The sequence below is a fragment of the Saccharothrix saharensis genome (assembly GCF_006716745.1).
GTDB lineage: Bacteria > Actinomycetota > Actinomycetes > Mycobacteriales > Pseudonocardiaceae > Actinosynnema > Actinosynnema saharense.
This window is the reverse complement of the sequence record NZ_VFPP01000001.1, coordinates 1,664,093-1,721,763: the sequence shown is the minus strand read 5'-3', so window position 1 is coordinate 1,721,763 and position 57,671 is coordinate 1,664,093. Positions and strand designations below refer to the sequence as shown.

47 protein-coding genes and 1 pseudogene (2 of these 48 running past the window's edge) are annotated in these 57,671 nt (G+C 73.3%); 25 read left to right on the top strand and 23 right to left on the bottom strand.

Translation table 11 applies throughout. The features are described from left to right. Window positions 1-83: the 5' portion of a glycoside hydrolase family 64 protein gene (locus tag FHX81_RS06820; protein WP_141976126.1), read on the bottom strand. The gene continues 1,513 nt to the left of window position 1, outside the view; the window shows 83 of its 1,596 coding nt (coding positions 1-83); it begins with the start codon at window positions 81-83; its stop codon lies beyond the left edge, outside the window. A 195-nt stretch (window positions 84-278) separates the two neighbouring features. On the opposite strand from FHX81_RS06820, the gene FHX81_RS06815 reads away from it, so the two are divergent. Beyond that, window positions 279-1,487 (top strand): cysteine desulfurase-like protein, encoded by a 1,209-nt coding sequence (locus FHX81_RS06815; RefSeq protein WP_141976124.1) that lies wholly within the window; start codon window positions 279-281, stop codon window positions 1,485-1,487. Window positions 1,488-1,537: 50 nt separating this feature from the next. On the opposite strand, the gene FHX81_RS06810 is transcribed toward FHX81_RS06815, so the two are convergent. Then, window positions 1,538-2,140 (bottom strand): acetoacetate decarboxylase family protein, encoded by a 603-nt coding sequence (locus FHX81_RS06810; RefSeq protein ID WP_141976122.1) that lies wholly within the window; start codon window positions 2,138-2,140, stop codon window positions 1,538-1,540. A gap of 130 nt (window positions 2,141-2,270) precedes the next feature. Between FHX81_RS06810 and FHX81_RS06805 the strand changes: the two genes are divergently transcribed. Continuing rightward, the gene (locus tag FHX81_RS06805) at window positions 2,271-4,337 is read left to right on the top strand and encodes an acyltransferase family protein (protein WP_141976120.1); all 2,067 of its coding nucleotides are present in this window, start codon (window positions 2,271-2,273) and stop codon (window positions 4,335-4,337) included. A gap of 9 nt (window positions 4,338-4,346) precedes the next feature. On the opposite strand, the gene FHX81_RS06800 is transcribed toward FHX81_RS06805, so the two are convergent. Together FHX81_RS06800 and FHX81_RS06790 are read right to left on the bottom strand one after the other, a co-directional pair. Next, window positions 4,347-7,157: a DEAD/DEAH box helicase gene (locus tag FHX81_RS06800; RefSeq protein ID WP_141983776.1), complete on the bottom strand. Its 2,811-nt coding sequence runs from the start codon at window positions 7,155-7,157 to the stop codon at window positions 4,347-4,349. A gap of 1,223 nt (window positions 7,158-8,380) precedes the next feature. Beyond that, a complete protein-coding gene (locus tag FHX81_RS06790) occupies window positions 8,381-9,511 on the bottom strand; it encodes an alkaline phosphatase family protein (RefSeq protein ID WP_141976118.1) in 1,131 nt (376 codons plus the stop codon). A gap of 37 nt (window positions 9,512-9,548) precedes the next feature. Here FHX81_RS06790 and FHX81_RS06785 point away from each other — a divergent pair, with 37 nt between their 5' ends. Continuing rightward, window positions 9,549-10,055 (top strand): DinB family protein, encoded by a 507-nt coding sequence (locus tag FHX81_RS06785; protein ID WP_141976116.1) that lies wholly within the window; start codon window positions 9,549-9,551, stop codon window positions 10,053-10,055. A 20-nt stretch (window positions 10,056-10,075) separates the two neighbouring features. Here FHX81_RS06785 and FHX81_RS06780 read toward each other — a convergent pair whose 3' ends face one another. Then, on the bottom strand, window positions 10,076-12,427 hold the full coding sequence (locus tag FHX81_RS06780) for an HAD-IC family P-type ATPase (protein ID WP_211363401.1): 2,352 nt from the start codon (window positions 12,425-12,427) through the stop codon (window positions 10,076-10,078). 440 nt (window positions 12,428-12,867) lie between these two features. On the opposite strand from FHX81_RS06780, the gene FHX81_RS06770 reads away from it, so the two are divergent. From FHX81_RS06770 to FHX81_RS06760, 3 genes are all read left to right on the top strand, one after another. Further along, a complete protein-coding gene (locus FHX81_RS06770; protein WP_141976114.1) occupies window positions 12,868-15,201 on the top strand; it encodes a phosphoketolase family protein in 2,334 nt (777 codons plus the stop codon). A gap of 1 nt (window position 15,202) precedes the next feature. Further along, window positions 15,203-16,273 carry an acetate/propionate family kinase gene (locus FHX81_RS06765; protein ID WP_141976112.1) on the top strand — a complete coding sequence of 357 codons (1,071 nt, stop codon included), beginning with the start codon at window positions 15,203-15,205 and terminating at the stop codon, window positions 16,271-16,273. A 147-nt stretch (window positions 16,274-16,420) separates the two neighbouring features. Then, entirely contained in the window at window positions 16,421-17,926 is a 1,506-nt protein-coding gene (locus FHX81_RS06760) for an extracellular solute-binding protein (RefSeq protein ID WP_211363400.1), read from the top strand. 8 nt (window positions 17,927-17,934) lie between these two features. Here the strand turns inward: FHX81_RS06760 and FHX81_RS06755 are convergent, their stop codons facing one another. From FHX81_RS06755 to FHX81_RS06740, 4 genes are all read right to left on the bottom strand, one after another. Further along, complete coding sequence (locus FHX81_RS06755) at window positions 17,935-20,214, bottom strand: ATP-binding protein (RefSeq protein ID WP_141976108.1); 2,280 nt, start codon at window positions 20,212-20,214, stop codon at window positions 17,935-17,937. Window positions 20,215-20,602: 388 nt separating this feature from the next. Beyond that, the gene (locus tag FHX81_RS06750) at window positions 20,603-21,010 is read right to left on the bottom strand and encodes a hypothetical protein (RefSeq protein WP_141976106.1); all 408 of its coding nucleotides are present in this window, start codon (window positions 21,008-21,010) and stop codon (window positions 20,603-20,605) included. Between the two features lie 478 nt (window positions 21,011-21,488). After that, window positions 21,489-22,109: a TetR/AcrR family transcriptional regulator gene (locus tag FHX81_RS06745; RefSeq protein ID WP_141976104.1), complete on the bottom strand. Its 621-nt coding sequence runs from the start codon at window positions 22,107-22,109 to the stop codon at window positions 21,489-21,491. 51 nt (window positions 22,110-22,160) lie between these two features. Further along, complete coding sequence (locus FHX81_RS06740) at window positions 22,161-22,970, bottom strand: class I SAM-dependent methyltransferase (RefSeq protein ID WP_141976102.1); 810 nt, start codon at window positions 22,968-22,970, stop codon at window positions 22,161-22,163. Between the two features lie 86 nt (window positions 22,971-23,056). Here FHX81_RS06740 and FHX81_RS06735 point away from each other — a divergent pair, with 86 nt between their 5' ends. Both FHX81_RS06735 and FHX81_RS06730 read left to right on the top strand, forming a co-directional pair. Then, window positions 23,057-23,389: a YnfA family protein gene (locus FHX81_RS06735; protein ID WP_141976100.1), complete on the top strand. Its 333-nt coding sequence runs from the start codon at window positions 23,057-23,059 to the stop codon at window positions 23,387-23,389. Continuing rightward, window positions 23,386-24,285, top strand: coding sequence for an aminoglycoside phosphotransferase family protein (locus FHX81_RS06730; protein WP_141976098.1), 900 nt, complete (start codon window positions 23,386-23,388; stop codon window positions 24,283-24,285). Before FHX81_RS06735 ends, FHX81_RS06730 begins: the two co-directional genes overlap by 4 nt. Before the next feature lie 48 nt (window positions 24,286-24,333). On the opposite strand, the gene FHX81_RS06725 is transcribed toward FHX81_RS06730, so the two are convergent. Next, entirely contained in the window at window positions 24,334-25,305 is a 972-nt protein-coding gene (locus tag FHX81_RS06725; RefSeq protein WP_141976096.1) for a pirin family protein, read from the bottom strand. Between the two features lie 32 nt (window positions 25,306-25,337). Further along, a pseudogene (locus FHX81_RS06720) lies at window positions 25,338-26,164 on the bottom strand (peptidoglycan-binding domain-containing protein). A 348-nt stretch (window positions 26,165-26,512) separates the two neighbouring features. Here FHX81_RS06720 and FHX81_RS06715 point away from each other — a divergent pair. Then, entirely contained in the window at window positions 26,513-26,728 is a 216-nt protein-coding gene (locus FHX81_RS06715; protein ID WP_141976094.1) for a hypothetical protein, read from the top strand. Window positions 26,729-26,898: 170 nt separating this feature from the next. On the opposite strand, the gene FHX81_RS06710 is transcribed toward FHX81_RS06715, so the two are convergent. Both FHX81_RS06710 and FHX81_RS06705 read right to left on the bottom strand, forming a co-directional pair. After that, the gene (locus FHX81_RS06710; RefSeq protein ID WP_141976092.1) at window positions 26,899-27,585 is read right to left on the bottom strand and encodes a hypothetical protein; all 687 of its coding nucleotides are present in this window, start codon (window positions 27,583-27,585) and stop codon (window positions 26,899-26,901) included. A gap of 240 nt (window positions 27,586-27,825) precedes the next feature. Next, window positions 27,826-29,025: an asparagine synthase-related protein gene (locus FHX81_RS06705; RefSeq protein WP_170231959.1), complete on the bottom strand. Its 1,200-nt coding sequence runs from the start codon at window positions 29,023-29,025 to the stop codon at window positions 27,826-27,828. Window positions 29,026-29,568: 543 nt separating this feature from the next. Between FHX81_RS06705 and FHX81_RS06700 the strand changes: the two genes are divergently transcribed. After that, window positions 29,569-29,769 (top strand): antitoxin, encoded by a 201-nt coding sequence (locus FHX81_RS06700; protein ID WP_141976088.1) that lies wholly within the window; start codon window positions 29,569-29,571, stop codon window positions 29,767-29,769. A 52-nt stretch (window positions 29,770-29,821) separates the two neighbouring features. Here the strand turns inward: FHX81_RS06700 and FHX81_RS06695 are convergent, their stop codons facing one another. Further along, window positions 29,822-30,058: a hypothetical protein gene (locus FHX81_RS06695; protein WP_141976086.1), complete on the bottom strand. Its 237-nt coding sequence runs from the start codon at window positions 30,056-30,058 to the stop codon at window positions 29,822-29,824. A gap of 169 nt (window positions 30,059-30,227) precedes the next feature. Then, a complete protein-coding gene (locus FHX81_RS06690; RefSeq protein ID WP_141976084.1) occupies window positions 30,228-30,614 on the bottom strand; it encodes an ATP-binding protein in 387 nt (128 codons plus the stop codon). A 167-nt stretch (window positions 30,615-30,781) separates the two neighbouring features. Between FHX81_RS06690 and FHX81_RS06685 the strand changes: the two genes are divergently transcribed. Both FHX81_RS06685 and FHX81_RS06680 read left to right on the top strand, forming a co-directional pair. After that, complete coding sequence (locus FHX81_RS06685; RefSeq protein WP_141976082.1) at window positions 30,782-31,105, top strand: STAS domain-containing protein; 324 nt, start codon at window positions 30,782-30,784, stop codon at window positions 31,103-31,105. Further along, on the top strand, window positions 31,102-31,965 hold the full coding sequence (locus FHX81_RS06680; protein WP_211363399.1) for an aminoglycoside phosphotransferase family protein: 864 nt from the start codon (window positions 31,102-31,104) through the stop codon (window positions 31,963-31,965). The genes FHX81_RS06685 and FHX81_RS06680 overlap by 4 nt, the downstream gene beginning before the upstream one ends. 13 nt (window positions 31,966-31,978) lie before the next feature. Here FHX81_RS06680 and FHX81_RS06675 read toward each other — a convergent pair whose 3' ends face one another. Beyond that, window positions 31,979-36,451 carry a hybrid sensor histidine kinase/response regulator gene (locus tag FHX81_RS06675; protein ID WP_141976078.1) on the bottom strand — a complete coding sequence of 1,491 codons (4,473 nt, stop codon included), beginning with the start codon at window positions 36,449-36,451 and terminating at the stop codon, window positions 31,979-31,981. Between the two features lie 95 nt (window positions 36,452-36,546). Here FHX81_RS06675 and FHX81_RS06670 point away from each other — a divergent pair, with 95 nt between their 5' ends. Both FHX81_RS06670 and FHX81_RS06665 read left to right on the top strand, forming a co-directional pair. Continuing rightward, window positions 36,547-37,953, top strand: coding sequence for a PP2C family protein-serine/threonine phosphatase (locus FHX81_RS06670; RefSeq protein ID WP_141976076.1), 1,407 nt, complete (start codon window positions 36,547-36,549; stop codon window positions 37,951-37,953). Window positions 37,954-38,212: 259 nt separating this feature from the next. Next, window positions 38,213-38,806: a maleylpyruvate isomerase N-terminal domain-containing protein gene (locus FHX81_RS06665; RefSeq protein ID WP_141976074.1), complete on the top strand. Its 594-nt coding sequence runs from the start codon at window positions 38,213-38,215 to the stop codon at window positions 38,804-38,806. 15 nt (window positions 38,807-38,821) lie between these two features. Here the strand turns inward: FHX81_RS06665 and FHX81_RS06660 are convergent, their stop codons facing one another. Further along, entirely contained in the window at window positions 38,822-39,040 is a 219-nt protein-coding gene (locus tag FHX81_RS06660; RefSeq protein WP_141976072.1) for a hypothetical protein, read from the bottom strand. A 285-nt stretch (window positions 39,041-39,325) separates the two neighbouring features. Here FHX81_RS06660 and FHX81_RS06655 point away from each other — a divergent pair, with 285 nt between their 5' ends. From FHX81_RS06655 to pcaC, 7 genes are read left to right on the top strand one after another with little or no spacing between them, the layout of a single operon-like run. After that, entirely contained in the window at window positions 39,326-40,123 is a 798-nt protein-coding gene (locus tag FHX81_RS06655) for a CoA transferase subunit A (protein WP_141976069.1), read from the top strand. Window positions 40,124-40,152: 29 nt separating this feature from the next. Then, entirely contained in the window at window positions 40,153-40,878 is a 726-nt protein-coding gene (locus FHX81_RS06650; RefSeq protein WP_141983774.1) for a CoA-transferase subunit beta, read from the top strand. A gap of 31 nt (window positions 40,879-40,909) precedes the next feature. Then, complete coding sequence (gene pcaH / locus FHX81_RS06645) at window positions 40,910-41,635, top strand: protocatechuate 3,4-dioxygenase subunit beta (RefSeq protein WP_141976067.1); 726 nt, start codon at window positions 40,910-40,912, stop codon at window positions 41,633-41,635. After that, window positions 41,628-42,224, top strand: a complete 597-nt coding sequence (gene pcaG / locus FHX81_RS06640) for a protocatechuate 3,4-dioxygenase subunit alpha (RefSeq protein WP_141976065.1) — start codon at window positions 41,628-41,630, stop codon at window positions 42,222-42,224. Before pcaH ends, pcaG begins: the two co-directional genes overlap by 8 nt. Beyond that, window positions 42,199-43,584: a 3-carboxy-cis,cis-muconate cycloisomerase gene (gene pcaB, locus FHX81_RS06635; RefSeq protein ID WP_211363398.1), complete on the top strand. Its 1,386-nt coding sequence runs from the start codon at window positions 42,199-42,201 to the stop codon at window positions 43,582-43,584. Before pcaG ends, pcaB begins: the two co-directional genes overlap by 26 nt. Continuing rightward, window positions 43,581-44,330 (top strand): 3-oxoadipate enol-lactonase, encoded by a 750-nt coding sequence (pcaD, locus tag FHX81_RS06630; RefSeq protein ID WP_141976063.1) that lies wholly within the window; start codon window positions 43,581-43,583, stop codon window positions 44,328-44,330. Before pcaB ends, pcaD begins: the two co-directional genes overlap by 4 nt. A 14-nt stretch (window positions 44,331-44,344) precedes the next feature. After that, window positions 44,345-44,689, top strand: a complete 345-nt coding sequence (gene pcaC / locus FHX81_RS06625) for a 4-carboxymuconolactone decarboxylase (RefSeq protein ID WP_141983772.1) — start codon at window positions 44,345-44,347, stop codon at window positions 44,687-44,689. Window positions 44,690-44,762: 73 nt separating this feature from the next. Here pcaC and FHX81_RS06620 read toward each other — a convergent pair whose 3' ends face one another. The 6 genes from FHX81_RS06620 to FHX81_RS06595 form a co-directional block, all read right to left on the bottom strand. Next, window positions 44,763-45,494, bottom strand: a complete 732-nt coding sequence (locus FHX81_RS06620) for a DUF3618 domain-containing protein (protein ID WP_141976061.1) — start codon at window positions 45,492-45,494, stop codon at window positions 44,763-44,765. Then, a complete protein-coding gene (locus FHX81_RS06615; RefSeq protein ID WP_246107663.1) occupies window positions 45,470-46,015 on the bottom strand; it encodes a phage holin family protein in 546 nt (181 codons plus the stop codon). The genes FHX81_RS06620 and FHX81_RS06615 overlap by 25 nt, the downstream gene beginning before the upstream one ends. Further along, window positions 46,002-46,721: a hypothetical protein gene (locus FHX81_RS06610; RefSeq protein WP_141976058.1), complete on the bottom strand. Its 720-nt coding sequence runs from the start codon at window positions 46,719-46,721 to the stop codon at window positions 46,002-46,004. The genes FHX81_RS06615 and FHX81_RS06610 overlap by 14 nt, the downstream gene beginning before the upstream one ends. 194 nt (window positions 46,722-46,915) lie before the next feature. Further along, complete coding sequence (locus FHX81_RS06605) at window positions 46,916-47,290, bottom strand: SSI family serine proteinase inhibitor (RefSeq protein ID WP_170231958.1); 375 nt, start codon at window positions 47,288-47,290, stop codon at window positions 46,916-46,918. 124 nt (window positions 47,291-47,414) lie between these two features. Beyond that, entirely contained in the window at window positions 47,415-48,164 is a 750-nt protein-coding gene (locus FHX81_RS06600; RefSeq protein WP_141976054.1) for an SDR family NAD(P)-dependent oxidoreductase, read from the bottom strand. Window positions 48,165-48,311: 147 nt separating this feature from the next. After that, window positions 48,312-48,851 (bottom strand): MOSC domain-containing protein, encoded by a 540-nt coding sequence (locus FHX81_RS06595; protein ID WP_211363397.1) that lies wholly within the window; start codon window positions 48,849-48,851, stop codon window positions 48,312-48,314. An 86-nt stretch (window positions 48,852-48,937) separates the two neighbouring features. Here FHX81_RS06595 and FHX81_RS06590 point away from each other — a divergent pair, with 86 nt between their 5' ends. The 4 genes from FHX81_RS06590 to FHX81_RS06575 form a co-directional block, all read left to right on the top strand. After that, window positions 48,938-49,174: a hypothetical protein gene (locus FHX81_RS06590; protein ID WP_141976052.1), complete on the top strand. Its 237-nt coding sequence runs from the start codon at window positions 48,938-48,940 to the stop codon at window positions 49,172-49,174. Window positions 49,175-49,425: 251 nt separating this feature from the next. Continuing rightward, window positions 49,426-50,412, top strand: coding sequence for a LacI family DNA-binding transcriptional regulator (locus FHX81_RS06585; RefSeq protein ID WP_141976050.1), 987 nt, complete (start codon window positions 49,426-49,428; stop codon window positions 50,410-50,412). Between the two features lie 187 nt (window positions 50,413-50,599). Next, entirely contained in the window at window positions 50,600-51,334 is a 735-nt protein-coding gene (locus FHX81_RS06580; protein ID WP_141976048.1) for a helix-turn-helix domain-containing protein, read from the top strand. Between the two features lie 129 nt (window positions 51,335-51,463). Further along, window positions 51,464-57,671, top strand: the 5' portion of a protein-coding gene (locus FHX81_RS06575) for an amino acid adenylation domain-containing protein (protein ID WP_342787173.1). Its footprint extends 836 nt past the window's final position; the window shows 6,208 of its 7,044 coding nt (coding positions 1-6,208); it begins with the start codon at window positions 51,464-51,466; its stop codon lies beyond the right edge, outside the window.

Genomic DNA, 57,671 nt, shown 5'->3' with positions numbered 1-57,671 from the left:
GCCGCGGCCGGTGTGGCGGCGGCCAGTGAGGCCGAGGTGGCGAGCGCGGCGAAGGCGCTCAACCACTTCGTCAGGGTGCGCATCGTTGCGACTCCTCCGTGCAGGGCGGGTCGTGCCGCCTCCCGGCCGGTTCAGGGCGACCGGGACGACGGGCGCTCCACGGGCGACAACTCGTGAGAGCGCTTCCACGAGCCTCGCCGATTGGTTGGACCACTGTCAAGGCCGGAACGTGACGGGTGCCACTGGAGTCCGATGTGGAACAGCAGCAGAGTGGTGCCATGACCTACGACGTCGAGTCCGTCCGCGCCCGCTTCCCGTCCCTGGCCACCGGCACCGCCCACTTCGACGGCCCGGGCGGCTCGCAGGTGCCCGCCCCCGTCGCGGACGCCGTGCGGGACGCGATGGTGTCCCCCCTGGCCAACCGCGGCACCGTCACCGCCGCCGAACGCGCGGCCGACGCGATCGTGCTCGACGCCCGCCGGGCCCTGGCCGACCTGCTCGGCGCGTCACCCGAGGGTGTGGTGTTCGGGCGCAGCATGACCCAGCTGACCTACGACTTCGCCCGCGCGCTGGCCCGCACGTGGTCGCCCGGCGACGAGGTCGTGGTGACCCGGCTCGACCACGACGCGAACGTGCGGCCGTGGGTGCAGGCGGCCGAGGCGGTGGGCGCGGTCGTGCGGTGGGTCGGGTTCGACCCGGCGACCGGCGAGCTGGACGACGTCGCCGAGGCGCTGTCCGACCGCACCCGGCTGGTGGCCGTCACGGCGGCCTCGAACCTGATCGGCACGCGACCGGAGCTGGCGCGGATCGGTGCACAGGCGCACGAGCGCGGCGCGCTGTTCTACGTGGACGGCGTGCACTACACCGCGCACCACCCGGTGGACGTGGCGGCGATCGGCGCGGACTTCTTCGCCTGCTCGCCGTACAAGTTCTTCGGCCCGCACTGCGGCGTCGTCGCGGGTCGGCCGGAGGTGCTGGCGGACCTGCGGCCGGACAAGCTGCTGCCGTCGTCGGACGCCGTGCCGGAGCGGTTCGAGCTGGGCACGCTGCCGTACGAGGTGCTGGCCGGCTGCACGGCCGCCGTGGACTTCATCGCCGGCCTGGCCCCGTCGACGGGCACCCGGCGCGATCGGATCGCGGCGTCGCTGGCGGTGGTGGGCGAGCACGAGGACCGGTTGCGGGACCGGGTCGAGGCGGGGCTGGCGGAGCTGCCCGGCGCGGTCGTGTGGTCACGGGCCCGGCTGCGCACGCCGACCGTGCTGGTGACGTTCGCCGAGCACGCGGCCGCGGACGCCTACCGGTACCTGGCCGGGGTGGGCGTGAACGCGCCGGCGAGCTCGTTCTACGCGATCGAGACGTCCCGGTGGCTCGGGCTCGGCGACGCCGGCGGGCTGCGGGTGGGCCTCGCGCCGTACTCGACCGAGGCGGAGGTGGACCGGCTGCTGGACGGGCTGGCCGCGTTCCTGCGCTCCACCCCGGGGACGTGACGCGATCGGGCCGGCCGTTCGCCGAAGCGGTCGACCGGCCCGTGACCCCGCTAGCGCCGGCGCGGCCCGAACCGCAGCCACAGGTCCCGGACGACGAGGCCGAGCAGCGGCCGGTGGGGCAGCAGCCAGCCCAGCGGACCCGACGGCTCGACTTGCCAGGTCACCCGGACCGGGGTCACCCGGCCGGTGGCGCGCAGCGGGGTGCGGGCCACACCGTCGCCGAACGCCTGCCACGTCGACCCCGCCACGGGCAGCCGCACGCCGACCCTCGGCGACCGGGCCCGGACCGCCGCGATCGGGCCGTGCCCGTCCCGGGCCGACGCGGCCAGATCGCCGTCCCACTCGAACTCGGCCAAGTCCTTCGGGATGCCCCACAGCTCACGGCCGCCCGCCCGTGACGCCGGGCTGTCCACCCAGATCCGCGTGATCGACACCCCGAACCGCGCCCCGCGGCGCACCAGCACGGCGGCCAGCACCTCGTGGTAGGCCATGCCGGGCGGCCGGTAGTCCACGAACGCCGTGCCGACCACGGCCCGCCCGAGCACCGTCACCGGCCGCACGGGCAGCGGGGGCAGCGCGGTCGTCCGGACCAGCCACACCGACACGCACGCGTGGCCGTGCAACTCCCACGGTTCGGGCGGGTAGCTCACCATCACTTGTCCTTCGAGGTCAGAGGCGAACGGGGGCGGCTCGTCCGTGATTCGGGCCGGCGTGGCGCGCTCCTGTACTCTCCCGCGCTAACAGCCTGTAGTTGCTATACACGTGTGGGGGACGAGCCAAAGCGTGAGTACGATCCTGGAGGAACGCGCGCCCGCCCGCCCCCGAAGATCCGCGGCGTTCCGCACCGACATCCAGTCCCTCCGCGCCATCGCGGTGCTCGCCGTCGTGGTCAACCACCTCTGGCCCGGCGGGCTCACCGGCGGTTACGTCGGCGTCGACGTGTTCTTCGTCATCTCGGGCTTCCTCATCAGCTCGCACCTCGACCGGGAGATCACCTCCACCGGCCGCGTCCGCCTCGGCCGCTTCTACGCCCGCCGCGTCCGCCGGCTGCTGCCCGCCGCGATGCTGGTCCTGCTCGTGAGCATCGTGGCCGCCTACTTCCTGCTGCCGTACCCGCGGTGGCAGGCGACCGCCGCCGAGTCGTTCGCCAGCGCCCTGTACTGGGAGAACTGGCTCCTCGCGGCCAAGTCGGTCGACTACTCGGCGGCGAACGCGGCGGCCAGCCTCGTGCAGCACTACTGGTCGCTGTCCGTGGAGGAGCAGTTCTACCTGGTCTGGCCGCTGCTGCTGGTGCTGCTCTTCAAGATCCGGCAACGGCGGGCCCAGATCGTCGGCATCGCCGCGGTCGGCGCGGCCTCCCTGGCGTTCAGCGTCCACTACACGCAGGTCGAACCGACCCAGGCCTACTTCGTCACGCCGGTCCGGGTGTGGGAGTTCGCGCTCGGCGCGCTCGTCGCGCTGACCGGGGTGGAGCTGTCGAAGCGGTTCTCGGGGGCCGCCTCGGCGGTCGGGTTCGCGATGATCCTCGGGTCCGCGTTCGCCTACGGCCACGGCACCCCCTTCCCCGGCTACCTGGCGCTGGTGCCGACCGTCGGCACGGCGCTCGTCATCGCTTCCGGGCAACGACCCGGACGGCAGTGGCACGCGCCCGTCACCGCGTCCTCGCCCGTGCAGTTCCTCGGCGGCATCAGCTACTCGCTGTACCTGTGGCACTGGCCGCTGATCATCCTCGCACCGTTCGCGTTCGGCGACGCCCTGCGAGCCGGCCGGATGACCACCCCCTACCTGCTCGTCGTGCTCGCCGCGTCGCTCGTGCTCGCGTACCTGTCCAAGGTCCTGGTCGAGGACCGGGGCATCGCGGTGCGCCTCGGCACCGGCGCCACCTTCGCCGCGATGGTGGCCGGCCTGGTCGTCGTCTCCGTCGCCGCGGGCGCGTTGAACTGGACCTACGGGCGGCACGTCGCACAGGCCGAACGCGACGTCGCCTCGCACGGCACCGGGCCGTGCGCGGGCGCGCAGGCGCTGATCCCGTCCCACGGCTGCCCGGACCCGCTGGGACCGGCGAAGGTCGTCGACATGGGGCCGGCCAACGAGTACTTCAGGCAGCCGCCCGGCTGCGCGTCCCTCGACGGTGTCGCCGACGCGGTGGTGTGCGACTACAGCGGCGGTTCCGCCACCGCCCCGTCGGTGTGGCTCGTCGGCGACTCGCACGCCCAGCAGTGGCAGCCGCCGATCGCGGACCTGGCCCGCGAGCGCGGCTGGGTGTTCAAGTACGCCTACCTCGGCGGGTGCCCGTTCGCGGACGTGGACTTCGTCGGCTACCGCGGCGTCGCGCCCGAGGAGACCAAGCGCAAGTGCACCGACTGGACCGCGCGGATCACCGACGCGGTCGCCGAGGACTCGCCGTCGCTGGTGCTGACGTCGTTCTTCTCCCGCAAGGAGACCGTGGACGACGGCAGCGGCCGCTCCCAGACCGAGCAGTACCGCGACGGCCTCGAACCGCGGTGGAAGCGGTGGACCGACGGCGGCGCGCGCGTGGTCGTGCTCGGCGACCCGCCGCTGAACGCCGAGGTGCGCGACTACCAGTGCGTGGCGCTCAACCCCGCCGACCCGGCGGTGTGCGCGGTGGACCGCGCCGTGGCGCAGCCCGCGGACCCGCTGACGGAGGTCGCCCGGAGCAGCACCAACCCCGACGTGGCGTTGGTGGACTTCAGCGACTACTTCTGCGACGAGCGCAAGTGCCACGCCGTGATCGGCAACATCGCGGTTTACTACGACGCCGACCACCTGAACGCCGCCTTCAGCCGCACCCTCACGCCGATGCTCGACGAGGCGATCGCACAGCGGTAGGCGGTGCGATCACCGGCCGAGGCCGCGACGGGTCCGCCCGGGTGGCGCGGGAGGGTCGTCGGTGGGCGCGGCCAGGCTCGTGTAGGCGTCGAGCCACCCGGTGGCCCGGTAGTCGCCGCGGCGGGTGAACACGGCCACGCCCGGCTCGTCGTCCTCGGCCTCCGGGTAGGCGATCGTGGCGGACGTCGACGGCTCGGTCCACGTGCGGCCGCGCCAGGCGATCACGGCGGCGCCCGTGCCACCGGTGGCGGTCGCGTGCCCGGCGTGCGCGGCGAGGGCGTAGTGGGTGGTCCGTTCGCGCAGCAACGCCGTGTACCCGGCGTGGTCCAGCACGCAGCCCGCCGGTGACCGCCCCGGTGGCCAGTCGGGGGAGCGGACACCGCGGGCGACCGCCGAGCGCCACAGGCCCGGCACCACCTCCCTGAGGTGGGCGCGGGTCGCCATCTCCTCGCACATCCACAACAACCGGCCCGCACCCCGTCGCGGCGCGAGCGCGCGCCAGCGGACGCGGTGGTCCAGGTCGGCGGCCACCACGGCGATCCACGGGTGCACGGTGCCCAGCACGCCCTGCGCGGCCAGCCACGCCAGGAACCTCGGCGCCTGCTCGTACACCGGGTGCAGGGTGGCCATCGGGATGCCCCCCGCCACGCGCCGCTTCCCGTCGAACAGGTGCGGCGACCGTGCCGCGAGGAGCAACGCCGCCCAGGCCAGGTCGCCGGGCGCGGTCGTCGTCTGCGAACCGAGGCCCTTGACCGACGTCGTGTTCGTGATCTGCGACGTGCGGCCGCCCGCCTTGATCACCGTCGCCACGGCCGGCCGCACCGGCTCCGGCACCGGGATGCCCGCCAGGTCCCGCACCGCGACCGACAGCACGAGGCTGAGCGCGTTCTCCGCCTCGTCCGGGTCGCGCGGCACGGGCAGCAGGCCGAGCGTGCGGCGCAACCGGTGCCCGGTGTGGGTCGACACCATCATCCGCGCGGTCAACCGGCCCAGCTCGGTGATCGCGAGCCGGCCGTCGGTGACCGCCAGGTGGCCCTCGTCCTCCAGGAACGCGACGGCTTCCTGCACCGGCTCCAGGTCGTCGTCCCCCTGCGCGTGCGCCAACGTCTCGACCCACCACGCCTGCGCGTCGTCCATCGTGCCGATCCGGCCTTGGAGCACCTCGGCCAGCACGTGGTCGGGCAGCGAGTCGCGGATCCGCGAGTACACCGAGTACCCGGCCACCAGCCTGGTCTGCCAGTCGGCGCGCTGCGTCTCGTCGACGACCAGGTACGACCAGCCCTCCGCCTCACCCGCGCCGATGCGCCCGGCCCGGCCGAACATCTGCAGCACCGTGGACGTGTCGATCGGCTCCCCGCCGATGGACACGTCCCGGACGATCACCGCCCGCGCGGGCAGGTTCACCCCCGCCGCGACGGTGGAGGTGGCCACCAGGACGTCCGCTTCCCGCGCGCGGAACGCCCGTTCGGCGGCGTGCTTGTGCTCGTAGTCGGCGTAGTGCAGGCGGACCCCGACCTCCGCGCACGCCTTGGCGAGACCGTCCACGTCGTCGGCGGCGACCGCGTGCACGGGCGCGCCCCGGTCGGCGGCGATCGCCATCGCGGTGGAGCGCACGTTGCGCTTGGAACCGCAGAAGACCAGCACGCTGCCGCCCTCGGCGGTGTGGCGGTGCGTCAGGTCCAGCACCACCTGCTCGCGCAGCCGGTTGTTCGCGGTGAAGCCGGAGGCGGCCGGGATCGTCGGCAGCTGCCAGGTCACCCTGGACGGCCGCCAGGTCGTGGCCACGAGGTCGGCTTCCAGCCACTCGGCGACCTCGGCGGCGTTGGACACGGTCGCCGAGAGGCCGACGATCCGGACCGGCGAGTCGGCGCCGCGCACCCGGGCCAGCAGGGCTTCCAGCAGCGCACCCCGGTTGGGGCTGCCGAGCAGGTGGATCTCGTCCACGACCAGGCAGCCGACCTCGCCGAGCGCGGCCTGCAGGGAACTGGCGCGGCAGATCGCCTCGAACTTCTCCGTGGTGGCCACCCAGAGGTCGGCGGCTTTGACGGCTTCGACGTCGACGGCGTACTCGCCGGAGAGTCGTTCGACGCGCAGTCCCTCGGTGCGCCAGGTCTCCAGTTCGCGGTCGAGTTCGTCGGTGAGGGAGCGTTGGGGGACGAGCCAGGCGGCTTTGCGGCCCTCGTGCAGGATCGCTTTGAGCACGGCCAGCATGCCCATCGCCGTCTTGCCCGCGCCGGTCGGGGCGGTGATCAGCAGGTGGGAGTCGCTGTCCACCAGGCGGGGCGCGGCTTGGGCCTGGGTCGGGTTGAGGACGGGGAACGGGAGGAAGCGGGCCCAGTCGTCGGGGACGAACCGGGCGATCGGAACCGGGTCGGGGGCGGTGGTCGTGGCGCCGGTGGTCGTGGAGCCGGTGGTGTCGTGCAGGTCCCAGACCATCTCGAACGCCAACCGGGCCGCGCGGGCACCCTCGCCGACCACGGACTCGCAGCGTTCCGGCACCACACCGCCGACGTCGGACAGCCAGGCGGTGGCGGCGGTCGCGGACAGTTCCTCCTGCTCCAGCCAGTGACGAATGGCGCGGAACGGCACACCCGCCGCCGCGAGCCGTTCCCGGGCCGCCGCGAACTCGGACGAATCGGGCAAAACGACCCTAACGTCCACCCCGGCCGGCACCTCGGGCACCTCGAACGCCGGGTCGACCGTCTTGCACCACCACACGGGCCGCGACTCCAACGCCGGCGGCAACACCGGCACCGCCGCCGCCCGCGCCACCGGCGCGCCCTCGGACCCACTGAGGATCGACCGAATCCGCGCCGCCATCGCCACCGTCGACGTACGCCGTCCCGGCCGCCCGACCGCCGCCCCGCCACCAACCCCGGCCCCGGCTCCATCCCGCCCGGCACCACCCGCCGCACTGGTGCCGGCCCCACCCCGCTCCCCACCGTCCACCGCACCGGTGCCACCTGCCGCACTCGCGCCGGTGCCACCGGCCGCACCGGCGCCGTCCGCCTCGACCTCGGCTCCGACCCCCGGCTCGCCCCGCCCGCCCGACCCCTCGGCCGGCCCTGGCGTATCCGCCGGCCCGCCATCCTGCCGACGGTCGGCTCGTCGGCCACGGGCCCGTGCCGGCCCTTCGACCGCTTCCGGCCGCACTTGCGGCGACCGTCCCGAACCACGGCCGGTCCCACTTGCCGAATCCCGTGGCGCCGAACCCCCGCCGGTGCCGCCACCCTCCCCCCGCGACCGCGATCCCGCGCTGCTTCGCCCCGCCGACCCTCGCCGCTCCGCAGCCGCATCCGCCGCCGTCCCCGGCCGCCGGGGCTCCCGCGTCACCGACCCCGGCGAGCCCGGTTCCAGCGGCAGCTCCAACCCGAGCCCGGCGTCCCGGTCGGTGGCCGGGGTGGTCCGCGGCGGCGTCGGCGGGCGCGGAGGGGCGGTGGTGGGGCGGTGGGTGGCGCGGGAGGTGCGGGCCAGGGCGTCGAGTTGGGCGTCTTCCGCGAGCCGGCGGGACACCGCGTCGGGGCGCAGCTCGCCCAGGACGGAGCGTTGCGCGAGCTTCAGCTCCCGCAGCGTGAACGTCGCCGGGCACGTGGGGCAGGCCACGGCGGCTTGCAGTTGCTGCCGGCCGCGGTCCGGGTGGGCGCGGTAGAGGCCGTGGAGCTCGCCCTCGCACGTCGGGCACCGGCGGTCGATCGGCACGGGGGAGAGCTGCCAGCCCGGCTCGGCGTAGCGCGCGATCGCGGGTTCCGGGCGGACGCCCCAACGGGCTTCCACGACCCCGGCGACGGACGTGTCCACCGCGGCCGGCCCGTGCTCCACTCGTCGCCTCCCGTCGCGGCCGCGGTCGTCGGTGGTCCCGGACGGGGGCCGACGTGGGCCGACGCGGACCGGCACGTGCCGGCCGTGCTCACCCGTGCGGCCGACGTGATGCTATGCCGGACCGGGTCCGGGCGGGCCCTGTGGTGGCGGAGTGGGGTGGTCGGCGCTCGGTCATATCCAACCGAGGTACGAGAACACTGTTTCCGTACATGTCCGGACCATGATCACCCGATCGTGTTCAGGACCGGGATGTGCTGCTCCTCCTCCGTCAGGGACCCGTGGTGCCCGACAAAGGTAGTCAGTCCCGGCTCCACCGTCGAACGCACCACCGCCAGCGACCCCTTCGCCGCCACCACCAGGTCCCCGATCCGCGGCAGCACGCGCTCGTCGACCCGAGGCCCGAACCACCCCGCCGCCACGGCCTCCGCACGCGACGCGATCCACGCCCGGTCGCCCAACCGCTCCGCCCACCGGGCCCGCACCGCCTCCGCCGCGGCCGTGTAGACGTGCCGCACCCGCGCCTCCCCGCCGAGCACCCGCACACCGTCGCGGAGCACGTCGTCGGTGTCGAAGTCGACCCGGTCGTCCGCCGCCACCATCCCGTGGTCCGCCGTCACGACCAGCGCCGCGCCGGCCGGCAACCCCTCCGCCACCGCCGCCGCCAACCGGTCCACGAACCGCAACTGCCACCGCCACGCCTCACTGCCCGGCCCGTGCACGTGCCCGAGCGCGTCCAGGTCGGCGTGGTAGGCGTAGCAGAGCACCCGGTCCTCCGACCGCAACGCCTCCGCCACCCGCGTCACGAGGTCGCCGAACCCGAGCACGCCCTGGAACCGCCCGCCCCGCAGCACCGCGCGCGTCAGCCCGCTGCCCTCCTGGTCCCGCGGCAGCACGAGCCGCACCGCCACCCCCGCGTCGGCCGCCACCTCGAACGCCGTCCGCCGCGGCTGCACCTCCTCCGGCACCAGCACGTCCCGCAGGTCCACGTGCGCGGCCGACCCGTACCGCGACCAGCGCAACGCGTTCACCACCTCGCCGCCGTCGGCGAACGAGTACCCGACCAGGCCGTGCTCCCCGGTCGGCAGCCCGGTGCCCAGCGCGGCCAGGCTCGTCGCCGTCGTCGACGGGAACCCGGCCGTGATCGCCGACCCGGCCAGCGACGCCAGGAACGGCGCGTCCGCCGCGTGCTCCCGCAACAGCCCCCACCCGAGGCCGTCCACCAGCAGCACGCACACCCGTGACGGGCCGGAGACGCCGAGCACGTCCACCATCCCGGGCACACCCATCCCGGCCAGCAACGACGGCACGACATCGGCGAGCGATCCGCTCCCGTACCGGGGCACGCGGGGGTCCATGGCACCCGACCCTAGCCCGCCGGACAGGATGGCGGACATGACCACCGAACGGGTCGGCCCACCGCTGCGCGGCGGCGAGCGCGAGACGCTGCGCGCGTTCCTGGACCACCACCGCGCCACCCTGGCGCTGAAGTGCGACGGCCTGTCCACCGAGGAACTGCGCCGCCGTTCCATGCCGCCGTCCACGCTGACCCTGCTCGGCCTGGTCAGGCACATGGCCGAGGTGGAGCGCACCTGGTTCCGCCGGGTGATCGCCCACGAGGACGTCCCGCTGGTGTGGTCGCCCGACGGCGACTTCCAGGTGGCCTACGACGCCTCCACCGCGACCGGGTCCGAGGCGTTCGAGGCCTGGCAGGCCGAGGTCGAGCACGCGCGGCGCATCGAGCGGGAGGCCGAGTCGCTCGACGTCACCGGTCACCACGAGCGGTGGGGCGAGGACGTGTCGCTGCGCCTGGTCATGCTCCACCTGATCCACGAATACGCCCGGCACAACGGACACGCCGACTTCCTGCGCGAGGGCATCGACGGCACGGTGGGCGCGTAACGCCGGGTCGCCGCGTTCGATCAGTCGCCGCGCACCGGGACGAAGCGGCCGACGAGTTCGACCAGTGCCGCCGCCACCACGCCCACCGCCAGGCCCACCAGCAGCCGGTGCGGTGTCACGGCCAGCAGGAACACGTCGGTGGCCAGCAGCGGCACGGCCAGGACCACGGCCGCCGCCGTCGCCAGACCGGCCAGCAGAGCCGCCTTCCAGCCCGTCAACGGTCGCGCGAGCAGCGACAACGTCCACAACGACGCCACCAGCACGACGACCGTCGCCACCGTCTGGCCGGCCACCCGCCCGCCCGCCGGGTCGAGCGCGCGGATCACCAGGTCGCCGCCGAACGCGGCCAGGCCGATCACCAGGCCCGTCGGCACGGCCAGCCGCAGCACGCGCCCCAGGAACCCCGGCACGTAACGCCGCCGGTTCGGGCCGAGGGCCAGCACGAAGCCCGGGATGCCGATGGTCAGCGCCGAGATCATGGTCAGCTGGATGGGTGCCAGCGGGTAGGCGATCCCGCTCACCAGCACGACCAGCGCCAGCACCAGCGAGTACGCGTTCTTCACCAGGAACAGGTTCGCCGCCCGCTCGATGTTGGCGATCACCCGCCGCCCCTCCGCGACGACGTCCGGCAGGTGCGCGAACCGGCTGTCCAGCAGCACGAGCTGCGCCACGGCCCGGGTCGCGGCCGCGCCGTTGCCCATCGCCACGCCGATGTCGGCGTCCTTCAACGCCATCGCGTCGTTGACGCCGTCACCGGTCATCGCCACCACGTGCCCGCGCCGCTGCAACGCGCCCACCATCGCCCGCTTCTGCTGCGGCGTGACCCGCCCGTACACGGCGGACGCCTCCAGCACGTCGGCGAGCGCGTCCGGGTCGTCGGGCAGCGTGCGGGCGTCCACGGCCTCGCCCGCCGCCGAGATGCCGGGCACGCCGACCGCCACGGCCACCGCGCCGACCGTGCGCGGGTTGTCGCCGGAGATCACCCGCAGCGCCACGCCCTGCTCGGCGAAGTACCGCAGCGTGTCGGCGGCGTCGTCGCGGATCCGCTCGGCGAGCACCACCAGCGCGCGCCCGGTGAGGCCGGCGGGCAGCGAGGTGCCGTCACCGGGGGAGCGGGCCGAGGCGAGCACCAGCACGCGCTTGCCCTGCGCGGCCAGGTCGGCGGCCCGGTCGGACAGCGGCCCACCCTCGGGGAACACCATCTCCGGCGCGCCGAGCACCCACGTGCCGTGCCCGTCGGTGTCCACCGAGGACCACTTGCGGGCCGACGAGAACGGCACGCCGCCCGTGCGCCGCCAGGCGGTGGAGGAGAACTCCTCGGCCAGCGCGGTGGACGTGGCGTTCGCGTCGGGCGCGGTGGCCAGCAGGGCGAGCGCGGCGCGCACGTCGTCCTGCGGTTCGTCGGCCACGAGCCGGTCGAACACGATGTCGCCGTGGGTGAGCGTGCCCGTCTTGTCGAGGCACACGACGTCGACGCGGGCCAGCACCTCCACCGCCGGCAGCTCCTGCACCAGGGTCTGCCTGCGCGCCAGGGCCACCGCGGCGAGCATGAACGCCAGGCTGGTGAGCAGGACCAGCCCCTCGGGGACCATGCCGACCAGCGCCGCGACCGCGCCGGTCATCGCCTCCTGCCAGTCGTCGGTGTCGGGGCTGCGCAGTTGGCTCCACAGCAGCAGCGGGCCGACCACCAGCATCATCAGCGAGATCCAGCGCAGCAGCTTGTTCGTGCCCGCGACCAGCTCCGACCGCACCGCGGTGAACCGGCGTGCCTCGGCGGTGAGCCGGGTCGCGTAGGCGTCCGCGCCGACCGCCGTCGCCGTGAACCGGCCCGACCCGGCGACCACGATCGACCCCGACCGCACGTCGTCGCCGACGGCCTTGTGCACGGGCTCGGACTCGCCGGTCAGCAGCGACTCGTCCACCTCCAGGCCGTCGGCCGCGGTGACCGGGCCGTCGGCCACGACCTGGTCACCGGCGCGGACGGTGACCAGGTCGTCGGCCACCACGTCGCCCACGTCGACCTCGGACGTCACCCCGTCGCGCGTCACCCGGGCGCGCGGCGCGTTGAGCACGGCGAGCCGGTCCAGGGTGCGCTTGGCCCGCAGCTCCTGCACCACGCCGATGGCCGTGTTGGCCACCACGACCAGCCCGAACAGGCCGTTCTGCCAGCGCCCGGTGGCCAGGATGACCAGGAACAACGCGGTCAGCAGCCCGTTGAACGGCGTGATCACGTTCGCCCGGACGATCTGGCCCGTGCTGCGGCTCGTGCGGGACCGGACGGCGTTCGTCCGCCCCTCGGCGACGCGCCGCGCGACCTCCGCCGCGGTCAACCCCGCCGCCCGCTCCACCCGCACGCCGGCGACCTCGGACACAGGCACCTCCCGCGCCCATCGTCACCCGCCGCGCCGGTTCCCGCCCGCCCGGTCCAGCGGCAGGGTGGGTCGACGACGCGGCCCGGGTCGATCCGCCGGTCGCGGATCGGGTCGACCGGCTCGGGCGGGAAGCGGCGCACGGGCGCGGGCCGCCGTGCAGGTGGGCTAACCCGCACCATCGACTCCTGCGTGCGGACCGCCTCGATCACCGAGTGCGCGCCGAGCCCGTCGGTGAGGTCCTTGATCCGCGGCACGCCTTCGTCACCGCGTTCGGTGACGATGTCGGTTGCCCCGGAGTCGAGCGGCTCCCGCCACGAGCCGGGCTTCGCCCGGCGGTGGACAGCACGACCACCGGCGATCCCGCGACAGCGCCGTTCACCCGACCGTGTGGCGACAGCGCTCGAGTTTCGGACCCCGGTGATCACGGCTAGCGTCGGGACATGCCGTCCACCGAGCACCCCGCGGACGACCTGGACCTGCTGGACGCCTACTGGCGCGCGGCCAACTACCTCTCCGTCGGGCAGATCTACCTGCTCGACAACCCGCTGCTGCGCGAACCCCTGCTCCCGGGGCACGTCAAGCCGCGCCTGCTCGGCCACTGGGGCACGACCCCCGGCCTGAACCTGCTCTACGCGCACATGAACCGCGCCATCCGGCGGCGCGACCTCAACGCCCTCTACGTCACCGGCCCCGGCCACGGCGGCCCCGGGCTCGTCGCGAACGCCTACCTCGAAGGCACCTACAGCGAGGTGTACTCGGGCATCGGGGAGGACCTGGACGGCCTGCGCGCGTTGTTCCGCCAGTTCTCCTTCCCCGGCGGCATCCCGAGCCACGTCGCACCGGAGACCCCCGGCTCGATCCACGAGGGCGGCGAGCTCGGCTACGCCCTCCTGCACGCGTACGGCGCGGTGTTCGACAACCCGGACCTGCTGGCGTTGTGCGTGGTCGGGGACGGCGAGGCGGAGACCGGGCCGTTGGCCGCCAGTTGGCACTCGAACAAGTTCCTCGACCCCGCCCGGGACGGCGTGGTGCTGCCCGTGCTGCACCTCAACGGCTACAAGATCGCCAACCCGACCGTGCTGGCGCGCATCCCGGACGACGAACTGGCCGCGTTGCTGCGCGGCTACGGCCACACACCGCACTTCGTCGTCGGTGACGAGCCCAAGGCCGTGCACGAACAGCTCGCCTCCACATTGGACACCGTGCTCGACCAGATCGCGGAGATGAAGCAGTCGAGGCGACGCCCGCCGTGGCCGATGATCGTGCTGCGCACCCCGAAGGGCTGGACCGGGCCGCGCGAAGTGGACGGTCGTCAGGTCGAAGGCACGTTCCGCGCCCACCAGGTCCCGCTGGCGGCCACCCGCACCGACGCCGCCCACCGCGCGCAACTGGAGCAGTGGCTGCGCGGCTACCGGCCCGAGGAGCTGTTCGACGACGCCGGGAGGCTCGTGCCCGAGCTGCGCGCCCTGCCGCCGACCGGCGACCGGCGGATGAGCGCCAACCCCCACACCAACGGCGGGCGGCTGCTGCGCGACCTGCGGATGCCCGACTTCCGCGACCACGCCGTGCCCGTCGAGCGGCCCGCCGCCGAGAGCAGCGAGGCGACCCAGGTGCTCGGCGGGTTCCTGCGGGACGTGGTGCGCCGCAACCCGGACAACTTCCTGGTGATGGGCCCGGACGAGGTGGCGTCCAACCGGCTTTCGGCGCTGTTCGACGTCACGGGCCGCAAGTGGGCCGCCGGCACCGAACCCGGCGACGACCACCTGACCCCGGACGGCCGGGTGCTGGAGGTGCTGTCGGAGCACCTGTGCCAGGGCTGGCTGGAGGGTTACCTGCTCACCGGCAGGCACGGTCTGTTCACCAGCTACGAGGCGTTCATCCACATCGTCGACTCGATGCTCAACCAGCACGCCAAGTGGCTCAAGACGACGCGGAAGATCCCGTGGCGCGCGCCGCTGGCGTCGTTGAACTACCTGCTGTCCTCGCACGTGTGGCGCCAGGACCACAACGGGTTCAGCCACCAGGACCCCGGCTTCCTGGACCACGTGGTGAACAAGAAGGCCGAGATCGTCCGCGTCTACCTGCCGCCCGACACCAACACGCTGCTGTCGGTCGCGGACCACTGCCTGCGCAGCAGGCACTACGTGAACGTGATCGTGGCGGGCAAGCAGCCCGCGCTGACCTACCTGGACATGCCGGACGCGATCGCCCACTGCACGCGCGGCCTGGGCATCTGGGACTGGGCGGGCACGACCGAGGGTGAGCCGGACGTGGTGCTGGCGTGCGCGGGCGACATCCCGACGCTGGAGACGCTCGCCGCGGCGAAGCTGCTGCGCGAGCACCTGCCCGACCTGAAGGTGCGCGTGGTCAACGTGGTCGACCTCATGCGCCTGCAACCGGACACCGAGCACCCGCACGGCCTGCCCGACCGCGACTTCGACGCGCTGTTCACCGCGGACAAGCCGGTGATCTTCGCGTTCCACGGCTACCCGTGGCTCATCCACCGCCTCACCTACCGTCGCACCAACCACGTCAACCTGCACGTGCGCGGCTACAAGGAGGAGGGCACGACGACCACGCCGTTCGACATGGTGATGCTCAACGACCTGGACCGGTTCCACCTGGTGATGGACGTGATCGACCGCGTGCCGTCGCTCGGCGGGGCGGCGGCGTCGTTGCGGCAGCGCATGGCCGACGCCCGGCTCGCCGCGCTCCAGCACACCCGCGAGCACGGCGAGGACGACCCGGCCATCGCCGGGTGGACGTGGAGCTGACGTGCGGGTCCTGGTGGTCAACGCGGGCTCGTCCAGCCTGAAGCTGCGGCTCCTGGCGGCGGACGACGAGGTGGAGCGCACCGCCGACGTCGAGCCCGACCCCGACCGGCTCGGCGACGTGCTGGCGGACTGGCCGACACCGGACGCCGTGGGCCACCGCGTGGTGCACGGCGGCACCCGGTTCACCGACCCCGTCGTGCTGGACGACCTGGTGCGCCAGGCGCTGGTCGACCTGACCGCGCTCGCGCCGCTGCACCAGCCGAAGTCGTTGGCGGGACTGGACGCGGTGCACCGGCTGCTGCCCGACGTGCCCGCCGTCGCGTGCTTCGACACCGCGTTCCACACCACCATCCCCGCGGCGGCGGCCACCTACGCCGTGCCGCGGCGGTGGCGCGACCGGTACGCGATCCGCCGTTACGGCTTCCACGGCCTGTCCCACGCCCACTGCGCGCGGCGGGTCGCCGAACTCGTGTCGCCCGGCGCGCGGCTCGTCACCTGCCACCTGGGCGCGGGGGCGTCCCTGGCGGCGATCCGCGACGGCCGCAGCGTCGACACCACCATGGGCTTCACCCCGTTGGAAGGGCTGGTGATGGCGACCAGGTCGGGCACCGTCGACCCGGGTCTGGTGCTGTGGCTGGAGGAGCACGAGGAGCTGTCGCCGCACGAGGTCGCGACCGCGTTGGAGGAGGAGTCCGGGCTCACCGCGCTGGCCGGGACGGGCGATCTGCGGGAAATCGACGCGGCGGCGGCCGGGGGAGACCCGGACGCCGTGCTGGCCCTGGACGTCTACACCCACCGGCTGGTCGGCGGTGTCGCCGCGATGGCCGCCGCGCTGGGCGGGCTGGACGTCCTCGCGTTCACCGGCGGTGTCGGCGAGAAGTCGGCCACCGTGCGCCGCCGTGCCGCGCAACGGTTGGCGTTCCTCGGTGTCGCGGTCGACCCGGACCGCAACGACCACGCCGACGGCGACACCGACATCACCGCCCCGGACTCGGGGGTCAGGACCCTCGTCGTCACGGCCCGCGAGGACCTGGAGATCGCGCGCGGCACGCGTACCGCTCTCCGCGCCTGACCGCAATAGTGCGGCAGCAGCGGGTTCTTCCGCGCCGTTGAGCGGATTGACATGCCCTGTCGGGCCGGTGTTACGTGACTCATCGCGTCCTGCTAGGGGGTGGGGATGTCGGAACCGGGGGGACACTGGAGTCCCCGATTTCGCTTGGTGCTCATAGCGATCATGCTGCTCGTCGGCGTCGCCGTGACCATGGTGTCCACCATCCTGGTCACCGAGGTGGACGAGTCCTGGACGGCCGGCTCGGTGACGCGCGGTGTGCTCAGCGCGGTGCTGGTGCTGTTCTCGGGCGTCTACGTCAACCTGATGCTGGCCGGGATCGTGAAGGTCTGGCGCGACCCGGGGTCGGCGAACCGCTCGCTGGACAAGACGATCCGGGACGTCCGCGGCTGGCTGGGCGAGAAGACCAAGTGGCTCGGGATCGCGCTGACGATGGCCCTGATCGTCGCCGCCGGAGTCGCCCTGAGGCCGTCACCACCGCCCGACACCGGCCTCGAAGAGGGCAAGCTGGTGGTCATGACGGCGTTCGACGAGAGCGCGAACGACCCGCGCTTGATGCTCATCAAGCTGTGGAACCAGTTGCACCCGGCCAACCAGGTCGAGGTCGTGTTCGTGTCCGGCGAACCCGACCAGCAGAACGTCCGGATGGTCAACGACGCCAAACCCGACGGCGCGCACGAGGCCGACGTGTACGTCCTCGACCTCGTGTGGATGGCGCAGTTCCGGGAGGAGCGCTACATCCGCGAGCTGGACCGGTCGACCCTGGCGGGGCTGGACGACTTCGTGCCCAAGGTGTTCGGCACGTGCGTCCACGAGGGGAAGCTGTGGTGCCTGCCGCTCAACACCGACGTCGGCCTGCTGTACTACCGCACCGACCTGCCGCTCGCGGTCAAGCCACCGACGAAGTGGGAGCAGTACTTCGGCGCGGACGCGGCGGCAGCGGCGGCCGGCACGCCCCAGGTCGACGCGGCGAACGCGGCGCCGCTCGCCAACGAGGAGATCCTCACCGTCATGGCGCTGGAGGCCATGTGGGCGGCGGGCGGCAAGGCGTTCGGGGAGAACGGGGACGTCGCCCAGAACGAGGACAAGACCAGCGTGCAGCTCGGCGCAGGTGACGAGATCGGCCTGCGCGAGCTCGCCGCCGCCGCCCACGACGACCGCGTCGTGGTGACCGCCGAGGCGCGGTCGACCACGGACGACGTGGCGGTCCGGACGTTCGCCGACGGGCGCACGCTCTACATGCGCAACTGGCCGGTCGCCCGCGACGGGCTGCGCGACCGGGTCGGGTTCGGCGTCGCCGCGCTGCCGACCGCCGGCGTGCTCGGCGGCCAGAACCTGGCGATCCGGGCGGGCACGGGCAAGCCGCGGGCCGCGCAGGCGCTGGTCGACTTCCTGACCAGCGCCGCCAGCCAGCTGATCCTGTCCGAGGTCGGCGGCTTCGCCCCGACCAGGCAGTCCGCGTACGACAACGCCAAGCGGCGCGACATGCAGGAACTGCGCTCGGCCCTGAGCTCCGCCCGCCTGCGGCCCGTGACGCGGCACTACGTGGAGTTCAGCCAGGTGTTCCGCGACGGCGTCGCCGAAGCGATCAACGACCGCAGCGGGCGGCTGAAACCGGAGACGCTCCAGCGGTTGGCGAAGATCCTCAACCAGTGAGCGCGTGCTCAGGCGACCGTGTCGATCGCGGCCAGCCGTGAGCGGACCTCCAGCGCCTCGGCGGTGCGGTGCTGCGCGTGGTACAGCTCCAACGCCTGCGACCAGGCCTCCCGCGCCTGGTCGTGCTGCCCCAGCGCGGAGTGCGCCTGCGCCAGCAGGTCCAGCGTGTCCGCCTCCTCGCCGCGGTCGTCCAGCCTGCGCAGCACGGCGATGGCCTCGCGGAAGTGCTCCACCGCCCGCGCGTGGTCGCCGGTGCGGTGGGCGATGTGGCCGACGCTGCTCAGCGTGTACGCCTCGCCGTCCGCGTAACCGATGCGCCGGTGCAGCTCCAGCGCGGCCGTGCAGTACTCCGCCGCACGGTTCAGGTCACCGAGGACCGCGTGGTACCAGCCGACGGAGTTGAGCATGTTCGCCTCGCGGGTCTGGTCGGCCAGCCCCCGGTAGAGCTCCAACGCCTCGTAAACGTGCTCCAGCGCCCGCGCGCTGTCGCCCCGCTGGTCCCACGCGGCGGCGAACGCCTCGTGCGTGCGCGCCTGGCCCGCGACGTCCCCGGCCCGGTGGAACCCCTCCAGCGCCCGGTCCAGGTGCCGCAACCCGTCGTCGTGCTCGCCCACGTCCAGCAGCGCCACGCCGAGCCGCCGGTGCGCGCGGGCCCGGTCGCCCGGGTCGTCGAGGTGCTCGACCGCGGCGACGGCGGTCCGCCACGTGGCGAGGTTGTCCCGGCGGCGCCGCTGCCGGTAGTGGAACGTGTGCAGGGCCCAGCCGAGCCGCCACGTCGCCGTGTGCCGGCCGTGCCGCGCGGCCAGGTGCTGCGCCTCCACCAGGTTCGCGTGCTCGACCTCGAACCACGCCACCGCGCGGTCCACGTCGGGCAGCGGGTGCGGCGTCACGCCGGCCACCGGGCGGCCGATCACGATCGGCGGCCGGTACGGGTCCAGGACCCGGTCACCGGAGTAGGCGGTGTGCAGGTAGAAGTCCAGCAGCCGGGTCGACGCGTCGTGGCGCACCGGCTCGGCCAGGTCCCGCGCGGCCTGCTCGGCCGCGTACAGCCGCACCAGGTCGTGCATCCGGTACCGGCCCGGCGTGTGCTCCTGCACCAGGCTCTCCGCCTCCAGGTCGCGCAGTCGCACCCTGGCCTCGGCGGTGGACGTGCCGATCAGCGCCGCCGCGGCGGGCAGCCCGATGTCCGGCCCCGGCGCGAGGCCCAGCAGCCCGAACGCGGTCGCCGTGCGCTCGGCCAACGCCCGGTAGGACCAGGAGAACACGGCCCGCAGGTTGGCCTCGGCGTCGTCGATGTTGAGCGCGTCCAGCCGGCCCGCGTGGTCGCGCAGCTCGTCGGCCAGCGCCGCCAGCGAGAACTCGGGGTGGCTCGTCGCGCGGGCCGCCACGATGCCCAGCGCCAGCGGCAGGCCCGCGCAGAACCCGATCAGCTCGCCCACCGCGCCCGGGTCGGCGGCCAGCCGGTCCGCGCCGAGGTGGCGGGCCAGCAGGTTGCGCGCCTCGCCGTCCGGCAGCACGTCCAGGTCGACGTGGCGGGCGCCGTGCGCGGTGACCAGGCGGGTCAGCCGGCGGCGGCTCGTGATCAGCACCGTGCACGTGGGGCTGCCCGGCAGCAGCGGCACGACCTGGGCCGTGTCGCGGGCGTTGTCCAGCACCACCAGCATCCGCCGACCGGCGAGCACGCTGCGGTACAGGCCCGCCTGCGCCTGCGGGTCGGCGGGGATGGTGGCCGGCGCGACCCCCATGGCCTCCAGGAACCCGCGCACGGCCGCTTCCGGCGGCACCGGCGAGCCGGTCGGGTCGAAGCCGCGCAGGTCGACGTGGAGCTGGCCGTCCGGGAACAGGTGCAGGTTGCGGTGCGCCCAGTGCAGCGCCAGCCACGTCTTGCCGATGCCTCCCGCGCCGCTGATCGCGGAGATCACCACGGCCGCGGGCTGGGCCGCGAGCGCGGAGGTGACGTGCTCCAGCTCCCGTTCGCGCCCGGCGAAGCGGGCCGGGGGAGCGGGCAGCTGCTGCGCCACCGGCTCGTCGTGGCCCGCGGTGTCCGCCGTGGCCATCGCCCACAGCCGGTGCAGCTCGACCAGCTCGGCCTTCGTCGCGCCGCACGCGCGGGCGATCCGGGCCACCACCTCGAAGTGGTCGGGCACGGCGAGGCCCTGGCAGTAGCGGTGCAGCCCGGAACTGCTCAGCCCGGTGCGCTCGCCCAACGTCCGGAAGCTGCGCCCGCTGCGCCGCTTCAGCTCGCCGAGCGCGCGCGCGAACACCTCAACGTGCGCCGATAACGCCATGCCCCGCCCCCTCGATCACCCAGCGTCCCACAGGCCGTCCCACCGGTCCACGTCTTCGCAGCTCAAGGCATCCGCCGTGTCCCAGCGTCCCGCACCGCTCGCGTCCTCACCCCAAGATCGGCCATCGTTGACCGCGACGGACCAGCCGGCCCGCGCTCAAGGGGGGACGTGAGGCCGGCGGGTCCGTCAAAGGGGGGAAGGGGGCGTCCGACCGCGTCGACGGGTGCGACGCGGTCGGACGGGAGCGGTGATCGCGGCGGGTGAACGGGAAAGGCTCCGCGCGCCGCCCGGTGGTGGAGGGCGGCGCGCGGAGCCGGATGCGCCGTTCGTGGGTGGTCTAGGCGCGTGACGGCGAGGTCATCGCCGGTTCAGGAATCGTGAGGAAATCTCAGAGCAGGTCGACCAGGACCTTCGAGACGTCGATGTCGTCGATGATGTCGGCGTTGTTCAGGGCGTCCACCAGGGCGCTCTTGAAGATGAGGTTGTCCTCGACGTTCACGTCGTCGATGACGTCCTTGATGGTGACCTCGACCGCGTCCAGCTCGGCGCCGTTCAGCACCTTGATGGTGTTGCCGCTCGCGACGTCGCCGATGGTGATCAGCGAGTCGGGCAGGTCGATCGGCACCTGCACGGTGGTGTTGATCGTGCACACGATCACGTTGACCAGGCCGGTCGGGTCGGAGTTGATGCACGACGCGTCGGGGACGGTGGTGGCCTGCGCGGCCGAGGTGCCACCGAACACCATCGCGCCGGTCATGGCGGCCAGCGCGACACCCGAGGCAAGACGCTTCAACACGAGGTCTCCTTGGTAGTGGAATCCTGCTCGATTTCGCCGGGATCGGCGATGTCACAAATAAAGCAGGAAACCCCGGTGCCGCGCACCTTGGTAATGCCGGTATCGGACGATCAGGCGGCCGGAAATTGCTCCGATCGTCTCAGGGCGCCACGGTCGAACCATCGGGGACAAATGCGTACCGCTGTACCGATCGTAATCGGCATTGCGCCGAGAGGGTGGCCGGGCGGTGCGGCGGACCCCCGGGAACGTGAAGCCTCCTCGTCGAGTGCCGTGCTTTATCCGGATGTGTCGGACCGCGCCGGCCGGGCGGGTGGCCCGAAAGTGCTCCGCCAGGGTGGTGAAAGGCGTTCAAACATGCCGTTGCGGCGAAATCGAGCCGAATCCCGGACTACGGGAAAGAGTGTTCTGCGTCACGTCACCGCGCTCTGTCGCAACGGTCGCCGCCCCTTACCCCGATCGGCCGCGAAGCGCCCCGGCGTCAGCGCGGCACGATGCCGCGCACCACGGTGGCCACGAGGGCGTCCACGTGGCCCGGGGGGATGGGTGGCGGGTCGGTCAGGCCGCGGAAGACGCGGGGGAGGACCAGTTCGTGGCACGCGCCCACGACGAGGGTGGCCACGGCGTCCGGGTCGGTGTCGGCGGCGACGTGGCCGCGGGACCGCTCGGTGCGCAGGTAGTCGGCCAGGGAGCGGTGCAGGCCGTGGCCGTCGGCCATCGGGTTGGGCAGGGCGTCGAAGCGGGCGAAGACCTCGGGGTGGCCGATCAGGCCGGCGAACGCGGGCAGGAACGCCGTGTGCGCGGCCAGCGCGTGCGTGACGAAGGCGTGCAGGTTCTCCGCCAGGGTGCCGTCGGTCCGCGGGCGGCCGAGGCGTTCTTCCACGTCGCGGACGTGCTGGTGCAGGGCCAGCGCGAGCAGTTCCTCCTTGTCCGCGAAGTGGTTGTAGAGCACGCCGACCGCCACGTCGGCCGCGCGGGCGATGTCGCGGACGGTGAGGCCGGCGGTGCCCCGTTCGGCGATCAGCCGGGTGGCTGCGGCGATCAGGTGATCGCGCAGGCTCACGTCGCCGTCACGCAGTGCTGCTGCTCGTCGTGGTGCCATCGCGCTGCATCGTAGGCGGTGAGCGGAGGCGGAAGCCGTGCCCGGCCGGCGTCACGCCCGCGCGGTGACGAGCCGGGCGGTGCCGCGCAGCCGCACCGCGTCACCGTCCGCGAACGGGACGAGCGCCGCCGACACCGCGTCCCGGATGCCGTCCACGGTGGACGGCGAGGCCTCGCGCAGGGCGAACCGCACCGGACCCCACCCCATCAGGAACTCCGTCGCGTCGGCGACGTCACGCCCCCACACCTGCTCCGCCTCCACCGCCTCGGCGGTGACGTCGGTGAACCCCGCGCCGGTGAGCACCCGGTCGACCACGGCCGGGTCGGACAGCGACAGCGGCCCGGTGGCGGTCGACGTCGACACCGGCGTGCCGCCGATCGCGGCGAACACCCAGGCCAGGTCGCCGAGGTCCCGCATCGACAGGAACGCGAGCCGGCCGCCGGGCTCGAGCGCGCCGCGGATGTTGGCGAAGGCCGCCACCGGGTCGGCGAAGAACATGACGCCGAACCGGCTGACCGCCACGTCGAACGCGTGCGGCGGGAACGGGAACACCTGCGCGTCGCCCTGCTCGTAGGTCAGGGTGGGCACGCCCACCGCGGCCATCCTCGCGCGGGACAGCATCGGGCCGGACAGGTCGACGCCCAGGACCCGCGCGGCGCGTTGGGCGGCCAACCGGGCGATCCGGCCGTTGCCGCAGCCGATGTCGAGCACCCGGTGGTGCGGCGCGATGTCGGCGGCGGCGAGCAGCATGTCGTTGAAACCGCTGTTCACGGCGTCGTAGCGGTCCTGGTTCTCGGCCCAGTGCCGGCCCTCGTACCCGTTCCACGCCTCGGCCTGGTGGGTGTTGACGATCTTCGGCATGGCGCCGTCCCCTCGTTGTGAACGTGTGTTCATGAACAACTGTTCACTCGCTGCGCGGTGTTGTCAAGGCGGCTATCGTCGCGATCATGACCGTGGTCCGCTCGCTGCTGTTGTTCGCGCTGGCCGCGCTCGCCGAGATCGGCGGGGCGTGGCTGGTCTGGCAGGGCGTCCGCGAACACCGCGGGTTGCTGTGGATCGGCGCGGGCGTGGCGGCGCTCGGCCTGTACGGGTTCGTGGCGACGTTGCAGCCCGACGCGCACTTCGGCCGCATCCTCGCCGCGTACGGCGGGGTGTTCGTGGCCGGGTCGCTCGCGTGGGGCGTGGTGGTGGACGGGTTCCGCCCCGACCGGTGGGACTGCGTGGGCGCGGCGATCTGCCTGGCCGGCATGGCCGTGATCATGTACGGGCCACGGCCGTGAACGTGCCCGAGGCGCTGACGGCGTCCTACCACCGCACCGACCGGGGGCGGGCGTGGCTCGCCGCGCTGCCGGGCCACGCCGCCGACGTCCTCGACCGGTGGGGGCTGCGGGTGGACGGACCGCCGGGCAACGGCATGGCGTCGCTCGTGCTGCCGGTCGTGCGCGCCGACGGCACGTCCGCCGTGCTCAAGCTGCACCCCGTCACCGAGGACAACGCCGCCGCGCCGATCGGGCTGCGCGCGTGGGACGGCGACGGCGTGGTGCGGCTGCTCGACCACGAGCCGGGTGCGATGCTGCTGGAACGGCTGGACGCGAGCCGTCCGCTGTCGTCGGTGGCCGACGACGGGGCCGCCACGCGGGTCCTGGCCGACCTCCTCGCGCGCCTGGTGGCCGTGCCGGCACCGCCGGGCGTGCGGCGGCTGGCCGACATCGCGAACGCCATGCTCGACCAGGTGGCGGGCGCGGCGCCCGCGTTGCGCTCGGCCGCGGACCGGGCGCTGCTGCGCACGTGCGCGTCCGCCGTGGGCGAGGTCGTGGGCGAGGCCGGCGACCGGTTGTTGCACTGGGACCTGCACTACGACAACGTGCTGGCGGCCGAGCGGGAGCCGTGGCTGGCGATCGACCCGGAACCGCTGGCCGGCGACCCCGGCTTCGACCTGCTGCCCGCCCTGGACAGCCGCTGGGACGCCGTGATCGCCACGGGTGACGTGCCGCGCGCCGTCCTGCGCCGCTTCGACCTGCTGACCGACACCCTGGCCCTGGACCGGCGCCGTGCCACGGCCTGGACGCTGGGCCGCGTGCTGCAGAACGCGTTGTGGGACGTCGAGGACGGCGAGACCGCGCTGAACCCCGAGCAGGTCGCGATCGCCCACGCCCTGCTCGACCGCCGGACCTGATCGGCTCCCGCGAGGACCACCGGGCGCGTCGGGTCGGCGGTCGGGGGGTCAGGCCGGGGGCGGGTTGCCGCGGGGGCGGAGGCGCCCCATCGGCAGGGGAGGCGCCGGGAGGCGGGCGCCCGGGTAGCCCTCGACGTGGCCGAAGCGGTCCGACCCGGCCTGCCACTGGTCGCGGTAGTGGGCGATCTCCTCGTGGGTGCGGCCGACGAAGTTCCACCACATCACCAGGTCCTCGCCCAGCGGTTCGCCGCCCAGCAGGACCACGCGGGCCGGTTCCCCGGTGACGTTGGCCAGGTGCAGTGCCGTCGCGCCCACGCCGACGTAGCCCAAGGCGCCGCGCGCCAACGCCGTGCCGCCCAGCTCCACCGCGCCGACGTCGACCAGCACACCGTGCTCGAACGCCGCGTCCACCTCCAGCGCCAGCCGTGCGCCCGGCTCCAGCACGACCTCCGCGCCCAGCAACGGCGTGAACGTGCGCACCGGCGACGTCCGGCCCGCGACCGTGCCCAGGAACACCCGTGCGGACGCGCCGTCCAGCGCCACCGGCTCGGGCGCGTAGTGCTGGAAGTCGCGCGGCGCGTCGCGGTGGGCGTCGGGCAGCGCGATCCACAGCTGCACGCCGTGCAGCACGGTCGTCTCCGGCGTCGACACCTCGGAGTGGCAGATGCCGTGCCCGGCCGTCATCAGGTTCAGCTCGCCCGGCCGCACCACCGCGTGCACGCCGAGGCTGTCGCGGTGCTCGATCTCGCCGCTGAACAGCCAGCTCGCGGTCTGCAGGCCGGTGTGCGGGTGCGGCGCGACGTCCATGCCCCCGCTGACCGAGACGTCGTCGGGACCGTAGTGGTCGGCGAAGCACCACGCGCCGATCATCGACCGCGACCGCTGCGGCAACGTGCGCCGCACCGTCATCGCCCTCGGCCCGCCCAGCGGCACGTCGCGGGGGTCGAGCACCTCGACCCCCGCGACGCCGGACGCGCTCTGGCAGATCAGCTCGGACGGGTGGGTCTCCACGTTGCTCATCGCCACCCCGCTCGGACGGTCATCACCCCATCCTAGAGCCGCTGGTACTCCTCCCAGGTCCGCTTGGGCGTCACGACCGGCCCGTAGTCGGGGCCGCGGGCGGCCAGCCCGTTGAAGCCCAGGTAGTAGTCGCCCGCCTGGTCGCGCGCGCCGGTGGACAGGTCCGGGTCGCCCAGCGCGATGGCGTGGATGTGGTGGTCGAAGCCCTGCGCGGGCGTGCGGACCCAGGCCGCGAACCCGACCTGCCGCAGCACCCTGGCCACGGTGGTGCGGGTCGTCGCGGTCATGCCCGACACCGAGATGTCCAACGCGCCGCCGCCGTCGTGGGTGCCCGCCGAACCGGGCACGCCACCCGGGTCGTAGAGCCCTGCGTGATGCCCAACGACCGGCCCAGCAGCCGTTCCGCCTCGACCGGCATGGCCTTCGTGCGGGTGTTCATCAGCGCGCTGCGGTAGGTCACCCGACTGCCCGCCGACACCACGCGCGTGACCGCGTAGGTCGGCTCGCCCAGCAGCCGCAACGACGTCGGGCCGGGCGGGCCGGACGCGTCGAGCCCGGTGTAGCCGAGCGAGCGCTGGTAGGCCGCGTAGGCGTCGATCGTGCGGGTGCCGAAGTGCCCGTCGACGTAGGTCGGGGCCAGGTGCCCCCTCGCGACGAGCGCCTGCTCCACCAGCCGCACGCTGTCGCCGCTGCCCGGCGTGAGCGCCGAGTCGGCCCGGCGCGGGTCGACCTGCGCGGCCTTGAGCACGGCCTCCATGTCGACCACCGGCAGCGCTGCGGCCCGCGGCGCCGCGGCCGCGGGCGTCGCCAGGCGGACCAACCCGATCAGCACTCCGACCACGGCCACTCCGACCTTCACGACGTCCCCCTCCGGTCGACGACCAGGGAGCCGGTCAAGCGCGGCTCGGAGGTTCTTGGCAATAGTGGTTCGCAGTTGGTTGGAGATTGACGGGCGGTGCCGCGCTTCGCCCCGTGCGCGGTCGTGGAGTAGAGTCCGCCTGGTTGGGGCACGAGCTGTCGGCACGAGGCCGGCGCGGTACCCGACCCAGTCCGGCCGCATCCCAGGGGCCGGGGACGGGAGCACCGGCTTGTCGCCGGATCATCCGTTCACATCATCTACCCCTGACGCCCGCAGGCACGCCGGTCCGATCACCCACGCTCGCGACACGCGTGGTGCGGCCCTGCCGGCAGGGGAGGCGGGGTCGTCATGACGCAGACCAGACCTGGTCGTTCCCAGGGCGCGGCGGTCGGTTTCGCCGACGCGCGCGCCGCGGCCGACCGGGCGGAGACCGTCCAGCGCCACCTGGCCGCCCGCACCGTCGCGGACAACTCGGTCGACGCGGAGGACTGCCGCGAGCTGCTGCTGATGCTCGGGCTGCCCGACCCGGAACCGGCCGGCGCCTACTCGGGCGGCGGTCACTGACACCGCCGCGGCGGCCGGCGGCACGACCGGCCGTCGGCCGCGCCGCGGTCACCCGTGCCGGTGCAGCGCCGCCCGGACAGCGCGTCGCGTGGCGTCGGCCGTGTCCGGCACGGTCTCGTCCGCGGTGACCGGGACGGTCGTCCACCTCCGCTCGCGCGCCATCTCCTCGATCAGCCCAACCCGCGACCCTGGTGGTTCACGAAACCGGCCCGGTCCAGCCCGGCGTGCAGGCCGGGCCCGGTGGGCCGGAAGTCGGCGCGGCGGTCGAACACGGTGGCCACGTCGGCGTCCAGCAGGACGACGTGGTCCGGTTCGCGCGCGCCCGCGAACACCGTCCCCGGGTCCTCGCGCCGGAAGCCCTGGCCGAGCAGCTTCGACCAGGACTTGTGGTACCAGCCGTCCACCACCACGTCGTGCCCGCTGTCGAGCACCGGGCCGAGGACGCACGTCGAGTGCGCGGCGAACCACGACGCCGGCAACGTCACCCAGAACGCGGCGTCCAGGTCGCGGGAGTCGCCGCTGTGCCACAGCACCTGCGCCGGGTGCTCCATCAGCGCGGCCGCGAACGGCGACGTCGACCCGGACGGCACGGCCACCGTGCCCGTCGGGCTCTTGAGCGCGAGCTTCCCGGCCACCCGCCGCACCCGCACGTCCAACCGCCGCCGCCACACCGAGCCCAGCACGTCAGGCATGCGGATGACCTCCGCCATCACGCCCGGGTGTCGGCCACGGTCCGGCGCGCCCAGCGCGGGCAGGTACGCCATGGTCTGCACCTCCCAGAACCGCTCGTAGTCCAGCTCGACGGGTTTCGCGTCCCGCATCGCGCGGCCCGCCACGTCGGGTTGCGGCTGAAGCACCGCCGGCCCGCCGGCAGGCCGTCCACGGTCCGCAGGAACGCCTCCCGCGCCGAGACGACCGCGCTGCCCACGGCACCGACCGCCGACTGCACCGGGCAGTCCTCGGCGAACGAGTCGGCGTGGGTGAAGTGCTCCTGGATCGTCATGAACCGGTGGTAGTCGGCGACCTCGTCCGCAGGAACCGCACCCAGCCGGGCGCGAGCGCCTCGTCCGCGGTGTGCGTCACCGCCAAGTCCGTGATCAGCGACCACGTGCCGTCGACCTCGTCCCGGGCGAACCGCGCACCGGGTCCGAACGCGACCACCGACGTCGGCCGCACCTCGACCCCGGCCGGCGCCGCGTCCACCGCGTCCCGGTCGGCCTCCGCGGACTTCGCCGGCACCGCCACCCGCTCCGGCCGGAACGGCTCCCGCGCGCCGGCACGTCCAGCAGCCCCGGGTTCACCACCCGCAACGGGATCTGGGGGTGCAGCGGCGACCGGCCCGCCCGCAACGCGGCCACCGTGCGGCGCAGCGCGCCGCCGTCGACGTACCCGGCCATCGTCGGCCCGGCCGGCGCCTCCTCGACCAGCGCCATCCCGTCCCGGCTCAGCACGCCCCGCACCGCCTCACGCGCCATCCACTTGTCCCACGACAACCGCTCCCGCAGGGACAGCGGCACGCTGGTGGACAGGTCGACCAGTCGCCGGTCCGGGAACGGCACCCGCGCCTCGACCCCGCTGCCCGCCGCGTTGCGGTCCTCGTGCCGGCAGTTGTACTGCTGCACGTCCCGCCACTCCCACCTCGGGAAGTCCGCGCGGGAGTCGACGCCGCGCGGGTCGTCGGCCAGCGAGGGCAGCGTCGGCAGCAGCGTCGCCTTCTGCGCCAACCGCGGCGCGAACTCCGGCCGCACGACCCGCGCCACGGCCGGCCGGTCGACGTTCGCCTCGGACCGCCGCCACCCGCCGCCCGTCGACAGCAGGTCGGAGCGGCCGCCGTTGAACCCGTCCGCGCCCGAGCCGAGCAGCGTCGCTTCATCCCCGGCCGCAACGCCTTCACCACCCGGTACAGGCTGTACTTCCAGTACTGCTCCGGACTCGTCAGCGGCGTCTTTGTCAGCCACAGCAGGTTCTTCCGGTCCGCGGGCGATGGCACCGCGTCCGGTGGCAGCGCGGTGACCGTGTAAGAGAGCCCAGGAACTCCGCGACTTCCCGCGCGTGCCCGACGTCGCCGTGTTGCGGTGCTTGTCGTGCAGCGCCAGCGCGGAGATGCCGCGCACGCCGTCGACGAAGTCCAGCCCGTGCCGCTCGTGCAGTCCGATCAGGACCTCGCAGTCGGACCTGGTGCGCGGCCGGGAACCCGGCAACGTCCGCTCGAGCTCCCTGTGGTTGCAGACCTCGCCGTTGGCGATCAGCACGACTTGCTCGTCCGGCCCGACCAGCGGCTGGTTGGCGCTGTCCACCGGGTGAACGCGAACGACACCGCGTCCTCCAGGCGCGGGTTCACGTCGTCGGGGCCGCGGTGCTCCACCGTGGCCGGCATGCGTTCCGGCAACGGCCTCGTCGTGCGCGGCAGGGACCCACCCAGTGCGGCGACGCCACCCAGTCCACACAGGGCGGTTCTCCTCCGGAGGGTGTCGGTGGGCGGCTGCTCCCGGCCGTCGGCGGACGCACCGCCGGACCGTCACCCCGCCGGACCTGCTGCCGGGGGTCCTCGCGACCGTCCGCTTCGTGTCATCGAGCGCGTTCCCGGTCGGTTCGCTCGCCATCGGCGGCGTGGCGACGTTCGTCGGCGACCACACCGCCTCTGGTTGTCGTGCGTGGTCGTGCGCGTGGTGCCGGTCGTGCTCCTCGCGAGCCGGGTCCGCGCCCTGCGCGACCTCGTGGACGATCGACCTGACTCGACCGGGTGAGTTGTCCCCGCGGGCGCATCAACACCACCGCGCGCCGGGTAACCCGTTCCCCGGAGTGTCCACGAGGGACACCCGGAGGAGGTTCGAGCGCAGATGGGCATTGGCGACAAGTTCGACGAGCTGAAGGACAAGGCCAAGGACGCCCTCGGCCAGCACGGCGACAAGGCGGACCAGGGCATCGACAAGGCCGGCCAGTTCGTCGACGAACGGACCGGTGGTCAGCACTCCGAGCACATCCAGACAGGGACCGACAAGGCCAAGGAAGGCCTGGACCGGTTCCGCGAGCAGCAGTGAGCAGACGGCCGAGGGCCGCCCTCGCGTCGGAGGGCGGCCCTCGGCCGTCGGACTACGCCTTCGTGAGTCGCGAGGCCAGCAGCGCCTTGCCCTGCTCGGCGCCCTTGCGGCTCTCGCCCTGGGCGCGGCGGAAGAAGTCCGCCAGCTCGCCGTCACCCGCCCGTTCGGCGTCGGCGATGTAGCTCTCCAGCCGCAGGGCGTTGGACAGGCACGCCTCGACGAACCAGATGATGTTGTAGTCCTTGTCCTGGGTTCCGGTCACCTGACCGGTTTCGGTCGTGGTGGACACCTGACCTCCTCAGTGGTCGACGCACCGGGGATACCCGTTTTCGCCGTGCCGAACGCGGCGCGGCGAATAAGTGCCGTACCCCTACGGACCACGTCCCGGATTGCTACCGGACCGGCCGTCACCCGACAGTGGGACGTGCCCCGGCCGGCCCCTGCCCGGTCGGGGCGTCTCAGCCGTCGAGCTCGGCCCACACGACCTTGCCGTCGGCGGTCGGCTCGGAACCCCACGCCCGGCTCAGCGCCGCCACCAGGATCAACCCGCGCCCCCGGGCCGAGTCGACCTGCACGGGTCTGGGCTGGGGCGGCGCGGACGACTGGTCGGCCACCTCGATCCGCAGGCCGGACTCCGTCCGCGTGACGGTCAGCCCCACCGGTCCGGTCGCGTGGTCGACCGCGTTCGACACCAGTTCGGTCACCACCAGAGCGGCGTCGTCGGCGGTGTCGGCCGACAAACCCCAGGCCTCCGCCGCGTCACCCACCACCTGCCGGGCCCGCGCCGATGAGCCCGCCGAGGCGGGCAGCGTCACGGCCACCGGCGCCGCTGGCTCATTGCGCACATCCGCTCCCGTTGATCGGCCGTCACCGCATCGTCGCACATCCTCCACGCGCGCCACCGGCCGGTCGCGCCGACCGGTGCTCCGGCGGCGTCGGACGGCGCCCGGGTGACCAGCGCGCCTGACGGGGTGTCGGCACGAGGATGCCCAGGTGGCTAGGCTCGGGCCTCATGGAGTTGCAGGTGCGCAGTGAGGTGCGGGGCGACTGGACGGTCGTCGCGGTGTCGGGGGAACTGGACGCGGACACGGTTCCCGTGCTGTCCGACCGCCTCGAGGAGAGCGCGGCCGCCCACGTCGTGGTGGACCTGAGCGGCGTGCCGTTCATGGACACCACGGGCCTGTCCCTGATGCTCGACTGGCACCGCAGACTGGACGGCGAAGGCGGCCAGTTCCGGATGGCCTCGATGCAGCCCTCGGTGCACAAGCTGTTCCGCCTGACCGAGCTGACCGAGGTCATGCACATCCACGACTCGGTCGAATCCGCCACGACGTGATCCCGGAGTCGTTCCGGAACCCACCCCTGCCACGTGACCCTGCCTGGCTGTCCGCCCTCCCGGCCGCCCTCGGGGACCGCCTGGCCACCTGGGACCTGCGCCCGGACGGCCCGGCCGAGCACGGCTCGCACGCCCTGGTCATCCCGGTGACCCGCGCCGGCACCCCCCTCGTGCTGCGCCTGAACGCCCCCAGCGAGGACGTGACCGCCCACATCGCGGCCCTGCGGTTCTGGGCCGGGCGGGGGACCGTCCACCTGGTCGACGCCGACCCGACCGCCGGCGCCATGCTGCTCGAACGCCTCGACCTGCACCGCAGCGCCGTCGACCTGCCCTCCGAAGAGGCCATGGCGGTCCTGGGCGCGATGGTCCGCCGCCTGGCCGTCCCCGCCCCGGAGACCTGCCCCTCCACCGCCGACCTGGCCAGATCCCGCGCCGAGGGCCTGCGCCAGGACTGGCACCGGCAAGCCCGCCCGTTCGACCCGGCCCTCCTCCGCGCGGGGGAGGAGGCCGCCCGGCCCCTGGTCACCACCGACTCGACCCTGGCCGTCAACGGCGACCTGCACTCAGCCCAACTCCTGCCCGCCACCCGCGAACCGTGGCTGACCGTCGACCCCGTCCTGCTGCGCGGCGACCCCGCCTACGACCTGGCCCGAGCCCTCTGGACCAGGCTGGACGACATGCCGGACCGAACCTCCATCACCGAACACCTGACCATCCTGGCCACCGCCGCCGGCATCCCCCCGGACCACGCCCGGGACTGGGTCGTCTTCCGCGCCACCGACTACTACCTCTGGGGCCTGCGCAACGGCCTGACCGAAGACCCCCTCCGCTGCCACCGCCTGATCACCGCCCTCACCTGAAGCCACTCCAGGATCAGTCCTGCTCGACCCCCAGGTAGAACGCGATCAACCGCAACAGGTGCTCGGTGTCCACCGGCTTCGTCACGTAATCCGTCGCCCCCGAAGCCAACGACTTCTCCCGGTCACCCTTCATCGCCTTCGCGGTCACCGCGATCACGGGCAGGTCGGCGTACCGCGACATCGCCCGGATCGCCGCCATGGTCGCGTTGCCGTCCAGCTCCGGCATCATGATGTCCATCAACACCAGCGTCACGTCGTCGTACTGCTCCAACGCCCGCACACCGGTGATCCCGTTGTCCGCGTAGATGACCTGCAACCCGTGCAGCTCCAACACGCTGGTCAACGCGAACACGTTGCGCAGGTCGTCGTCGACGATCAGCACCTTCTCCCCGTGGAACCGCATCGGCGCGGGCGGCAGCTCGGTCGGGGCCACCAGCGACTGCTCTGACACCGGCCGGGGTGACTCGTCGGCGGGCGTCAGCAGCTCCGGCACGGCCCCCGGGTCGACGACGACCGGCGGCACGACGCCCTGTTCACCCAGCGGCAGGTACAGCGTGAACGTCGACCCGATGCCGGGCTCCGACCGCACGTCCAGCCTGCCGTCCAGCAGGGCGGCCAGCTCCCGGCTGATCGACAACCCCAGCCCGGTCCCGCCGTACTTGCGCGACGTCGTGCCGTCGGCCTGCTGGAACGCCTCGAAGATCACCGACAGCTTGTCGGACGGGATGCCGATGCCGGTGTCCTGCACGTCGAACGCGACCGAGCCCTCGACCACCCGGATGCGCAGTTTGATCTCGCCGTCGTGGGTGAACTTCACCGCGTTCGACAGCAGGTTGCGCAGGATCTGCTGCAACCGGTGCTCGTCGGTGTGCAGGGTGGGCGGCACGACCGGCTCCACCACGACCTCGAACGCCAGCCCCTTCTCCGCGGCCAGCGGCGTGGTCATGGCCTCCACGTACCCGACGATGTCCGACACCTGCACCGAGTCGGTCTGCACCTGCATGTGCCCGGCTTCGACCTTGGTCAGGTCCAGGATGTCGTCGATCAGCTGCAGCAGGTCCGTGCCCGACGAGTGGATGGTCTTGGCGAACTCCACCTGCTTCGGGTTCAGGTTCCCGTCCAGGTTGTCGGCCAGCAGCTTGGCCAGGATCAGCAGGCTGTTCAACGGCGTGCGCAGCTCGTGCGACATGTTCGCCATGAACTCCGACTTGTACTTCGACGCCGACGACAGCTGCCGCGCCCGCGCCTCCAGCTCGACCGAACCGGCCCGCAGCTCCTCGGTCAGCCGCTGCGACTCCACCAGCAGGCTGTCCGTCCGCGCGTTGGCCAGCATCGTGTTCAGGTTGACGCCGATGTTCTCCTTGAGCTGGTCGAGCAGGTCCAGGTGCACCGCGGTGAACTCGCCGAACGAGCCCAGCTCGATCACGCCGAGCGTCTCGCCCTGGAACACGATCGGCAGGATCACCAGGTTCGCGGGCGGTGCCGCGCCCAGCCCCGACCCGACCTCGATGTACCCCGGTGGCACGTCGGTGACGAGCAGCGTCTTCTTCTCCACCGCGACCTGCCCGATCAACGACTCGCCGCGCACGAACCGGGTGGGCCGCCCGCCGCGCGGCGCGTACCCGTAGGCCGCGGTCAGGTCCAGGGCGTTGGACTCGGCGTCCACCAGGAAGAACGCGCCGTGCTGCGCCGACACCAGCGGCGTCAGCTCGCTGATGACCAGCGACGCCATGGCGTTGAGGTCCCGGTGGCCCTGCATCTGGCCGGACAGCCGGGCGAGGTTCGTCTTCAACCAGTCCTGCTCCTGGTTGGCGCGGGTGGACGCCCTCAGGTTGCCGATCATCCGGTTGATGTTGTCCTTGAGCTCGGCGACCTCGCCGGACGCCTCCACGGTGATCTGCCGGGTCAGGTCGCCCGCGGTCACCGCCGTCGCCACCACGGCGATCGCGCGCACCTGCCGGGTCAGGTTCCCGGCCAGCTCGTTGACGTTCTCGGTGAGCCGCTTCCAGGTGCCGGAGACGCCTTCCACCTCGGCCTGACCGCCCAGCTTGCCCTCGGTGCCGACCTCGCGGGCCACGCGCGTGACCTCCTGGGCGAACGAGGAGAGCTGGTCGACCATCGTGTTGATGGTGGTCTTGAGCTCCAGGATCTCGCCCCGCGCGTCGACGTCGATCTTCTTGGACAGGTCGCCCAGCGCGACCGCCGTCGTCACCTGGGCGATGTTGCGGACCTGCGAGGTCAGGTTGTTCGCCATGAAGTTGACGTTCTCGGTGAGGTCCTTCCAGGTGCCGGCCACGTTGGGCACCCGCGCCTGGCCGCCCAGGATGCCCTCGGTGCCGACCTCGCGGGACACGCGGGTGACCTCGTCGGCGAAGGCGCGCAGGGTGTCGACCATGCCGTTGATGGTGTCGGCCAGGGCCGCGACCTCGCCCTTCGCCTCGACCGCGATCTTCTTGGACAGGTCACCGCCCGCCACCGCCGTCGCCACCGCCGCGATGGACCTGACCTGCGTGGACAGGTTGTCGGCCATCACGTTGACGTTGTCGGTGAGGTCCTTCCACGTGCCGGCGACACCGGGCACCCGCGCCTGGCCGCCCAGCCGTCCGTCGGTGCCGACCTCGCGGGCCACGCGGGTGACCTCGTCGGCGAACGAGGAGAGCTGGTCGACCATCGTGTTGATGGTCGACTTCAGCTCCAGGATCTCGCCGCGCGCGTCGACGGTGATCTTCTGCGACAGGTCGCCGCCGGCCACCGCCGTCGTGACCTGCGCGATCGACCGGACCTGCGCCGTGAGGTTGTTGGCCATGAAGTTCACCGAGTCGGTGAGGTCGCGCCACGTGCCGGCGACGCCCGGTACCTGGGCCTGGCCGCCCAGCCGTCCGTCGGTGCCGACCTCGCGGGCCACGCGGGTGACCTCGTCGGCGAACGAGGAGAGCTGGTCCACCATCGTGTTGATGGTGTCCTTCAGCTCCAGGATCTCGCCCCTCGCGTTCACGGTGATCTTCTGCGACAGGTCACCCCGCGCCACGGCCGTCGCGACCTGGGCGATGTTGCGGACCTGGGACGTCAGGTTGCCCGCCATGAAGTTCACCGAGTCGGTCAGGTCGCGCCACGTGCCCGCGACGCCCGGCACCTGCGCCTGGCCGCCCAGCCGCCCGTCGCTGCCGACCTCGCGCGCCACGCGCGTGACCTCCGCCGCGAACGAGGACAACTGGTCGACCATCGTGTTGATCGTCGTCTTGAGCTGGAGGATCTCGCCCCGCGCGTCCACGTCGATCTTCTGCGACAGGTCGCCCTGCGCGACCGCCGTCGTCACCTGGGCGATGTTGCGGACCTGGGACGTCAGGTTGCCCGCCATGAAGTTCACCGAGTCGGTGAGGTCGCGCCACGTGCCGGCGACGCCGGGCACCTGGGCCTGGCCGCCCAGCCGTCCGTCGGTGCCGACCTCGCGGGCCACGCGGGTGACCTCGTCGGCGAACGAGGAGAGCTGGTCGACCATCGTGTTGATGGTCGACTTCAGCTCCAGGATCTCGCCGCGCGCGTCGACGGTGATCTTCTGCGACAGGTCGCCCTGCGCGACCGCCGTGGCCACCTGGGCGATGTTGCGGACCTGGGACGTCAGGTTGTTCGCCATGAAGTTCACGTTGTCGGTGAGGTCGCGCCACGTGCCGGCGACGCCCGGTACCTGGGCCTGGCCGCCCAGCCGTCCGTCGGTGCCGACCTCGCGGGCCACGCGGGTGACCTCGTCGGCGAACGAGGAGAGCTGGTCCACCATCGTGTTGACGGTGTCCTTCAGCTCCAGCATCTCACCCGCCACCGTCACGGTGATCTTCTGCGACAGGTCGCCCTGCGCCACCGCCGTCGCCACCTGGGCGATGTCGCGGACCTGCTTGGTCAGGTTGTCGGACATGAAGTTGACCGAGTCGGTCAGGTCCTTCCAGGTGCCCGCCACGCCCGGCACGACCGCCGTGCCGCCCAGCCGCCCGTCGGTGCCGATCTCCCGCGCCACCCGGGTGACCTCGCCCGCGAACGTCCGCAGCGTCGCCGTCATCGAGTTGAAGCTCTCGACCAGGGTGGCGACCTCACCCCGCGCGTCGACGACGATCTCCTGCGACAGGTCGCCCTCGGCGACCGCGGCGAGCACGCGGCTCAGCTCGGCGGTCGGCCGGGTCAGGTCGTCGATCAGGCCGTTCACCGCGTCCGCGGCCGTCGCCCAGCCGCCCGTGGCGGTGCTCGGGGCCAGCCGCTCGCCCAGCCTGCCCTCCTGGCCGACCGACTGGCGGACCCGCACCAGCTCGCCGACGAGCCACTGGTTGCGCTCCGCGATCTCGTTGAAGGCCTCTGCCAGCTCCGCTGTCACCCCGTCGCGGTGCCCGACCCTCTTGGGCACGACGAGGCGACGGCGGAAGTTGCCGTCCTTCATCTCCCGCATCGCGGTCAGCAGTCGGGCCAGGGTCACGTCCGTGTCGTCCTGGGCGGTCGTCACACGAGCCTCCGATGTCAGCGGAACTGCGCCAAGCCTGCCACTGTTGGTGGCAACTTGTCCGATAGGTTGGGTCGACCCGACACACAGGAGCCGTGATGGCCCAGGGCTACCGGCAAGGCGCCGACACGGGCCTCGACCTCGACGCGTGGCGTCGCGTGGTCGACGGCTTCCACGAGGCCGTCGTCGTGCTGGACCCGGAGGGCGTCGTCCGGGTGGCCAACTCCCTCGCCTCGGTGTTGTTCCCGCAGGTCATGGCGGGGTCGACGCTGCCGGGTGACGTGGCGGGCGGCCGGCGGCAGGAGCTCGGCGGCGGGTGGGTCGCCTGGTACCGGGGCGTGGACGACCACCTGGACGAGGCCGCGCGGCGCCTGGCGTCGCCCACCGAACGGGCCGACGTCCTGCGGACCGTGGTCGAGCTGGCACCCGCCGAGCACGCGGTCGTGGTGCTGCCCGGTGCCCGCGGCCGTCTCGAATGGTGGCGGCGCACCCCGGCGGGTGGCGTCGCCGTGGCCCGCACCACGCGGCAGGTCGCCGGGACCGCGCCCGGCTTCACCGCCGTGCTGGAACGCGTGGTCGAGCACGCCGAGCTCACCGAGCTGGGTGACGGGCCGTGGGGCGCGTCCGGGGTCGGCGTGGCCGTGCCGCTGACCGACGGCGGCGCGCTCGTGTGCTTCGGCGGCACGTGGAGCGTGGACCTGCTCAAGCGGTACGCCGCACGGGCCGCCGCGGCGGTCGAGTCGAGCACCCGGCTCGCCGAGCAGCGGCGGACCGTGGAGGCGCTGCGGGCGAACCTGCTGCCCACACCACTGCCCGACATGCCGGGCGTGCGCCTGGCCGGTGTCTACGAGCCCGCGCACCGGGGGGTGCTGATCGGCGGCGACTTCTACGACGTGCACCCGCGCGAGGACGGCAGCGCGGCGTTCGTGCTCGGCGACGTGGCGGGCAACGGCCTGGAGGCCGCCGCGCACAGCGGCCGGGTGCGGCAGAGCCTGCACGCCCTGCTCGTGGTCGAGCAGCGGCCCGCACAGCTGCTGCACCTGCTCAACGCCGCGCTCCGGGCCGCGGGCAGCCGGCTGTTCACCACGCTCGTGGTCGGCACGATGCTGCCCGTGCAGGCGGGCGGCCTGCGGCTGACCCTGGCCGCGGGCGGCCACCCCGCCCCGCTGGTGCTGCGCGCCGACGGGCGGGTGGACGAGGTGGCCGTGCACGGCGGCATCGTGGGCGTGCTGCCCGAGGTGCGGTTCAACCAGACGACCGTCACCCTCGCGCCGGGGGAGACGTTGCTGCTGTACAGCGACGGGTTGACCGAGGCGCGCAAGCACGACGACCGGCAGGAGCTGTTCGGCGACGTGCGGCTGAAGGCGGCGCTGGCCGACTGCGCCGGACTGTCCGCCAACGCGGTGTCCGACCACCTGCGCCGCGTCGTCTTCGACTGGCTGGGCCCGGCGGAGCACGACGACCTGACGCTGCTCGTGGTGCAGGCGGCTCCCAGAACCGCGTAAGGCCCGCGGCTCCCGGACGTCTCCGCCACCGGCCTCACGTCCGGCGTGATCGCCGCGCCCGCCCGTGCGGTCCACAATGGACTCTGCGGCGCGGTGCGCACGTCCCGGCGGATACCGGACACCGCTAGAGTCGGAACGCGTGGAGCCACCCCTGGACGCGGTCGCGCGGGCGCACCGCCGGCTGTTCGCGGTGATCGCCGACCTCACCGACGAGCAGGTCACCCGACCGTCCCTGCTGCCGGGCTAGACACGGGGGCACGTGCTCGCCCACCTCGCCGACGCCGCCCGCGCCCGCAGCCGGGTGGTCGAGCACGCGGCCCGCGGCGAGCGGGTCGAGCTGTGGGAGCCGGGCGAGCGGGACGCCACCATCGAGGCCACCGCGCCACGCGCCGCGGCCGAGCACCGCGCCGCGACCGTCGAGCAGGCCGAACGGCTGGAACGGGCGTGGGCGGCCGTCGCGGACTGGTCCGAGCCCGCCGACCCGGCCGTGCCCGACCCCGTGCCGCCGGTGTTCACCCGCTGGCGCGAGGTGTGGATCCACCTGGTCGACCTCGACCTGGGCGTGCGGCCGGGGGAGTGGAGCGCGGAGTTCGCCGTGCACACCATCGGCGTGCTGCGGCCCCGGCTGCCCGGCGGCGTGGTGCTGCGGGCGACCGACGTGCCGCGGACGTGGGGCGCCGGAGCGGTCGACGGGGCGCGGGGGTCGGGCACGGAGGTCGTCGGCGGGGTGCGCGACCTCGCCGCCTGGCTCGCCGGCCGCGAGCCCGACGAGCCGCCCTCCTCCGCCGTGCCGCTGCCCGAGCTGGGCCCGTGGCCCGCCTACCCGGCGCGCCGTCGGGACCTGGCGGACTGATCCGTCGACAGGGTCCTACCGTGGGAGGTTCGTGGTGATCAGGGTGGTGCTGGCCGACGACCAGGCGTTGGTGCGCGCGGGGTTCCGCCTGTCCAGGTGGACCTGCGGGTAGGGCTGTCCCGCGGGCTCCAGGTCGAGCCGTTCCACGACGAGGTGCCGATGGGTCGGGTCCAGGTCGGCGAGGAGGCCGTGCGAGTCCGTCCCGGACCGATCGTCCCAGGACTTCCCGACCACTCGATCGCGAGTACCACCGGCGTCGTCACAGCGCGCAACACGCCCACGGTCACGTCCCCGCCCGTGGGGCCGGTCCCGCTCCGCCGCCGGGTCAGTCCGAAGTGGACAATTGGGCAACGCCGGGGGAGTTCCGCCGACCGCGGACCGCGCGAGGAGGTCCGGGCTTCCGGTGAGTGGAAGATCCCGTTGACCCGGCTTCGGCGTGGTCCCTAGCGTTCCGCCACGTCCACCGCGGTTCGCCGCACGTCGCCGCCGACCTTCGGCGGTGCACCACCGGAGGTCGGATTGGCCACCATCGCGCCCCTCGCGGAGGCCGTCGCGCACGTCGTGCACGACGGAGACACCGTGGCGTTCGAGGGGTTCACGCACCTGATCCCGTTCGCCGCCGGGCACGAGGTGATCCGGCAGGGCAGGCGCGACCTGACCCTGGTCCGGATGACGCCCGACGTGCTGTACGACCAGCTCATCGGCGCGGGCTGCGCGCGCAAGCTGGTGTTCTCGTGGGGCGGCAACCCCGGTGTCGGCTCGCTGCACCGGTTCCGCGACGCCGTGCGGAACGGCTGGCCGCGACCGCTGGAGCTGGAGGAGCACAGCCACGCGGGCATGGCCAACCGGTACGTCGCCGCGGCCTCCGGGCTGCCGTTCGCCGTGCTGCGCGGCTACACCGGCACCGACCTGCCCGCCCAGACCGCCAACATCGCCCCGGTGACCTGCCCGTTCACCGGCGAGGTGCTGACCGCCGTGGCCGCCTTGCGGCTGGACGCGGCGGTCGTGCACGCCCAGCGCGCCGACCGGCACGGCAACGTGCAGTTGTGGGGCATCACCGGCGTGCAGAAGGAGGCGGTGCTGGCCGCGACGCGGTCGCTGGTCACCGTCGAGGAGGTCGTGGACGAGCTGGAGCCGCGGCCGGGCGCGGTGGTGCTGCCGTCCTGGGTGGTGGACTACGTCGCCGAGGCGCCGGGCGGCGCGCACCCGTCCTACGCGCACGACTACTCCGTGCGGGACAACGACTTCTACGTGGCCTGGGACGAGATCAGCCGCGACCGGGACCGGTTCGCGCAGTGGTTGGAGAGCGTCGCGTGAGCACCGACCCCGGGTACACCTCCGACGAGATGATGACCGTCGCGGCGGCACGGGCGCTGCGCGACGGCGCCGTGTGCTTCGTCGGCATCGGGCTGCCCAGCACGGCGGCCAACCTGGCCCGCCGCACGCACGCGCCGGACCTCGTGCTGGTCTACGAGTCCGGCACGATCGGCGCGAAACCCGACCGGCTGCCCCTGTCGATCGGCGACGGCGTGCTGGCAGACACGGCGGTCAGCGTGGTCGGCGTGCCGGAGATCTTCAACTACTGGCTCCAGCCGGGCCGCATCGACGTCGGCTTCCTCGGCGCGGCCCAGCTGGACCGGTTCGGCAACATCAACACCACCGTGATCGGCGGCGACTACCGCCACCCCGGCGTGCGGCTGCCCGGCGCGGGCGGCGCGCCCGAGATCGCCGCCTCGTGCCGCGAGGTCGTGGTGGTGGTGCGGCAGACCAAGCGGTCGTTCGTGGAGCGGGTCGACTTCGTCACCTCGTTCGGCTTCGGCTCCGGGCCGGGTGAGCGCGAGGCGCTGGGCCTGACCGGCGCCGGACCGCAACTGGTGATCACCGACCTGGGCGTGCTGCGACCCGACCCGGACAGCCGCGAGCTGGTGCTGACCGCGCTGCACCCCGGCGTCGACCCGGCCACCGCGCGCGAGCGCACCGGCTGGGACCTGCGCGTCGCCGACGACCTCGGCCGCGGCGAGCCGCCCACGGACGACGAGCTGACCGTGCTCCGCGCGTTGACCGCACGATAACCCCCTCGGCACGACGAACAGGAGACCCCCGGTGCCGACCCACCAGCCGCACACCTACCGACCGGACACGCCGTCGCACCCACCCGTGTCGTTCCCCGAGTACCGGTCCAACGTGCTCCGGGCACCGCACCGGCCCTTCGTGCTGCTGCCGCAGCGGCTGGGCGAGATCACCGGGCCGCTGCTCGGCGAGGGCCGCGTCGGACCCCACGACCACGACCTGACCCTCGGGCACGACGGCGAGCCGCAGGGCCAGCGGATCATCGTCTCGGGCCGCGTGCTCGACGGCGACGGCCGCCCGGTCGCGGGCACCCTGCTGGAGGTCTGGCAGGCGAACGCGGGCGGCCGCTACCGGCACGACCTCGACCGCCACCCCGCGCCGCTGGACCCCCACTTCACCGGCGTCGGCCGCACCGTCACCGGCGCCGACGGCCGCTACTCGTTCACCACCATCCAGCCCGGCGCGTACCCGTGGCGCAACCACGACAACGCGTGGCGGCCCGCGCACATCCACTTCTCGCTGTTCGGCACCGCGTTCACCCAGCGGCTGATCACCCAGATGTACTTCCCGGGCGACCCGCTGTTCGCCCAGGACCCGATCTTCAACTCGGTCCGCGACCCGAAGGCGCGCGAGGCCATGGTGGCGCGGTTCGACCTGGCCACGACCGTGCCGGAGTGGGCGTTGGGCTACCAGTGGGACATCGTGCTGCGGGGGAAGAACCCCACCCCGTTGGAGGAAGAGGACGACGACGATGAGTGACTCGCACGCCGGGCTCCAGACCACGCCGTCGCAGACCGTCGGCCCGTTCTTCTCGTTCGGCCTGGTGTGGCCCGACGGACCGTTCGTGGTGCCCGAGGGCACGCCCGGCGCGGTCCGGATCGGTGGCACGGTGTACGACGGCGCGGGTGCGCCGGTGCCGGACGCCGTGGTCGAGACGTGGCAGGCCGACCCCGACGGCCGGTTCGACCACCCCGACGACCCGCGCGGCGCGGTGCGCTGGAAGGATTTCCGCGGCTTCGGCCGCAGCGCCACGGACCCCGAGGGGCGGTACTCGCTGCTGACCGTCAAACCCGGCCCGCTGCCCGCGGCCGGGGGCGGCCGGGAGGCACCCCACCTCAACGTGTCGGTGTTCTGCCGGGGCATGCTGGTGCGACTGGTCACGCGGATCTACTTCCCCGACGAGGAGGCCAACGCCGAGGACCCGGTGCTCACCTCGATCGAGGAGGCCCGGCGTGCCACCCTGATCGCAGCGATCGCCGGGAGCGAGCCGCCGGTAACCCGCCCTCGTGGTTACCGCTTCGACATCCACCTGCAAGGGGAGCATGAAACCGTCTTCTTCGACCTCTGAGCACGGCCGGCCGGTCGGGCCGCGGGAACCGGGCACGCGCTCGCTGTGGGGCACGCTGTTCACCGACCCGGACGTGGACGACCAGACCTGCGACCGGGCGTGGTTGCGAGCCATGCTCGACTTCGAGCGCGCTCTGGCGATCGTGCAGGCCAGGGCGGGCATCGTGTCCCCGGAGGCCGCCCGGATGGTGGTCACGGCCATCGACGTCGGCAACTACGACCCGGTCGTGCTCGGCGAGGGCGCGCTCACCTCGGGCACGCCGGTCGTGCCGCTGGTCCGGGCGATCGGGGCGCACGTCACCGCCGAGGGCCGTGCGGCCGTGCACAACGGCGCGACCAGCCAGGACGTGCTGGACACGGCGTTGTCGCTGGTCGCGCACCGGGCGCTCGGGCCGATCCTGGCCGGCTTGCGCGGGGTGGCCGCCGAGTGCGAGCGGCTGGCCCGGCGACACCGGGACACCCTGATCGCCGGCCGCACGTTGACCCAGCACGCGCTGCCGACCACGTTCGGGCTCAAGTGCGCGGGCTGGCTGGTCGCGGTGGACGAGGCCGAGGACGCGCTGACCCGCGTGCGCACGCGGCGGCTGGCCGTGCAGTTCGGCGGCGCGGCGGGCACCCAGGCCGCGGCGGGCCCGGGCGGCGACCTGACCGCGGAGCTGGCCGCGCAGCTCGGCCTGGCCGCGCCGCTGATCCCGTGGCACACCGACCGGACCAGGGTGGCCGAGCTGGCGTGCGCGCTGGGTGAGGCGTCCGGCGTGCTGGCCAAGATCGCGCAGGACGTGGTGCTGCTCGCGCAGACCGAGGTCGCCGAGGTGGCCGAGGGCGACGGCGGCACGTCGTCGGCGATGCCGCACAAGCACAACCCGGTGCGGGCCGTGCTGGTGACCGCGTGCACCCACCGCGTACCGGGGCTGGTGGCGACCGTGCTGTCGGCGATGGCGCAGGAGCACGAGCGCGCGGCCGGCGCGTGGCACAGCGAGTGGCAGACCGTCACCGAGCTGCTGCGGCTGGTCGGTGGCGCGGTGCGCGGCACGCGGGAGCTGCTGGCGCGGCTGAGGGTCGACCCGGAGCGGATGCGCCGCAACCTCGACCTGACCGGTGGGCTGCTGATGGCCGAGAACGTGGCCGTGCGGCTCGCCGACCGGATCGGCCGGTCGGAGGCGCAGGAGCTGGTCGCCGAGGTGTGCCGGACCGCGGTGGCGGCCGGGCGGTCGCTGCGCGACGCGCTGCTGGCCGACCTGCGGATCGGGTTGTCGGAGGAGGAACTGGACGACGCGCTCGACCCGGCCGGGTACACCGGCCGCGCGGGCGAGTTCACCGACCGCGCCCTCGCGGCGCACCGGGGGAGGGACCGGCCGTGAAGCCGCACTACGAGTTGAGCGGGCCGGAGGACGCGCCGGTCGTCGTCCTGGGCAACTCGCTCGGCACCACGACCGCGCTGTGGGACCGGCAGCTCCCCGTGCTGCACCGGCGGTTCCGCGTGCTGCGCTACGACCACCGGGGCCACGGCGGCTCCGGGGTGGTGGACGGGCCGTACCGGATCGACGACCTCGCCGACGACGTGCTGGAGCTGCTCGACGCGCTCGGGCTGGCCCGCGTGTCGTACTGCGGCGTGTCGATGGGCGGCATGGTGGGCATGTGGCTGGCCGGGCACGCGCCGGAGCGGATCGAGCGGCTGGTGCTGTGCTGCACGACGGCCGGGTTCGCGACGGCGCAGCCGTGGCTGGAGCGGGCGGCGGCCGTGCGGGGGTCCGGCACCGGTGCCCTCGCGGCCGCCGCGGTGGGCCGCTGGTTCACCCCGGCGTTCCGCGCGGAGTCACCCGAGGTGGTGGCCGGGTTCGCGGCCAACCTGTCCTCAGTGGACGACGAGGGCTACGCCGGGTGCTGCGAGGCGTTGGCGGCGATGGACCTGCGGTCCGTGCTGCCGGTGATCGAGGCGCCGACGGTCGTCATCTCCGGCGCGTCCGACGAGGCCACGCCGCCGGAGTGCGGCCGGTTCATCGCCGACTCCGTGCCGGGCGCGACGTTCCACCTCGTGCCGGGGGCGCACCTGGCGAACGTGGAGTCGGCCGACGAGGTGTCGGCGATCGTGGAGGCACACCTGTGAGCCACGACGAGGGCATGCGCGTGCGGCGGGAGGTGCTGGGCGACGAGCACGTGGACCGCGCCATCGCCCGCACCGACGCGTTCACCGCCGACTTCCAGGACTTCATCACCCGGTACGCGTGGGGCGAGGTGTGGACCAGGCCGGACCTGGACCGGCGGGTGCGGTCGTGCGTCACGCTCGCCATGCTCGCCGCTCTCGGGCACGAGCAGGAACTGGCCATGCACGTGCGCGCGGCCCTGCGCAACGGCGTGACGCGGGAGGAGATCAAGGAAGTGCTGCTGCAGGTGGGCGTCTACGCGGGCGTCCCCGCCGCGAACCGGGCGTTCGCCGTGGCCCAGCCGATCCTGGCGGTGGACTGACCTCCAGCCTGCCTCGGACAACGCGAGCAGCGCCGAGCCCCGGGGCGGGGTCGGCGCTGCTCGCGGACGGGGGCTACTGGTCGCGGATCTCCGACTTGACGTGCTGGCCGGACTCGCGGGCGTGCTGGCCGACTTCCTGGGCCGAGCCCTTGGCCTGCTCGACCGTCGTCTGCGTGGCCTCCTGGGCGACCTGCTTGACCTGCTCAGCGGCCTCGCCGACGACGCTGCTCGCGTCCTCCTTCAGCTTCTGCGCGGACTCGGTGAGGGCTTCCTTCACCGGCTCCATCGCACCGCCGGCGCGCTCGCTGAGCTGCCGCACGGCGTCCTGCTCCGCCCGCGTCGCCGGGATCAGCGTCGCGACCAGCGCACCCGCGCCGAACGCGATGAGCCCCGCCGCCAACGGGTTGCCGCGGGCCTGCTGCCGCGCCTGCTCGGGCGCCTGCTGGACGGCGTGCGCGGCCTCCTGCGCCTTCTCGCCGACGGCGGACGCGGCCTGCTGGGCCTTGTCACCGACGGTCGAAGCCGCGTGCTGCGCCTTGTCGCTCACGGTCGACGCCGCACCCTGCGCCCGCTCGCCGACGGTGGAGGCCATGCCCGACGTGCGGTCCTGCAGGGTCGAGGCGGTCTCCGGAACCGTGCCCATGACTCGCTCCTTCAACGTGCTCATCCGGTGCCGCACCCGGTCGACCCGGCGTTGGGCGATGTTGCGCGGCCTGGTGTGGTCGACGATCCGGTTGGCGTCCGCCACCAGCTCCGCGCGGGTCCGGTCGATGTCGTGCCTTATTTGGTCGGGTGACGGGCCCATTCCACGTCCTCCTTCAACGTCTCGATGGTGCGCTCCGGCTTCGGGTTGACCTTGCGCAGTCGGGAGCGGCCGGCGGAGAACAGGGCGAACCCGGCGATGCCCCACAGCACGGCGACGACGAGCGTCGCCCAGCCCAGCCCCATGAACGTCGCCAGGCCGAACGCCAGCGCCAGGCTCAGCAGGACCGCGGTCATGTACCCCGCGAAACCGGCCGCGCCCAACATCCCGGCGGCCTTGCCCGCCTTGCCCGCTTCCTGCCTGATCTCGGCCTTGGCCAGTTCGAGCTCCTGGCGCATCAGCCGTGACAGGTCCTCGGTCAGGTCGCCGATGAGCTGCCCCAACGAGGTGTCCTCGTCGGCGGGCACGGCACCGTGCGGCGTCGCGCCACCGTGGGGCACCGAGCCGGGTGGTGGCACGGCGCCGGGTGGGGGCATCGCCCCGGCAGGCGGCACCGCGCCGCCGGTCGGCATGCGGGTCTCCGGCACCCGGCCGCCCGTCATCCGCGTCTCAGCGCTGGACATACCGCGATCCCTCCGGCTGGTAGGGGGCGCGCGGCGACGGCGTCGGGTGGTCCGCCGGGATCTGCGGCGCCAACGTGCCGTACTCGGACGGCATCGGGGTGGGCGCGGGCGACGGCGACGACGGCGGCACGGCGCTCGGCGTGGTCACCGGCGTGGTCGGCGTCATGTCCGTGTACCCGTGCTGCGGCTGCGGCTGCGGCTGCGCCTGCGGCCGGTGGGACTGCGACCGGTCGGGCGCGTTCAGGCTCTTCGCGGTGCGGGCGACCAGGAAACCGGCCACCGCCGCGCCGATCAGGAACGTGCCCGGCTTGCGCCGCGCGAAGTCCTGGGCCGTGTCCAGCAGCCCGCGCGCGCCCCGTTCGTCGAGGTAGCGCGCCGCCTGCCGACCGGCGTCGGACACCTGGCGCAACGCACCCGCGGTCAGCGAGTCGGGACCGGAGCCGTCGGCCATCGAGCCCAGCTCGTCCGCGATCCGGTCGATCTGCCGCGACACCCGCCGCGCCTGCTCCTCGGCCTCGGTCGCGACCCGTTCCCGCATGTCGCGCACCACGTGCTTGGCCTGGCCCGTCGCCTCGTGGGCCACCTGCCCGACCTGCTCACGCGCGGTCGAACGCACCTCTCCGGCGGCCTGCCTGGCGTGCTGCGCCACGGCCGTGCCCTCCTGTCCGGCGGTCTCGCGGACCGCACCCACCTGGTTCTCGTCCACGACTGACTCCTCAAGGTCGGGGGTGCTCTCCCCTCCCACCTACCCCCGTGGCGGAGGGCTAACCTCCTTCGCGACAACAACCATCTCCGGCGCACGCACCGTGGTCGCGTGGTGACGCTGAATAGCCGACAAATGTGCGGACGACCCCGCGGCCGGGTTCGGCCACGAGGTCGTCGTCAATTGACAGGGCTGGGTCAGAACGAGAAAACCGTGCCGGTCTCCTGCTCCATCACGCACCGGTTCGGGAATTCCTGGACATAACGCACCGGCTCACCGCGCCAGGAACCGAACGCGATCGCGGTCACCGGGCGGTAGTCGAAGGTGCACACCTGCGGGTCGGTGCCGGGCAACTGCGTGAAGTCGCCGCCGGCGGCCTCGATCTCACCGCACGCGGCCTGCGCCAACCGGTGCTCGCCCGCAGCCGGGTCGCAGGTCAGCCGGGTCGTCTCGACCCCGGTCTCCGCCTCGTGGACCGCCAGCACGAGATCCGTCTCCGGCGGCGCGGCGGACGCCGTGCCGGTGGCGATCAGCGGAGCGGCCAGCAGGCCGGAGGCGAACAAGGAAGCCATGAGGGTTCGTGTTCGTCGCATGACAACGGGGTGGCCCGATCGAGTGGGGGATATTCGGGCGGATTCGCATCTCACCGGGATGCAGTAATCTGTGAATTAACATTTCCAAATCGTCGCGAATAGCTCACCAAGTGGGTCGCGCGGTGATCCCGCCGTCGACTACCAGGTCGTTCCCGGTGATCCAGGACGCCATCGGCGAGGCGAGGAAAACGCAGGCGTCACCAACGTCCTCGGGTTGGCCGAGCCGTCCCAGCGGTGCCGCGCGGGTCCACCGGTCCACCCCGTCGGGCCAGTCCTCGGCGAGCCCCGGTCGGTCGATCAGGCCGGGGGAGACGGTGTTGACCCGGATGCCCCGCGGGCCGTACTCGAGCGCGGCCGAGCGCGCGTGCATGATGAGCGCGGCCTTCGACGCGCTGTAGTGCGCGTGCCCGGCGGCGGGGTGCCTGCCCTCGATCGAGGCGACGTGCGTGACCGACCCACCCGGCGGCAACACCTCCGCCGCCGCTTGGGTGCAGCCGAACGCACTGGTGAGGTTGAAGTCCACCACCTCACGCCACTGCGCCACCGTCATGCCCGCGAGTCCCCGCACCGGCTGCACGCCGGCGTTGTTCACCACGGCGTCCAACCGGCCACCCCACTCGGCCGCCTCGCGGACCAGTCGGCGGCAGGCGTGCTCGTCGGCGAGGTCGGCGTGCGCCTCCGTCGCCCGCCCACCGGCCGCCGTGATGTCGGCGACGAGCGCCGAGACGTCGCTGTGCCTGGCGTGCGCCACCACGGCCGCTCCGGCCCGCGCGAACCGCATCGCGATCCCGCGCCCGACGAGCCCGCCGGCTCCCGTGACGAGCGCGACCTTGCCTTCGAGGAGTCGTGTCACGGGTGCGGAGGGTAGCCGGGTCGGCTCGTCGCGGGAGGTCGGGACGTCGTGGGTCGATCCGGACGAGGGGTCGCGTGGGCGGGACGGCGTCGCCGTGCTCGGCGGCGATCAAGGTCGCGCGGTAGCGGGCCGTTCGGGGGCTGCCTGTCAGACGGGGGACAGGGCGCGGTGGGGTTCGGCGGGGAGTTCCACGCGGATCTCGTCGCCGGGGCGGACCTCGCCGCCCACGAGGACGATCGACATGATGCCGGCCTTGCGGACGACGTTGCCGTCCTCGTCGCGGCCGACGACCTCTTTCAGCAGACCCGCTTGGAACGCCTCGATCTGCGGGCACGGGTTGCGCAGGCCGGTCACCTCGATGACGGCTCGGGAGCCCAGGTGCAGGCGCGTGCCGGTGGGGAGCGCGAGCAGGTCGACGCCGCGGGTGGTGATGTTCTCGCCCAGTTGGCCCGGTGCGACCGGGAAGCCGTTGGCGGTCAGCTCGTCGTGCAGTTCGGCGTGCATGAGGTGCACCTGGCGGAGGTTCGGCTGGGTGGGGTCGCGCTTGACGCGCGACCGGTGCTTCACGGTGACGCCCTGGTGCGCGTCGCCCTCGACGCCGAGACCCGCGAGGAGCGTGATCGAGTCGTGGTTGGGCTTGGTGAACGTGTACTCCCCGCTCCGGCTCACGGCCGTGATCGTCCCCATGGGACCGACCCTACCGAAGTAAGGGTTCGGGGTGCTGCGGCGATAGAGGGGTGCACGACCTTTTCCGGGGACGACGGCGGAAGATCATGGATGACGAGTTGAACCACCGGGCACGGGCGCTGCTGCGGGCGATCGCCGCGGGGCGGGCCGAGGTGACGCGGAGCAGTGAGCCGGATCTGAAGGTCGACGGGTTGCTGTGCAGCGACCAGGTGGCGGCGCGGGAGTTGGCGCACGCCGGGTTGGTCCGTCCGGCGCAGCGGGACTCGTCCGGGGTCTGGGTGCGGGCGGAGTTGACGCCCGAGGGGCGCGCGGTGCTGGCGTGACGTCCGGGTTGGTGTCCGGCTCGGTGGTCCGGCCGCGGGTCCGTGGCGGCTGGTGTGCGGGCCGAGCGTGGTTTCGCGCCGGTGTTCGGGTCGGGCGGTGGGGCTCGGATGGGTGCGTCTGACCGGTGTGTCCGGTTGTGGTGGGGTGGCGGGGTCTTGACGCTGTGTGCACGGGGCGGTTGACTGCGTGTCCGTAACCGGTTTCGGTACCGGTTACGGGTCGCCGTGGACCAGTAGTCGAGGAGTGCACAGTGCGAGTGACGATCGCCGAAGTCGCCCAGCGTGCCCAGGTGAGCAAGGCGACCGTGTCCCGTGTGCTCAACGGCAAACCGGACGTCGACGCGGCGACGGCGGCGCGGGTGCGGCAGGTCATCGCCGATGTCGGGTACGTGCCCAGTGCCCGGGCGGTGGGGTTGGCGCGGGGGCGGGCGCGCACGGTGGGGATGTTGGTGCCCTCGTTGACCTGGCCGTGGACCGGTGAGGTGGTGCAGGGGGCGGTCGACGAGTTGGAGGCGGAGGGGTACGGGCTGCTGCTGTACACGGTGAACCGGGGTGCCGAGTCGTTGGCGCAGTTCGCCAGCCACGTGTCGGCGAAGGCGTTCGACGGGTTGTTGGTGATAGAGCCGCCGGACACGTTGAGCTACATCGAAACGCTGCACGACCAGGGGTTGCCCGTGGTCATGATCGACGACCGGGGGAGCCGACCGGGGTTCCCGTCGGTGTGCACGACGAACCGGGAGGGTGCGCAGGCGGCGGCGCAGCACCTGGTGGCGGCGGGGCGGACGGGGTTCGCCGTGGTGACGGGGCCGGCGAACTTCGGGTGCGTGCGGGAGCGGTTGGACGGGTTCCTGGACGCGTTGGGGGAGGCGGGGGTGCACGTCGACCCGCGGTTGGTCGTGGAGGGTGACTTCGGGACGGACCGGGGTGCGGTGGCGACCGAGAAGTTGCTGTCGACGGGGTTGCGGTTCGACGCGGTGTTCGCGCAGAACGACCTGTCGGCACTGGGCGTGATGCGGGCGCTCGCCGCGTCGGGGCGGAAGGTGCCCGAGGACGTGGCGGTGGTCGGGTTCGACGACATACCCATCGCGGCGCACGCGGAGCTGACCACCGTGCGCCAGCCGATGCGGGAGATGGGCGAGGCCGCGGCACGGCTGCTGCTGGCCCGGCTGGAGGGCGCGGCGCCGAGCCGGGAGCCCGTGGTGCTGCCGACGACTTTCGTCGCCCGCCGTTCGGGCTGATCGCTCACCCGTTATCAGGAACGCCGGCGCCGTGCCTTAGCCCGGATGTCGGTGACACGCGCTCCCTATTGGTCCGTCTGGACGGGTGCACGCTCATGTGGCGGTTGGTTGACTCGAAGCCGTGTACCAGGCTCGTCACCGAACGTGACGAACCGTGCATCGTCGCAGAACCCTGGGGGAAGTGTTCATGGCACCGCAACGGGAGTTACCGCAGCCTGCCCCGCTCATCCCGACCCAAGACCACGGCGTCCGCGTGCACCTCGACGGTGACGTGCCGGTCGTCGGGGAGGCCACCCACCTGGCGGCCGTGACGGTCGACTTCACCACCTGCGCGGACGGGCCGGACCGGCGCAGACAGGTGTGCGCCGACGTGCTGGACCGCTGCACGGGCCACCTCGTCACGCCGGGGTGCGTCACCGCCCTGGTGTCCGGCTCGTCCCCGCACACGGTCCGCGCCGAGCAGGACCGGTTGGTGCGCCGGTTGGAGAAGCTGGTCGCGAACCTGCCGATCGGGGTGTCCCGGGTCGGCCGGGGCGCCGAGCGCGACCAACTGGTGGCCGAGGCGCGGCGTGCGGCCACGTACGCGAGCCTGGCCCTGGCGGCCAGCCCCACCAGCGTGGACGCCCACCCGCTGGAGGAGGCGATGCTCGCCAACGGTGAGCTGTCGTCCACGATGACGGCCCTGCTCGACCCGCTGGCCGACCACCAGGACTTCATCCACACGCTGTACCTGTACCTGGCGTTCGACCGGGACCGGCAGCGGGTGGCACGGCACCTGACCGTGCACCCGCGCACGGTGGACTACCGGCTGCGCCGCATCGCCGCGCTGACCGGCCTGCACCCGCAGACGGTCTCCGGCGCGGGGAAGCTGCTCGCCGCGCTCATCAGCCGCACGCACCACGGGCTCGCGGCGCCGCGCTGAGCCGGGCGAAACGCCCTCCGTTGTCCTGCGTGACAATTGTGCCAAGTGACAAACCTCCTCGCTGGAATCGCGCCAGGTGCCTTGATACGGTTGCCCCGCTAGCCGGCGCGGAATCGCGGATCATGTTCGGTGCAGCACACTGGGGGCTCGGTGGGTAGTACTGCTCGTTTTCGACTGTCGCCTTACCAACGAGACATCTGGGTGGCCGGGGCTCAATTTCCGGGGCTGGACCAGTACACCGTCTATATTTATGACCGCTACCGCGGTGAGGTGGACCAGGAGCGCCTGGTCCAGGCCATGGTCACGGCGGCGCGGCGGACCGACGCATTTAAACTTCGCTTTTCCGAAGACGACGGGGAGCCGTACCAGTGGCTCGCCGACGACGCGGAATTCACGGTTCGCCGGGTGCGGCTGAATCGGGAATCCGAAGTGGAACGGTGGTTCCGCGATGAATTTTCAACTACCTATGACCTGACCGGTGACCGGCTGGTGGATCTCGTCCTGCTGAACGCGGGCGAGAGCGTGTACGCATATGTCCGCACCCATCACGTCATCTGTGACGCGTGGGGCTTGCAACTGTTCTTGGCGCGGGTGCGCGAGGAGTACCTGGGCGTCGCCGACGAGACCGCGCCGTCGTTCGCCGAGCTGACCGCGGCGGACACCTACGAGGGGTCGGCACGGCACGAGGAGGACCGCGAGTTCTTCCGGCAGGCGCTGGCGGGTGTCGAGCCCGTGCTGTTCACGCGGCGCAGCCCGCGGGGCGGCCGGCGGATGCGGCGCCACTCGTTCCCGCTGGAGCGGTCGCTGGTCAACGCCATCCGCGACCGCGGCGAGTCCCCGTTCGTGGTGTTCTCCGCCGCCGTCGCGCTGTACCTGGCGAAGGTGCACCAGGTCGACGAGGTGGTGCTCGGCGTGCCGGTGCTCAACCGCGCGGGCGGCCGGGCCAAGCGGACCGTCGGCCAGTTCGCCAACACGCTGCCGATGCGCGTGGCCACGGGTGCCGGGTCGACCGTGGACGAGGTGCTGTCGCGGGTGCGGCAGGACACCCGGGCGTTGCTCAAGCACCAGCGGATGCCGCTGGGCGAGCTGGGCCGCGGGCCGTTGTTCGACGTCACGGTGGCCTACCTGGGCACACCGCCCGCGACGCCCGGCCTGTCCTACGAGACCGTGGCCCGGACGCACGGCCACGACCAGGACGCGCTGGCGATCTGGGTGTCGGAGTTCGACCGCACCGAGGACCCGAGGGTCGACCTGGAGTGCGCGACCGACGTGTTCGACGCGGACTTCCCGATCGAGGCCGCGGCACGGCACGTCCTGGCCTACTTCCGGGCCCTGGCCACGTCCACCGGGGTGCCGGTGGGCGAGCTGGACCCGTTGTCGGAGCAGGAGCGGCACGACCTCGTGCACGCGCACAACGCCACCGACGCGCCGTTCCCCGACGACGTGACCCTGCCCGAGCTGTTCGCCCGCCAGGCGGAGCGGACGCCGGACCGCGTGGCGCTGGTCCAGCCGGACGGCGTCACCCTCACGTACGCCGGGTTGGCCGCGCGGGTGAACGCGGTCGCCGCGGCGCTGCGGGCGCAGGGCGTGACGCGGGACGACCCGGTGGCCGTGCTGGTCGAACGGGGACCGCACCTGCTGCCCGCGGTGCTGGGTGCGCAGCTCGCGGGCGGCGCGTACGTGCCCGTCGACCCGACCTACCCGGCCGAACGGGTGCGGCTGCTGCTGGAGGACAGCGGCGCGAAGGTGGCGCTCGTCGGTGATGTCGACGTGGACGCCGCCGCGCTGGGCTCGGTCGGCACGGTCCTGCGGGTGGCCGACGTGGCGTCCGCGGACCCGGTCCAGCCACTGGCCGCGCCGGACGACCTCGCCTACGTCATCTACACGTCGGGGTCCACCGGGCGTCCCAAGGGCGTGATGGTCGAGCACCGGTCGGTGGTGAACCGGCTGTGGTGGATGCAGCGCCGGTACCCGATCGGCGAACACGACGTGCTGCTGCAGAAGACCCCGGTGTCGTTCGACGTGTCGGTCTGGGAGCTGTTCTGGTGGGGCTTCACCGGTGCGCGCCTGTCGCTGCTGCCGCCCGGTGCGGAGAAGGACCCGGCGGAGGTGCTGCGGGCGGTCGAGCGCGACGGCGTCACGGTGATCCACTTCGTGCCGTCGATGTTCGCGCCGCTGCTGGAGCTGCTGGAGGACGACCAGGGCGCGCGGCGGGCCGCGTCGTCGTTGCGGCTGGTGTTCTGCAGCGGCGAGGCGTTGCCACCCGCCCAGGTCGCCCGGTTCAACCGCGTGTTCGGCGACTCCGCGCGGCTGGTCAACCTGTACGGGCCGACCGAGGCCACGGTCGACGTCTCGGCCTACGACTGCCCGCCGGGTACGCCCGCGCGCGTGCCGATCGGGTGGCCCATCGACAACATCCGGCTGCACGTGCTCGACCGCGCCGGCCGGCCGCAGCCCGTCGGGGCCCCCGGGGAGCTGCACATCGGCGGTGTCGGCGTGGCGCGCGGCTACCTCAACCGGCCGGAGCTGACGGCGGAGCGGTTCGTGCCCGACCACCTGACCGGTGCCGGCACGCTGTACCGCACCGGTGACCGGGCCCGCCGGCTGGCGGACGGGGCGATCGAGTACCTGGGCCGGGTGGACGACCAGGTGAAGATCCGCGGCAACCGGGTCGAGCCGGGCGAGGTGCGCGACCACGTGGCCGCGTTGCCGGGCGTGCGCGAGGCCGCGGTGGTCGACCGGCACTCGGACGCGCTGGGCACGCACCTGGTCGCCTACTACGTGGCCGACGAGGACCTGGACCCCGCCGAGCTGAGGGCGGTCATGGCGCGGGCGGTGCCGGAGCACCTGATCCCCGCGTTCTTCACCCGGATCGAGGCCATCCCGCTGTCGCCCAACGGGAAGCTGGACCGCACGCGGCTGCCGGAGGTCGTCGCCGCGCCGCGCGACGGCCGGCCGCGCACGCCGGTCGAGGCGGAGCTGGCGCGGGTGTGGGCCGAGGTGCTCGGCGTGCCCGAGGTCGGCGTGCACGACAACTACTTCGCGCTGGGCGGCGACTCGATCGTCATGCTGCGGCTGCGGGCCCGCGCGCAGCGCCTCGGCCTGCGGTTCGAGCCGGCCGACCTGATGAGCCACCCCACCGTCGCGGAACTGGCCGGGCGGCTCTCGGCCGCCGTCGCGCCCGAGGCGCGGCTCGCGCCGTTCGAGCTGGTGTCCGAAGTGGACCGACCACGGTTGTCCGGGCTGGCCGACGCGTTCCCGGTCAACCGGCTCAGCCTCGGCCTGCTGTTCCACTCCAGCAGGCACCCCGACTCGTCGGTCTACCACGACGTGTTCCGCTACCGGTTCGCCGTCGGGTGGGACGAGCAGGCGTTGCGGCGGGCCTTCGGCACCGTGGTGGCCCGGCACCCCGCGCTGCGGTCGTCGTTCGACCTCGCGAGCTTCTCCGAACCGCTGCAACTGGTGCACGAGCACGTGACCGGCGGGCTCGAGGTCGTGGACCTGCGCGGGCGGGCCGACGCGGAGGACGTGATCTCCCGGCACGTCGAGCAGCGCCGGTTCCACCGCTACGAGCCGGACCGCGCGCCGCTGCACCTGTTCACCGCGTTCGTCCGGGACGACGCGCTGGACCTCGTGCTCAGCTTCCACCACGCGATCCTCGACGGCTGGAGCGTCGCCAACGTCATCGTCGAGCTGATGACGCTCTACCGCGGCGACCCCGCGCCGCCCGCCGCGCCGTCACCCGCGTGGCAGGTGCGCGAGGAGCGCCGGGCGCTGACCTCGCCGGAGGCGGCGAGCTACTGGGCGGACCTGCTCGACGGCGCGGCGATGACCGCCCTGGACGGGTTCCGCGCGCACGAGCCGGTGGAGGAGCCGCGGTTCGCGTCCCACCGGGTCGACCTGCCCGCGGAGCTGCTCGACCGGGTCCGGGCGACCGCGGCCGAGCACTCGCTGCCGGTCAAGTCCCTGGTGCTGGCCGCGCACTGCCTGACCCTGCACCTGTTCGCCCGCGCCGACACCGTGGTTACGGGTGTCGTCGCGCACGGCCGGCCGGACCTGCCCGAAGCCGACCGGATGGTGGGCCTGTTCCTCAACACCGTCCCGGTCCGCACCGACGTCCACGGCCGCAGCAGGCTCGACGTGGCCCGCGAGCTGTTCCGGCAGGAGCGCGACGGGCACGGGCACCGGCGGTTCCCGCTCAGCGCGATCCAGCAGGCGCACGGCGGCGTGCTCCAGACCGCGTTCAACTACGTGGACCTGCACGTGCTGGAGCCGTTGCGGGAGCTGGGCGACCTGCGGGTGTGGGAGGAGACGAACTTCTCGCTGTTCGTCAACGTCATCGCCGACCCGGTCGGCGACGGCACGTTCCTGCGGGTCGACACGGACGGCCGCACGATCACCCGCGACCAGGCCGCGCTGATCGCCGACACCTACGTCGGCGTGCTGCGGCAACTGGTGGACGACCCGCACGGCTCGGGCTTCGCGTTCCTCGCGCCGCGCCGCGACGTCGTGCCGCACCCCGAGCCGCTGGTCGACGTGGTCACCCGGTTCACGCGGCAGGCGCGAGCCACGCCGGACGCGCTCGCCGTCACGTTCGGCGACGAGCACGCGTGGACCTACCAAGAGCTGGAGCGGGTGTCCCGGTCGGTCGCGACCCGGCTGCTCGCGGGCGGCGCGGCACCGGGCGCGACCATCGGCGTGGCGCTCAACCGGTCACCGGAGATGATCGCGGTGGTCTGGGGCGTGCTGCGGGCCGGGCTGGTCTGCGTGCCGCTGGACGTGAGCTACCCGGCGCACCGGCTCGCGCTGATCCTGGACACGGCCCGGCCCTACCGGGTGGTCGCGCACCCCGAGCACGCGCACGTGGCGCAGGACGACGCGATCGTCATCCCGGTCGCGGACGTGACCGCCGAGCACGACGCGGACGTGGAGCTGCCCACGCCGGAGCTGGACGACCTGGCGCTGCTGCTGTTCACGTCGGGATCGACCGGCCGGCCCAAGGGCGTGGAGCTCACCCACCGGATGTGGGCCGGGTACACCCAGTGGCAGTTGCGCGTGCCCAGCGGTGAACCGGGCCTGCGCACGCTGCAGTTCGCGCCGCTGAGCTTCGACATGTCGTTCCAGGAGATCTTCTCCACCCACTGCGGCGGCGGCGAGCTGCGCCTGGTGACCGACGAGACGCGGCTCGACCCGATCGCGCTGCTGCGGCTGCTGGACCGGCACGCGGTGCAGCGGGTGCTGCTGCCCGCGGTGGCGTTCCAGCGGTTGGCGGAGGCGTCCAACGCGGTGGGCGTGCGGCCGGGCGCGTTGCGCGTGGTCGTGTCGTCCGGCGAGCAGATGCGGATCACCGAGGAGGTGCGCGCGTTCGCGGCGGCGGTGCCGGGTCTGATGCTGGAGAACCAGTACGGGCCGACCGAGACCCACCAGGTCACCTACCACACGCTGACCGGCGACCCGGCCCGCTTCCCCGACCTGCCGCCGATCGGCCGGCCGCTGGACGGCGTCGAGGCGCAGGTGCTCGACGCGGACCTGCGGCCCCTGCCGGTCGGCGTCACCGGCGAGCTCTTCCTCGGCGGCGACTGCCTGGCCCGCGGCTACCACCGCGCCCCCGACCTGACCCGGGAACGGTTCCTGCCGCACCCGTGGCGCGAGGGCGCGCGGCTCTACCGCACCGGCGACCTGGGCCGGCTGCTGCCCGACGGCAGCGTGATCTGGCTCGGCCGCGCCGACACGCAGGTGAAGGTGCGCGGGTTCCGCATCGAGCCCGCCGAGGTGGAGCTGGCGATCATGCGCCAGGCCGAGCGGCACACCGGCCTGCGCGGCGCGGCCGTGGTGGCGCGCAGGCGGCCCGACGGCGACGCGTTCCTGGCCGCGTTCCTCACCGGCGAGGCCGACGGCGTGGACATGGCGGACCTGACCGGTGCGCTGCGGGCCGAGCTGCCCGAGTACATGGTGCCGTCGTACTTCGGGTGGCTGGACGCGTTCCCGCTGACGCCCAGCGGCAAGCGGGACGACGCGGCGCTGCGCGGGATCCCGCTGACCCGCGACGACTCCACCGAGCGGGTGGCGCCGCGCGACGAGTACGAGCGCAACCTCGCCGAGGTGTTCACCGAGCTGCTCGACGTGTCCGAGATCGGCGTGGACGACGACTTCTTCGCCAACGGCGGCACGTCGCTGACCGCGATGCGGCTCGTCGTCACCATCGAGAAGCGCTACGGCGTCGGCGTTCCGCTGGCCGCGCTGGTCGAGACGCCGACCGTGGCGGGGCTGGCCGAGCGGCTGCGGGTGAAGTCGGCGGTGGCGGAGTTCGACCCGCTGGTGCCGATCCGCCGCGACG

Bases quoted from the DNA above. Each gene is read 5' to 3' on its own strand.
- FHX81_RS06815 (WP_141976124.1), top strand. From the start codon at position 279: ATGACCTACGACGTCGAGTCCGTCCGCGCCCGCTTCCCGTCCCTGGCC.
- FHX81_RS06810 (WP_141976122.1), bottom strand. From the start codon at position 2,140: ATGGTGAGCTACCCGCCCGAACCGTGGGAGTTGCACGGCCACGCGTGC.
- FHX81_RS06800 (WP_141983776.1), bottom strand. From the start codon at position 7,157: ATGGCGGCGCGGATTCGGTCGATCCTCAGTGGGTCCGAGGGCGCGCCG.
- FHX81_RS06790 (WP_141976118.1), bottom strand. From the start codon at position 9,511: ATGGACCCCCGCGTGCCCCGGTACGGGAGCGGATCGCTCGCCGATGTC.
- FHX81_RS06785 (WP_141976116.1), top strand. From the start codon at position 9,549: ATGACCACCGAACGGGTCGGCCCACCGCTGCGCGGCGGCGAGCGCGAG.
- FHX81_RS06770 (WP_141976114.1), top strand. From the start codon at position 12,868: ATGCCGTCCACCGAGCACCCCGCGGACGACCTGGACCTGCTGGACGCC.
- FHX81_RS06755 (WP_141976108.1), bottom strand. From the start codon at position 20,214: ATGGCGTTATCGGCGCACGTTGAGGTGTTCGCGCGCGCGCTCGGCGAG.
- FHX81_RS06745 (WP_141976104.1), bottom strand. From the start codon at position 22,109: ATGGCACCACGACGAGCAGCAGCACTGCGTGACGGCGACGTGAGCCTG.
- FHX81_RS06740 (WP_141976102.1), bottom strand. From the start codon at position 22,970: ATGCCGAAGATCGTCAACACCCACCAGGCCGAGGCGTGGAACGGGTAC.
- FHX81_RS06735 (WP_141976100.1), top strand. From the start codon at position 23,057: ATGACCGTGGTCCGCTCGCTGCTGTTGTTCGCGCTGGCCGCGCTCGCC.
- FHX81_RS06725 (WP_141976096.1), bottom strand. From the start codon at position 25,305: ATGAGCAACGTGGAGACCCACCCGTCCGAGCTGATCTGCCAGAGCGCG.
- FHX81_RS06715 (WP_141976094.1), top strand. From the start codon at position 26,513: ATGACGCAGACCAGACCTGGTCGTTCCCAGGGCGCGGCGGTCGGTTTC.
- FHX81_RS06700 (WP_141976088.1), top strand. From the start codon at position 29,569: ATGGGCATTGGCGACAAGTTCGACGAGCTGAAGGACAAGGCCAAGGAC.
- FHX81_RS06685 (WP_141976082.1), top strand. From the start codon at position 30,782: ATGGAGTTGCAGGTGCGCAGTGAGGTGCGGGGCGACTGGACGGTCGTC.
- FHX81_RS06670 (WP_141976076.1), top strand. From the start codon at position 36,547: ATGGCCCAGGGCTACCGGCAAGGCGCCGACACGGGCCTCGACCTCGAC.
- FHX81_RS06650 (WP_141983774.1), top strand. From the start codon at position 40,153: ATGATGACCGTCGCGGCGGCACGGGCGCTGCGCGACGGCGCCGTGTGC.
- pcaG (WP_141976065.1), top strand. From the start codon at position 41,628: ATGAGTGACTCGCACGCCGGGCTCCAGACCACGCCGTCGCAGACCGTC.
- pcaB (WP_211363398.1), top strand. From the start codon at position 42,199: ATGAAACCGTCTTCTTCGACCTCTGAGCACGGCCGGCCGGTCGGGCCG.
- pcaC (WP_141983772.1), top strand. From the start codon at position 44,345: ATGCGCGTGCGGCGGGAGGTGCTGGGCGACGAGCACGTGGACCGCGCC.
- FHX81_RS06620 (WP_141976061.1), bottom strand. From the start codon at position 45,494: ATGGGCCCGTCACCCGACCAAATAAGGCACGACATCGACCGGACCCGC.
- FHX81_RS06615 (WP_246107663.1), bottom strand. From the start codon at position 46,015: ATGTCCAGCGCTGAGACGCGGATGACGGGCGGCCGGGTGCCGGAGACC.
- FHX81_RS06605 (WP_170231958.1), bottom strand. From the start codon at position 47,290: ATGGCTTCCTTGTTCGCCTCCGGCCTGCTGGCCGCTCCGCTGATCGCC.
- FHX81_RS06595 (WP_211363397.1), bottom strand. From the start codon at position 48,851: ATGGGGACGATCACGGCCGTGAGCCGGAGCGGGGAGTACACGTTCACC.
- FHX81_RS06590 (WP_141976052.1), top strand. From the start codon at position 48,938: ATGGATGACGAGTTGAACCACCGGGCACGGGCGCTGCTGCGGGCGATC.
- FHX81_RS06580 (WP_141976048.1), top strand. From the start codon at position 50,600: ATGGCACCGCAACGGGAGTTACCGCAGCCTGCCCCGCTCATCCCGACC.